At 59.6% G+C, this 57433-nt stretch carries 48 protein-coding genes, 1 tRNA gene and 1 pseudogene (1 of these 50 cut by a window edge); 28 read left to right on the top strand and 22 right to left on the bottom strand.

Features of this window, described 5'->3' with window-relative positions:
• The 3 genes in view from ACR0KL_RS20515 to comE are tightly spaced (at most 51 nt apart) and all read left to right on the top strand, a layout consistent with a single transcriptional unit that may run on beyond the window.
• Positions 1-311, top strand: the 3' portion of a protein-coding gene (locus ACR0KL_RS20515) for a universal stress protein (RefSeq protein ID WP_170768626.1). The gene continues 97 nt to the left of window position 1, outside the view; 311 of the gene's 408 nt are visible here — the last part of the coding sequence; the start codon falls outside the window, past its left edge; the stop codon is at positions 309-311.
• A gap of 51 nt (positions 312-362) precedes the next feature.
• Positions 363-869, top strand: coding sequence for a sulfopyruvate decarboxylase subunit alpha (locus ACR0KL_RS20510; protein WP_170468582.1), 507 nt, complete (start codon positions 363-365; stop codon positions 867-869).
• The gene (comE, locus tag ACR0KL_RS20505; protein ID WP_170768627.1) at positions 866-1420 is read left to right on the top strand and encodes a sulfopyruvate decarboxylase subunit beta; all 555 of its coding nucleotides are present in this window, start codon (positions 866-868) and stop codon (positions 1418-1420) included. Before ACR0KL_RS20510 ends, comE begins: the two co-directional genes overlap by 4 nt.
• A gap of 68 nt (positions 1421-1488) precedes the next feature.
• Here the strand turns inward: comE and ACR0KL_RS20500 are convergent, their stop codons facing one another.
• Positions 1489-2262 (bottom strand): FadR/GntR family transcriptional regulator, encoded by a 774-nt coding sequence (locus ACR0KL_RS20500; protein ID WP_170468578.1) that lies wholly within the window; start codon positions 2260-2262, stop codon positions 1489-1491.
• Between the two features lie 313 nt (positions 2263-2575).
• Here ACR0KL_RS20500 and ACR0KL_RS20495 point away from each other — a divergent pair, with 313 nt between their 5' ends.
• From ACR0KL_RS20495 to dld, 4 genes are all read left to right on the top strand, one after another.
• Positions 2576-3625 carry a TRAP transporter substrate-binding protein gene (locus ACR0KL_RS20495; protein ID WP_170681393.1) on the top strand — a complete coding sequence of 350 codons (1050 nt, stop codon included), beginning with the start codon at positions 2576-2578 and terminating at the stop codon, positions 3623-3625.
• 115 nt (positions 3626-3740) lie between these two features.
• Positions 3741-5804 carry a TRAP transporter large permease subunit gene (locus ACR0KL_RS20490; RefSeq protein WP_170681395.1) on the top strand — a complete coding sequence of 688 codons (2064 nt, stop codon included), beginning with the start codon at positions 3741-3743 and terminating at the stop codon, positions 5802-5804.
• A 12-nt stretch (positions 5805-5816) separates the two neighbouring features.
• On the top strand, positions 5817-6968 hold the full coding sequence (locus ACR0KL_RS20485) for an alpha-hydroxy acid oxidase (RefSeq protein WP_170681397.1): 1152 nt from the start codon (positions 5817-5819) through the stop codon (positions 6966-6968).
• A 16-nt stretch (positions 6969-6984) separates the two neighbouring features.
• Positions 6985-8673 (top strand): D-lactate dehydrogenase, encoded by a 1689-nt coding sequence (gene dld / locus ACR0KL_RS20480; protein ID WP_170681399.1) that lies wholly within the window; start codon positions 6985-6987, stop codon positions 8671-8673.
• Between the two features lie 251 nt (positions 8674-8924).
• Here dld and gph read toward each other — a convergent pair whose 3' ends face one another.
• Positions 8925-9608 carry a phosphoglycolate phosphatase gene (gene gph / locus ACR0KL_RS20475; protein ID WP_170681401.1) on the bottom strand — a complete coding sequence of 228 codons (684 nt, stop codon included), beginning with the start codon at positions 9606-9608 and terminating at the stop codon, positions 8925-8927.
• A gap of 219 nt (positions 9609-9827) precedes the next feature.
• Here gph and hemP point away from each other — a divergent pair, with 219 nt between their 5' ends.
• Both hemP and ACR0KL_RS20465 read left to right on the top strand, forming a co-directional pair.
• Complete coding sequence (gene hemP / locus ACR0KL_RS20470; RefSeq protein ID WP_170681403.1) at positions 9828-9995, top strand: hemin uptake protein HemP; 168 nt, start codon at positions 9828-9830, stop codon at positions 9993-9995.
• Positions 9992-10468: a hypothetical protein gene (locus ACR0KL_RS20465; RefSeq protein WP_170681405.1), complete on the top strand. Its 477-nt coding sequence runs from the start codon at positions 9992-9994 to the stop codon at positions 10466-10468. The genes hemP and ACR0KL_RS20465 overlap by 4 nt, the downstream gene beginning before the upstream one ends.
• A 40-nt stretch (positions 10469-10508) precedes the next feature.
• Here ACR0KL_RS20465 and ACR0KL_RS20460 read toward each other — a convergent pair whose 3' ends face one another.
• The 4 genes and pseudogenes from ACR0KL_RS20460 to ACR0KL_RS20445 all read right to left on the bottom strand — a co-directional run bounded on the left by ACR0KL_RS20460 (position 10509) and on the right by ACR0KL_RS20445 (position 17496).
• Entirely contained in the window at positions 10509-13574 is a 3066-nt protein-coding gene (locus ACR0KL_RS20460) for an aminotransferase class III-fold pyridoxal phosphate-dependent enzyme (RefSeq protein ID WP_480777447.1), read from the bottom strand.
• Between the two features lie 101 nt (positions 13575-13675).
• Positions 13676-14614, bottom strand: a pseudogene (locus ACR0KL_RS20455) (NAD(P)-dependent oxidoreductase); the annotation flags it as partial.
• Between the two features lie 24 nt (positions 14615-14638).
• Positions 14639-15028, bottom strand: coding sequence for a Cu(I)-responsive transcriptional regulator (cueR, locus tag ACR0KL_RS20450; RefSeq protein ID WP_170484511.1), 390 nt, complete (start codon positions 15026-15028; stop codon positions 14639-14641).
• On the bottom strand, positions 15025-17496 hold the full coding sequence (locus ACR0KL_RS20445) for a heavy metal translocating P-type ATPase (protein ID WP_480777446.1): 2472 nt from the start codon (positions 17494-17496) through the stop codon (positions 15025-15027). Before ACR0KL_RS20445 ends, cueR begins: the two co-directional genes overlap by 4 nt.
• A 208-nt stretch (positions 17497-17704) precedes the next feature.
• Between ACR0KL_RS20445 and ACR0KL_RS20440 the strand changes: the two genes are divergently transcribed.
• From ACR0KL_RS20440 to ACR0KL_RS20430, 3 genes are all read left to right on the top strand, one after another.
• The gene (locus tag ACR0KL_RS20440) at positions 17705-17971 is read left to right on the top strand and encodes a hypothetical protein (RefSeq protein ID WP_170693113.1); all 267 of its coding nucleotides are present in this window, start codon (positions 17705-17707) and stop codon (positions 17969-17971) included.
• Between the two features lie 64 nt (positions 17972-18035).
• On the top strand, positions 18036-18620 hold the full coding sequence (locus ACR0KL_RS20435; RefSeq protein ID WP_170693111.1) for a TetR family transcriptional regulator: 585 nt from the start codon (positions 18036-18038) through the stop codon (positions 18618-18620).
• Between the two features lie 80 nt (positions 18621-18700).
• Positions 18701-19858 carry an acyl-CoA dehydrogenase family protein gene (locus ACR0KL_RS20430; RefSeq protein WP_170693109.1) on the top strand — a complete coding sequence of 386 codons (1158 nt, stop codon included), beginning with the start codon at positions 18701-18703 and terminating at the stop codon, positions 19856-19858.
• A gap of 143 nt (positions 19859-20001) precedes the next feature.
• On the opposite strand, the gene ACR0KL_RS20425 is transcribed toward ACR0KL_RS20430, so the two are convergent.
• On the bottom strand, positions 20002-20898 hold the full coding sequence (locus ACR0KL_RS20425) for a LysR substrate-binding domain-containing protein (RefSeq protein WP_170681420.1): 897 nt from the start codon (positions 20896-20898) through the stop codon (positions 20002-20004).
• Between the two features lie 144 nt (positions 20899-21042).
• Between ACR0KL_RS20425 and ACR0KL_RS20420 the strand changes: the two genes are divergently transcribed.
• Both ACR0KL_RS20420 and ACR0KL_RS20415 read left to right on the top strand, forming a co-directional pair.
• The gene (locus ACR0KL_RS20420) at positions 21043-23235 is read left to right on the top strand and encodes a dehydrogenase E1 component subunit alpha/beta (protein WP_480777445.1); all 2193 of its coding nucleotides are present in this window, start codon (positions 21043-21045) and stop codon (positions 23233-23235) included.
• On the top strand, positions 23232-24266 hold the full coding sequence (locus ACR0KL_RS20415) for an ACP S-malonyltransferase (protein WP_170681424.1): 1035 nt from the start codon (positions 23232-23234) through the stop codon (positions 24264-24266). Before ACR0KL_RS20420 ends, ACR0KL_RS20415 begins: the two co-directional genes overlap by 4 nt.
• A gap of 8 nt (positions 24267-24274) precedes the next feature.
• Here the strand turns inward: ACR0KL_RS20415 and ACR0KL_RS20410 are convergent, their stop codons facing one another.
• Complete coding sequence (locus tag ACR0KL_RS20410; RefSeq protein WP_170681426.1) at positions 24275-25183, bottom strand: LysR family transcriptional regulator; 909 nt, start codon at positions 25181-25183, stop codon at positions 24275-24277.
• A gap of 74 nt (positions 25184-25257) precedes the next feature.
• Here ACR0KL_RS20410 and ACR0KL_RS20405 point away from each other — a divergent pair, with 74 nt between their 5' ends.
• The 5 genes from ACR0KL_RS20405 to ACR0KL_RS20385 all read left to right on the top strand — a co-directional run bounded on the left by ACR0KL_RS20405 (position 25258) and on the right by ACR0KL_RS20385 (position 32434).
• A complete protein-coding gene (locus tag ACR0KL_RS20405) occupies positions 25258-28470 on the top strand; it encodes a reductive dehalogenase (protein WP_480777444.1) in 3213 nt (1070 codons plus the stop codon).
• A gap of 128 nt (positions 28471-28598) precedes the next feature.
• Positions 28599-29465: an FAD binding domain-containing protein gene (locus ACR0KL_RS20400; RefSeq protein ID WP_170681430.1), complete on the top strand. Its 867-nt coding sequence runs from the start codon at positions 28599-28601 to the stop codon at positions 29463-29465.
• A complete protein-coding gene (locus ACR0KL_RS20395) occupies positions 29462-29941 on the top strand; it encodes a (2Fe-2S)-binding protein (protein WP_170380550.1) in 480 nt (159 codons plus the stop codon). The genes ACR0KL_RS20400 and ACR0KL_RS20395 overlap by 4 nt, the downstream gene beginning before the upstream one ends.
• On the top strand, positions 29941-32196 hold the full coding sequence (locus tag ACR0KL_RS20390; RefSeq protein ID WP_170681432.1) for a xanthine dehydrogenase family protein molybdopterin-binding subunit: 2256 nt from the start codon (positions 29941-29943) through the stop codon (positions 32194-32196). Before ACR0KL_RS20395 ends, ACR0KL_RS20390 begins: the two co-directional genes overlap by 1 nt.
• Positions 32189-32434 (top strand): MoaD/ThiS family protein, encoded by a 246-nt coding sequence (locus ACR0KL_RS20385; protein ID WP_170681434.1) that lies wholly within the window; start codon positions 32189-32191, stop codon positions 32432-32434. The genes ACR0KL_RS20390 and ACR0KL_RS20385 overlap by 8 nt, the downstream gene beginning before the upstream one ends.
• Before the next feature lie 96 nt (positions 32435-32530).
• On the opposite strand, the gene ACR0KL_RS20380 is transcribed toward ACR0KL_RS20385, so the two are convergent.
• Positions 32531-33238, bottom strand: a complete 708-nt coding sequence (locus tag ACR0KL_RS20380) for a DUF374 domain-containing protein (protein ID WP_170681436.1) — start codon at positions 33236-33238, stop codon at positions 32531-32533.
• A 142-nt stretch (positions 33239-33380) separates the two neighbouring features.
• Here ACR0KL_RS20380 and ACR0KL_RS20375 point away from each other — a divergent pair.
• From ACR0KL_RS20375 to lptF, 3 genes are all read left to right on the top strand, one after another.
• A tRNA-Trp gene (locus tag ACR0KL_RS20375) sits at positions 33381-33456 on the top strand.
• 744 nt (positions 33457-34200) lie between these two features.
• A complete protein-coding gene (locus ACR0KL_RS20370) occupies positions 34201-35046 on the top strand; it encodes an FkbM family methyltransferase (RefSeq protein ID WP_480777443.1) in 846 nt (281 codons plus the stop codon).
• 100 nt (positions 35047-35146) lie between these two features.
• Positions 35147-36271, top strand: coding sequence for an LPS export ABC transporter permease LptF (gene lptF / locus ACR0KL_RS20365; RefSeq protein ID WP_480777442.1), 1125 nt, complete (start codon positions 35147-35149; stop codon positions 36269-36271).
• On the opposite strand, the gene ACR0KL_RS20360 is transcribed toward lptF, so the two are convergent.
• Entirely contained in the window at positions 36268-37101 is an 834-nt protein-coding gene (locus tag ACR0KL_RS20360; RefSeq protein ID WP_170681442.1) for a LysR family transcriptional regulator, read from the bottom strand. The two genes, lptF and ACR0KL_RS20360, sit on opposite strands and share 4 nt — an antisense overlap.
• 97 nt (positions 37102-37198) lie before the next feature.
• Here ACR0KL_RS20360 and ACR0KL_RS20355 point away from each other — a divergent pair, with 97 nt between their 5' ends.
• Positions 37199-37789 (top strand): HD domain-containing protein, encoded by a 591-nt coding sequence (locus tag ACR0KL_RS20355; RefSeq protein ID WP_480777441.1) that lies wholly within the window; start codon positions 37199-37201, stop codon positions 37787-37789.
• On the opposite strand, the gene speB is transcribed toward ACR0KL_RS20355, so the two are convergent.
• The 10 genes from speB to ACR0KL_RS20305 all read right to left on the bottom strand — a co-directional run bounded on the left by speB (position 37786) and on the right by ACR0KL_RS20305 (position 48828).
• Positions 37786-38628 carry an agmatinase gene (gene speB / locus ACR0KL_RS20350; RefSeq protein WP_170681444.1) on the bottom strand — a complete coding sequence of 281 codons (843 nt, stop codon included), beginning with the start codon at positions 38626-38628 and terminating at the stop codon, positions 37786-37788. The two genes, ACR0KL_RS20355 and speB, sit on opposite strands and share 4 nt — an antisense overlap.
• Positions 38625-39794: a carboxynorspermidine decarboxylase gene (gene nspC, locus ACR0KL_RS20345; protein WP_170681446.1), complete on the bottom strand. Its 1170-nt coding sequence runs from the start codon at positions 39792-39794 to the stop codon at positions 38625-38627. Before nspC ends, speB begins: the two co-directional genes overlap by 4 nt.
• A gap of 83 nt (positions 39795-39877) precedes the next feature.
• Entirely contained in the window at positions 39878-41089 is a 1212-nt protein-coding gene (locus ACR0KL_RS20340; protein ID WP_480777440.1) for a saccharopine dehydrogenase family protein, read from the bottom strand.
• 14 nt (positions 41090-41103) lie between these two features.
• Positions 41104-42993, bottom strand: a complete 1890-nt coding sequence (gene speA / locus ACR0KL_RS20335) for a biosynthetic arginine decarboxylase (RefSeq protein ID WP_480777439.1) — start codon at positions 42991-42993, stop codon at positions 41104-41106.
• A 101-nt stretch (positions 42994-43094) separates the two neighbouring features.
• Positions 43095-44180, bottom strand: a complete 1086-nt coding sequence (locus ACR0KL_RS20330; RefSeq protein WP_480777438.1) for a DUF1513 domain-containing protein — start codon at positions 44178-44180, stop codon at positions 43095-43097.
• 3 nt (positions 44181-44183) lie between these two features.
• Positions 44184-45194 carry an imelysin family protein gene (locus ACR0KL_RS20325; protein WP_480777437.1) on the bottom strand — a complete coding sequence of 337 codons (1011 nt, stop codon included), beginning with the start codon at positions 45192-45194 and terminating at the stop codon, positions 44184-44186.
• A gap of 3 nt (positions 45195-45197) precedes the next feature.
• Positions 45198-46745 (bottom strand): di-heme oxidoreductase family protein, encoded by a 1548-nt coding sequence (locus tag ACR0KL_RS20320; RefSeq protein ID WP_480777436.1) that lies wholly within the window; start codon positions 46743-46745, stop codon positions 45198-45200.
• Positions 46705-47190 carry a bacterioferritin gene (bfr, locus tag ACR0KL_RS20315; protein ID WP_170556457.1) on the bottom strand — a complete coding sequence of 162 codons (486 nt, stop codon included), beginning with the start codon at positions 47188-47190 and terminating at the stop codon, positions 46705-46707. Before bfr ends, ACR0KL_RS20320 begins: the two co-directional genes overlap by 41 nt.
• Complete coding sequence (locus ACR0KL_RS20310) at positions 47138-47431, bottom strand: (2Fe-2S)-binding protein (protein WP_170681458.1); 294 nt, start codon at positions 47429-47431, stop codon at positions 47138-47140. Before ACR0KL_RS20310 ends, bfr begins: the two co-directional genes overlap by 53 nt.
• Positions 47432-47556: 125 nt before the next feature.
• Positions 47557-48828 (bottom strand): imelysin family protein, encoded by a 1272-nt coding sequence (locus ACR0KL_RS20305; protein WP_170681472.1) that lies wholly within the window; start codon positions 48826-48828, stop codon positions 47557-47559.
• 237 nt (positions 48829-49065) lie between these two features.
• On the opposite strand from ACR0KL_RS20305, the gene ACR0KL_RS20300 reads away from it, so the two are divergent.
• Positions 49066-49605 (top strand): ZrgA family zinc uptake protein, encoded by a 540-nt coding sequence (locus tag ACR0KL_RS20300; protein WP_170681459.1) that lies wholly within the window; start codon positions 49066-49068, stop codon positions 49603-49605.
• A 378-nt stretch (positions 49606-49983) separates the two neighbouring features.
• On the opposite strand, the gene ACR0KL_RS20295 is transcribed toward ACR0KL_RS20300, so the two are convergent.
• Positions 49984-50934 (bottom strand): GlxA family transcriptional regulator, encoded by a 951-nt coding sequence (locus ACR0KL_RS20295; protein WP_170681461.1) that lies wholly within the window; start codon positions 50932-50934, stop codon positions 49984-49986.
• A 163-nt stretch (positions 50935-51097) separates the two neighbouring features.
• On the opposite strand from ACR0KL_RS20295, the gene ACR0KL_RS20290 reads away from it, so the two are divergent.
• The 4 genes from ACR0KL_RS20290 to ACR0KL_RS20275 are packed head-to-tail and all read left to right on the top strand — an operon-like array spanning position 51098 to position 55582.
• Entirely contained in the window at positions 51098-51808 is a 711-nt protein-coding gene (locus ACR0KL_RS20290) for a GntR family transcriptional regulator (protein ID WP_170681463.1), read from the top strand.
• Positions 51809-51815: 7 nt separating this feature from the next.
• A complete protein-coding gene (locus ACR0KL_RS20285) occupies positions 51816-52745 on the top strand; it encodes a dihydrodipicolinate synthase family protein (protein ID WP_480777435.1) in 930 nt (309 codons plus the stop codon).
• A 3-nt stretch (positions 52746-52748) separates the two neighbouring features.
• On the top strand, positions 52749-54245 hold the full coding sequence (locus tag ACR0KL_RS20280) for an aldehyde dehydrogenase (protein WP_170681467.1): 1497 nt from the start codon (positions 52749-52751) through the stop codon (positions 54243-54245).
• On the top strand, positions 54242-55582 hold the full coding sequence (locus ACR0KL_RS20275; protein ID WP_170681470.1) for an NAD(P)/FAD-dependent oxidoreductase: 1341 nt from the start codon (positions 54242-54244) through the stop codon (positions 55580-55582). Before ACR0KL_RS20280 ends, ACR0KL_RS20275 begins: the two co-directional genes overlap by 4 nt.
• Positions 55583-55703: 121 nt before the next feature.
• Here ACR0KL_RS20275 and ACR0KL_RS20270 read toward each other — a convergent pair whose 3' ends face one another.
• Positions 55704-57251, bottom strand: a complete 1548-nt coding sequence (locus ACR0KL_RS20270; protein ID WP_425085706.1) for a trimethylamine methyltransferase family protein — start codon at positions 57249-57251, stop codon at positions 55704-55706.
• Positions 57252-57433: the final 182 nt, after the last annotated feature.

The raw sequence follows: 57433 nt of genomic DNA, 5'->3' as shown, positions 1-57433 counted from the left end.
TCATCGCTCTGCATGTTTATGAAATGCCTCAGGGCTCGGTCAGTGCGTTTCTGGACAAGGATCTGGTGGCCGAAGGGTTTCGCCGCGCCCGAGTGGAGCTGTCTCGCAAAGTCGAGGGGCTGGAAGGGGTGAGTTCCGAACTCGTAAAGGGCCACACGGCGCGCACGATCATAGATTATGCGGCAGAGAAAGGTGTCGATTGCATCGTCATCGGGTCCCACAAGCCCGATCTCAGCGACTATTTCCTGGGCTCCACCGCGTCGCGCGTGGTGCGTCATGCCCCATGCGCGGTGCATGTGTACCGCAGGTGATAACCGTCAATCACGCCCTTGGGCGACAACAACAGGACTGACAGCCGGAAGATGAACATAGACAAGAAGATCACTGACGATCTGGTGGCGAATGACATTTCGTTCGTGACCACCGTCCCCTGCAAGCAATTGGCCGGTGTCATTGATGAGATCGACCAGCGCGAAGGCATCTATCACATCCCGTCAAACAAAGAGGACGAGGGGATGGGCCTTTGTGCAGGCGCTTGGATGGGCGGTAAGCGTCCTGCCATCATCATGCAGAACACAGCGATCGGGGTGACGATCAACACATTGGCAACTTTGATCCAGTATTACCGGATGCCACTGCCGATGCTGATCTCGTATCGCGGTGAGCTGCGCGAGCCGATTGCCTGCCAGGTCGAGATGGCTGTTCACACCAAAGCGTTGCTGGCGCAGCTCAATATCCCGACTTACCACTTTCACCATCAGGCGGATGTGGCCGAGCTGGATGCGATCCTGAAATACACGTTCATGTGCAACAAGCCGGTTGCCATTCTGACCGATGCCAACTTCTGGGGAGGCTATGGCGACCAATGATCCGTTCTGAAATCCTGAAAGAAATCGCTCCGATCCTGCTTGATCAACTGGTGGTTTGCAACATCGGCATTCCCAGCCAAGAGCTGCACGCGATTGATGACCAGCCAACGAATTTCTACATGCTGGGCACGATGGGGTTGGCTTCATCCATAGGTCTGGGGTTGGCCCTGTCCCAGCCCAAGCCGGTGATCGTGATCGATGGGGACGGCTCCGTTCTGACCAATCTGGGAACGCTACCAACCATCGCGAACAACGTGGCTGACAATTATATCCTGCTGATCGTCGACAATGGCTCATACGGGTCCACCGGGGATCAGCCTACCTATGCCGGGTTGAAGACGTCATTGGCGAAAATGGCGGCTGCGGCAGGATGTGAGCGCGTGATTGAATGCGCCGCCGAAGATACAGGTCGCGTGTTGCAGGAGGCGCTGGACGCCCGGCAGATGACCATCATCGTCAGCAAATGCGAAAGCGGCAACGCCAAGATGCCGCCGATCACGATGGACCCTGTAGTGATCCGAGATCGGTTTATGAAGGCCGTACAGGCCTGAACACCTCTTCGTTTTGCGGAACGCACTGCTCAAAGCCGTCCGTTGCGGGCGGCTTTGGTACTAAATGTCTAGCGCGACAGAAGACGCCGTTTCTCGGCCATGACCTCGCGGCGCTGCTGTTCGATCCCCGTCCGGAAGGAGCGCTCGACAAAGTCGATATGGTCCAGTGCGGCCTGTTCGGCGCGTTTTTCGTCTCCGTCAATCACGGCTTGGCCCAGGGCAAGGTGCTGATCCAGCAGCTGTTTGCCCGAACCGTCAATCGATTTCAGAAAACTGCGGTTGTAGAAAACACCTCGCTTGGTCAGTTCGTAGATCGAAGCCATCATATGGATCAAAGTGGCGTTCTGGCTGGCGTCGACGATTGCAGCATGCAGGGCGAAATCTGCTTCGCGTGAAGCTTGCGCATCGTTCGCCTCCCACGCCCGAACATTCTCGTCGAGGATTTCGGCGATCCTCTCCTTGTCGGCCTTGGTGGACCTGCGGGCGGCAAGGCGGGCGGCGAAGCCTTCTTGTTCTCGGCGGTACTCCAGGTGGTCGAAAAAGGCAGGCTCGTGCCGTTCGTAGAGCGCCAGAAGGGCCGGCAACATTGCTTGCCCGGTCAGGGCGGCGACAAAAGTCCCCTCACCATGCTGAGTGGTGACCAGCCCGCGTTCCTCCAACACGGCCAGTGCTTCGCGCAGCTTTGGCCGTGAGACCCGAAGCATTTCCGCCAGATCCCGCTCGGACGGTAGCTTGCGCCCCTGTTTCAGAATGCCCGACGCGATGAGGTCTTCGATCTGCGCCACCACGGCATCGGCCAGCGATTCGTGTCCGACCGGTTCAAAAATCGCCTTGGTGTTCATGGGATATACCTAAGTAAGATGCCGAGGTGAGATATATTGGTAAATAAATGTAACCATATTGGTGCGTTTTTCAAGCATTCAGTTCCAGCATGAAATTGCAACTTAACGCGTTCAATCAAATAAGAATTCCAGAAAATGTTTAGCAATCTATCGAAACTGAGTGTGCCCAGTCAGGGACATTCCTGCAGATCCAATGGTAAACAAAATTGTTGACTGAATAACATTGGTAAAGTTAATGAACCACTAATGCAAACCCGCAAGGGTCTGCGTTTGTGTTTGAGGCAGATGCCCGACCCACCCAGGAGGAGACATTATGAAAAAGACCCTGACGAGCCTTGCCGTAGCCGCCAGCCTGATGGCCGCACCTGCGGTTGCTAAAGATAAGCTGCTGTTGAAAACCCCGATTGCATTCTCGACCGAACTGCCTGGTCTTGGTTCGCCAATCCCGCGCGTTGCAGAGCAATTGGACCTGATGTCGGGCGGCACGCTGAAGATGAAGGTGTATGAGCCGGGCAAACTTGTTCCGCCGTTCGAAATTCTGGACGCGGTTTCGACTGGCAAGATCAACTCGGGCTACACCACCGCCGGTTACTGGGCGGGCAAAATCCCGGCTGCTCCGCTTTTCTCGGCCGTTCCTTTCGGCCCGGAGGCGGGCGAATACATGGCGTGGCTCTACTACGGCAACGGCATGACGCTGTACCAAGAGATGTATGATCAGGCGGGCTACAACGTCCACGTGATCCCTTGCGCTGTCATTGCCCCCGAGACCTCGGGCTGGTTCGCGACTGAAATCAACTCACCCGAAGACCTGAGCGGCCTGAAGATGCGTTTCTTTGGTCTGGGCGGCAAGGTGATGCAGAAGCTGGGTGTTGCAACTTCGCTGCTGCCCGGTGGTGAGATCTTCCCGGCGCTGGAAAAAGGTGCGATCGACGCGACCGAATTCTCGATGCCTGCGATCGATGCGCGCTTGGGCTTCCACAAGCTGGTCAAGTTCAACTACTTCCCCGGCTGGCACCAGCAAGCGACCGTTTTCGAGCTAATGATCAACAAGGACGTTTGGGCAGAGACCAGTGAGCAGCACAAAGCGATCATCGAAAACGCCTGTAAGGCTTCGATGGCCGACAGCTTTGCCGAAGGTGAAGCGATCCAGCACGCGGCTCTGATCGACAACGTTGAAAACAACGGCGTCACCCTCAAGCAGTGGTCGCCCGAGATGCTGGAGACCTTCCGCAGCACTTGGGAAGAGGTCGCCGCCGAAGAGGCCGCAAATGACGCCTTCTTTGCCAAGGTTCTGGCCGACATGACCGAGTTCCGCGACGGCTACAACCTCTGGAAGACCAACGCCTTCCTCCCACGTCAGTAACTTCCTCACTGACGTCTCTGGGGCAGCGGGCACTGCTGCCCCAGTCGATTTCTGATCTTCGGATTTTTCCAAACTTTCACCGCCCTTGCACAGGGCTGCCGGGCGAGGAATGACCATGAGCAATCCAAATACCACCAAAGATCCGGTTGAGGCCTATGAAGGCATCCTGGAGCATCCCGATACCGACCGCCAAAAGATCGCCGTAGCCATTGATACCAGCGTCAAGGCTGTTGGCCATGTCGTCATGTGGGCGAATGTTCTGCTGATGGCGGCAATCTTCTCGCAGGTCGCGTTGCGCTATCTGCTCAGCCAGAACTACCCCAAGCTGGATGAGATCCAGTGGCACTTCTATGGCATCGTTACGATGATCGGCACCTCATATGCCTTGATCACGGACAGCCACGTACGCGTTGATGTGCTGCACATGCAATTGTCCCGCCGGGCGCAGCGGATCATTGAGGTGATCGGCATTCTAACCCTGCTGACCCCGTTCATCTATCTGATGATCGATCAGGGCTATGACTATTTCTACGAAAGCTTCCGCGTCAACGAACGCTCGGACAGCCCCACTGGTCTGCCTGCGCGTTGGGCTTTCAAGGCGGTCATTCCGATCAGCTTTGTTTTGTTGGCGCTGGCTGCTCTGGCGCGGCTGATCCACGACGGGCACGCACTGATGTACGGGCCGGCTTCGGAACGAGAGGGCGCTCCGCTGCGTCGTATCCTGCTGGTGCTGGCTGTGTTCGCCGCCGTCTGTGTGGGCCTGACCTTCCTGGTTGAAACGACCGAGGAAAAGCTGGTCATCGCGATGTTCCTGACCTTCATCGCGTTGCTCTTTACCGGCTATCCGGTGGCTTGGGTGCTGGCAGGTGTGGGCGTCGCCTACTGTGGTCTCGCATATCTGTTCGACAATGACCTGATGCTGTGGACCGGTTTGGAGAGCACATTTACCGGACTCGACTACCTGACCCTCGGCGCAGTTGTGAACCGGGTCTACGCGACCATGTCCAACGCGGTTCTGGTCGCGCTGCCGATGTTCATCTTCATGGGCCTGATGCTGGACGAATCCGGTGTGGCCGAGCGTCTGATGACCTCGATGCAGCGCCTGTTCGGCACCGTGCGGGGTGGTCTTGCCATCACCGTGACCCTGATCGGGATCATACTGGCGGCCTCGACCGGTATTATTGGGGCCTCCGTAGTGCTGCTGGGCGTGCTGTCTTTGCCGTCGATGATGCAGCAGAAATACCAGCCGACACTGGCGGCAGGTGTGGTCTCTGCTTCGGGAACGCTGGGTATCCTGATCCCACCCTCGATCATGCTGGTGATCATGGCCGACCAGATGGCTCTGTCCGTCGGCGACCTGTTCATGGCCGCTGTTTTTCCCGGTGTGATCATCGGGGGGCTATACCTGACCTATATCTTCATCCTCGCACAGGTGAAGCGCGACGCGGCCCCCGTGCCCGAAGGGGCAAAAGCGCCCGACTGGGACGCAGTCAAAGACGTTCTGATCGCGGTCATTCCAACGCTGCTGTTGATCCTCGCGGTTCTGGGCTCGATCTTCGGAGGTCTGACCACCCCGACCGAGGCCTCTGGCATCGGCGCCTTGGGCGCGACGATGCTGGCGCTGGGATATCGCAAGCTGACCTTCGCGAAAATGTGGAACGTGCTGGTTTCGACCTTCAACACCACCGCCTATATCTTCGCGATCTTCCTTGGCGCGACGGTATTCTCCTATGTTCTGCGGGAACTTGGCGGCGATGAACTGATCGAGCACGTGGTCCAATCCACCGGCTTCGGTGCCAATGGCACGGTCCTGTTCATCCTGTTCATCGTATTCCTGCTGGGCTTTGTTCTGGACTGGATCGAGATCACCCTGATCGTATTGCCCCTGATGCGACCGATCGTGAACGGCCTGGGCATCGACATTCCGGGCTTCGGAGTGCTGGATGAACCCGCACTGGTCTGGTTTGTGATCTTGGTGGCGGTGACGCTTCAAACCAGCTTCCTGACTCCGCCGGTTGGCTTCGCGCTTTTCTACCTGAAAGGTGTCTGCCCGCCCGAGATCAAGCTGATGCATATCTACAAAGGCATCATCCCTTTTGTGCTGCTACAACTGACCGGATTGGCGCTTGTCTTCCTATGGCCGACACTCGCCACCTGGCTGCCCTCTGTGGCGTACTAAGGAGATCACGTTATGCGTCTCAAGCATTGCCATAACTTTCATGACTTCCGGCAGCTGGCCAAGCGCCGCCTGCCGGGGCCGATCTTCAACTATATCGATGGCGGTGCGGATGATGAGGTGACCTATCGCCAGAACACCGCCGCTTTCGACCGCTGCGATCTGTTGCCGTCTGTACTGCGCGGGGTGAAGGACGTGGACATGTCAGTCACCGTGATGGGGCAAAAGCTGGACATGCCGTTCTACTGCTCGCCCACCGCTCTGCAGCGGCTGTTTCACCATCAGGGCGAACGGGCCGTGGCGGCAGCGGCCGAGAAATATGGCACCATGTTCGGGGTGTCTTCATTGGGCACTGTCTCGCTTGAAGAGCTACGCAAGAAGCACAAGAACCCGCAGGTCTATCAGTTCTATTTCCACAAGGATCGCGGCCTGAACGCAGCGATGATGCAGCGCGCGAAAGAGGCTGGGGTCGAGGTCATGATGCTGACTGTCGACAGCATCACCGGCGGCAATCGCGAGCGTGACCTGCGCACCGGTTTCTCGATCCCGTTCCGCCTGACACTGGGCGGTATGATCCAGTTTGCGATCAAGCCGATGTGGGGGATCAACTATGTCACCCACGAAAAATTCCGCCTGCCGCAATTGGAAGAGCATGTGGATATGGGTGGCGGTGCCAGCTCGATCGGCGGCTATTTCACCGAAATGCTGGACCCGTCGATGAATTGGGATGACGTCGCGCAGATGGTGCGCGATTGGGATGGTCAGTTCTGCCTCAAGGGGATCATGACCGTCGAAGATGCCAAACGCGCGGCCGAGATTGGCTGTACCGGGATCATTCTATCGAACCATGGCGGGCGGCAGCTGGATGGCTCACGCACGCCGTTTGATCAACTGGCCGAGATCGTAGATGCGGTTGGCGACAAGCTGGACGTGATCATGGACAGCGGCATTCAGCGCGGCACCCATGTGCTGAAGGCGCTTTCGATCGGCGCGAAAGCGGTCGGTGTTGGACGTCAGTACCTGTATCCTCTGGCCGCCGCTGGCCAGCCGGGTGTCGAACGCGCGCTCGGCCTCATGCGGGCCGAGATCGAACGCGACATGAAGCTGATGGGTGTGACCAGAATAGACCAACTGAGCCGCGAGAATATCCGTTTCCGCGCCGCATAAAGACACGAGGGATGCCATGACCAATGACGCGTTGATTGAACATTTCCGCTCTGTTGTTGGTGCGCGGCATGTCCTGACTGGTGAACGCGCGACGGAACGGTTCCGGCGTGGTTTCCGCTCGGGCGAGGGCGAGGCGTTGTGCGTCATCCAGCCCGGCAGCCTTCTTGAGCAGTGGAAGGTCCTGGAGGCCTGCGTTGCAGCCGACAAGATAGTCATCATGCAGGCGGCCAACACCGGCCTGACCGAAGGGTCGACCCCCTCGGGCCGCTATGACCGGGACGTGGTACTGATCAACACGCGCCGCATGGACACTCTGGTACCGCTGAACGATGGCAAGCAGATCGTCAGCTTTCCCGGCGCTACCCTGTTTGCGCTGGAAAAACTGTTGGCCCCACTGGGGCGAGAGCCGCATTCGGTGATCGGCTCCTCATGTATCGGCGCGTCGATTGTGGGTGGGGTTTGCAACAACTCGGGCGGGTCACTGGTGGAACGCGGCCCTGTTTACACGGAACTCTCCGTCCACGCGCGGATATCCGAGAAGGGCGAGCTGGAGCTGGTCAACCATCTGGGAATTGATCTGGGCGACACGCCGGAAGAGATTCTGGCAAATCTCGACGCAGGTACGTTCGACCGGAACCCGGGGGCCACGAACAAACGCGCCTCGGCCAGTGACTACGCGCAGATCGTGCGTGATGTCTACGCCGAAACGCCTGCGCGGTTCAACGCGGACAAGGCCAAGCTGTTCGAATCCGCTGGCTCGGCTGGCAAGCTGGCCGTCTTTGCCGTCCGGCTTGATACGTTCCCCAAGAACGAGGCCGAGCAAGTCTTTTACATCGGAACAAACAGCCCCGATGATCTGGCCGCGCTGCGCCGTCATATCCTGTCGGAATTCAAGTCGCTGCCGGTGTCCGCCGAATACATGCAGCGCGAGGTCTTCGATATTACGGCGCGATACGGCAAGGATACGGTCGTGATGATCGACAAACTAGGCACCGACCGGCTGCCGATGTTCTTTGCGCTCAAAGGCGCGGTGGATGCCCGCCTGCGCCGAATTCCCTTCCTGCGGAACTTTACCGACCGCTTCATGCAGATGGCGGTCTTACTCTGGCCGCGTATCTTGCCGAAACGGATGGTCGCGTTTCGCGACCGCTACGAGCACCATCTGATCCTGAAGATGAAGAACGAAGGGATTGCGGAGGCTGCCGAATGGCTACCCATATTCCTGAAAGATCGCGACGGCGATGCTTTTGAGTGCAACCCGCGCGAGGCCAAGATCGCGGGCTTGCACCGCTTTGCCGCAGCTGGGGCTGCCGTCAGGTACATGGCGCTGCACGGCAATGAGGTGGAAGACATCATTGCGCTCGACGTAGCTTTACGGCGAAACGATCAGGACTGGCTTGAGACGCTTCCGCCCGAGATTGAGGGCCAATTGGTCCACAAGCTCTACTACGGTCATTTCATGTGCCACGTGATGCATCAGGATTACGTGGTCAAAAAAGGCGCGGACCCAATGGCCTTGAAAGCCGCAATGTTGGAGTTGTTCGACACGCGCGGCGCGGAATACCCGGCTGAACATAATGTGGGGCATTTGTACAAGGCCAAGCCTGATCTGGCCGCCCATTACAAATGCTGTGATCCGACCAATTCCTTCAATCCGGGGATTGGCAAAATGTCTAAAGCTCGGAACTACGCGGAGCCCGAATAACTCGGACGCATGTTACGTTTGGTCAGGGCACTGATCGCCCCTCAAACCTGAGGTCAAGCGCAGGTTTCTCTGCTGCGTTGAGGCAAAAAAATCCAGCCCTACGGGAATCCCCCAATTTCGCCATCTGTCGCGTCTCGCTAAACAAGGGACAACAACTGGCCCCAAAAGGCCACACAGAGTTTCCCCGATGAGGGGCTGGTCCATACCCCCTCGGCCGGCCCCTCAATAACTTTCAGGGTATGCTCTGGCGCCTATTTCAGCTGAGCAGACATCTGCACCATCTGCACCATCTGCGCGACCAGGGGCGGAATCTCGTCCGCCTTGTCATAGGCGATGTCGTGCGGAATATCTGTCACGGGCGACTTTCGATAGCCTTGCGTGAACAGGAGAAAGGGGATCTCGGCGCGCTCGGCCGTTTCTGCGTCCACCTCGCTGTCGCCCACGAAAACACGCGACCCATGAGCTGGCAATGCGTCAAAGCTTGCAAATAGATGCTGAGGGTCGGGTTTCCTGGTGGTCAGGCTATCGCCACCCAGAACCGCATCGAAGTATTGCGACAGGTCCAGTACGTCGAGAATATGCCGGGCGGGTGCCTCGGGCTTGTTGGTGCAGACGCCCAGTATGTGCCCTTGCGATTGCAAGATGGCCAAAGCCTGAGGAATGCCGGGATAGGGCACCGTCGTCTTGCTGGCACCTGCCGTGTAGTGCGCGAGCGTCACTTTCGTCAGCTCTTCGTGACGGTCCAAGGGCAATTCGCAGTGCCGGATCATACGCTCGACCAGCTTGGGCAGGCCATTGCCGACGAATCGCCCGATCACCTCGCGCGGCAGAGGGGGCAAGTCGAGATCGCTCAGCGTCTGGTTCGCGGCTGCAACGATGTCGCCCAGGCTGTCGACCAGAGTTCCGTCCAGATCAAATACAATTGCCGCGCCCATTGTGACCTCAGTGTTTTGCCTATGCGTTCAGGCCTAACCCGCCTGCCAGGAAGGCGCAACACGGCATCTTTCTGCATGCGCAAATGCGTGACTTGACAATTCTTACTAAAATAATCAGAATAAGCATAGAAGCCGACAGCCACCCCGGACTCGGGTCAGCTAGGTCATTGAGAAAGCGAACAGATCAGGCCCATGCCTGAGATACTCCGGAGTTGTCAAATGAACGCGCAGACCCCTATTGCCACCCAGTCCTTTGCCGTATCCGCGCTGCCTTCGCACAAGGCCGAAGAGCTGACCAAAGGCGGCAATCTCGCCCATATCGAACTGGGTGATCAGCTTTATACGCTGCGCATCACCCGTGCCGGCAAACTGATCCTGACAAAATGAGCAGCCCGTCGTCCCGGGGTGGCGCAGCGGTTGGCCGTCTGACAGACCTTGCCCCAATCGAAGCAGGCGCGGTGATGTATCTGCGCCTCTGGAGCGAAGGTGCCAGAGGCCGCGCAGATGCTGCCAGTGATTTCGACATCGCCTTGGGCGCAGATCAGGGGCGCGCCGCGATGCTGACCTTGGATCGTCTATGCTCGCTTTGCGCCAGCCACGGCCGCCGTCCATTGATCCGGCATGGATTAGGATGTGCCTGTCTGGGCGCGGATGAGAACTGTTTTGCCCAGATGATTGCGGCTGCATCGGAAGGCGCGCGAGAAGACGCAATGATGATGGCCTCACTAATAGTGCGTCCGGATTTTGCGCCGGCGCTTGCCTCTTTGTCAGAGGAGCTGGGGATGGCCTTGCGCCGCATGACAGCCGCCATTCCAATGCCGACAACCGGTCATCAGACCCCCTCGGCCGTGTTGCATTGATCGGCAAATGAAACCCCGGCGGTTGCGCCGGGGTTTCTACTTAGCAGCAGCCACATCCTGCGTGATGGTGGTCGTGGTCGCAAACCGGGGCAGGGGTATAGTCGCCGACACCTTTCAGGACATCGCGCAACGCCCATAGGATCATATTTACATCCTCGGCCTCAATGGTCAGAGGCGGGCGGATTTTCAGGATGTTGTCTTTCGGGCCTTCGCTTCCGATCAGGATGCGATGATCGCGCATCCGGTTCTTCACAAAACTGCAGATCTCGGTCCCTTCCGAGCCATCCGGATTGATCAGTTCGACCCCTAGAAACAGACCCATCCCGCGCACGTCACCGACGCAGCCGAACTCGGATTCGATTTGACGCAGGCCCTCCATCAGACGGTCGCCCATGACGCGGGCATTCTCCTGCAGGCCTTCGTCATCGACGATGTCCAGAACCTCTTTTCCGATGCGGCAGGACAAGGTCGAGCCGCCGAAGGTCGAGAAGAACTCGATCCCGTTGTCAAAGCTCTGGGCGATTTCCTTGGAAGTGACCAGCACGCCCAGCGGATGACCGTTGCCGATCGGTTTGCCCATGACAACGATATCGGGCAACGCGCCTTGGTGTTCGAAACCGAAATAGTACTCGCCCAGCCGTCCAAGCCCGGTCTGGACCTCATCCGCGATACAGACACCGCCAGCCGCGCGGATTTTCTCATACACTGCAGGTAGATAGCCTTTCGGCGGAATGATCTGCCCACCGACCGAGGGGAAGGTCTCGGCGATGAAACCGGCCACGCCCTGACCCTTTGCCTGCAGAGCAGCTATCGCCGGGTCCACGAGATCTGCGTATTTTTGCGCGCGGTCGGCGTCGTCACGTTTGAACGAGCCTCGGTAGTCATCCGCGACCTCAACCAACTCGACCCAATCAGCCTGACCGATTCCGCCGGGTTTGTTGAACTTGTAGGCCGAGATCGCCACAGCCGCGTTCGTGTTGCCGTGATAGCCGTGATCGGGGGTCACGATCCCCTTGGCGCCGGTATGGGCGCGGGCCAGACGCAGGGCCAATTCGTTGGCTTCGGTGCCTGAATTGACGAAAAAGCAGAACTCGAAATGATCCGGCAGTTTCGATAGAACCTTGTCTGCAAACGCGGTCTGCGCCGGGTGCAGGTATCGGGTGTTCGAGTTCATCCGCTTCAGCTGATCCGCCGCGACGGCTTGAATACGCGGGTGGGCATGGCCCACATGCGGGACGTTGTTATAGGCGTCCAGATAGGGGCGGCCCCACTCGTCGAACAGGTGGTGTTTCCAACCGCGCACCAACATGACCGGGTCATTGTAGGTCAGGCTCAGGTTGCCGCCAAAATGATCGTGACGCCCCTGCAGAACCGCCTGTTTGTCAGTCGGCTGATAGCAAACCTTGTCATCGGCCAGATTCAGCAAGGCCGCCGGGTTCGGACAGACCGCGTTCCACAGCTCCAGTTCATCGGGATCGGCGACGCCGGGCCAGTCAGCCTCCATGCCGTCGGTTGTCAGGGCGAGTTGGAAGTGCACATGCGGGGCCCAACCACCGTTTTGCGATGCATCCCCAAGCCGCACGAACGCAGCGCCCTGCGCCACCGGATCGCCCGGTTTCAGACGATCGCAAACCTCTGGGTCCAGATGACCGTAGAGCGTATAGAACGGATCCCCCTCGGGCGTTTCATGATGCAGGATCACCACCCCGCCATAGTCCAGATGGCTGTCGCGATTCTCGACCACTTCGACCCGACCGCTCATCGGGGCGTGCAAAACGGTGCCGGCGGGCGCAAAGACATCCACGGCCAGATGCACCGTGCGCCTGTCCGAGGCTTTCCACGGCCCCTTGCGGAACCCGGGCTCGGCGTAGATCAGGCGGGGTTCGTTGTAATAGCCCAGCCACAGGCCCTCACCAAATTCCTCACCCACCCGCGCGGCTTCTTCGAGCGGCATGTGAAACGGGTTCTGCGGCCAGGTGGAGTTCTCAACGGAGAGAGAGCCCATTGGCACATCGCTCAGGTCCTGGCCAAACATCTCGGCAAAGTGGCCGCGATGGTCGGAGAGGTAGGCGTGAATGCGCTCGGCCCCATCGACCACCGGCAAGCCGCAGGCGCTGCGCAAGCGTGCGGACATCAAGCCGCCATTGACGCTTTCGTTCTCAAGGAACCGCCAGGCCGGGGCCTGACTGATGGTCACATAAGGGTCGTCAGGGTTTTCCGCCGCCATCAGGGTCGAGTTCACCACGGACACCGCCAGCCGCATCCGCAAGAGGGGCCAAATCAGATCGACCTCCGCTGCGCTCAGCCGATTGGCGGCGTGATAGCCTCGGACCAGAGCGGCCAGCGCGCGTTCGGGTTTCGGATGATCCAGAACGATATAGGCCCCGGCAATGGCCAACTCGCATACGCGCGGCGCGGCGCACATGTCGCCCAGGTCGATCAGGCCGGATACGGTACGACGTTCGCTCAGCTCTCCTTCGACGAGAATGTTGTAGTCATTGGCGTCGTTGTGAATGGCTTGCGTGGGCAGGCTGTTCAGCGCATCTGAGATCGCAGTGAAACCCTGCACAATTTCGCCCAACAGCGCGCGGCGGGACGGGTCGCTGACCGCGCCCAGTTGATCCGCGATCCAATCGCCTTGCATCAGGTCCCATTTGAAACCGTCCCGCTGCAGGCTGTCATGCGCAAACCCGGCCAGAGCGCGATCAGTCGCGCCAAGAACGCGTCCGAGTTTCAGGATCAAGTCTTCGGATTTCGGCTCGACCTTGGCGTAGCACTGGCCCGGAAGGCGCTCCAACAACCAAGCCAGGCGCGGTTGGCCGTCCTGATCTTCGATCTCGGGCAGGACAGCACCATCCAGCGAGGGGAATACCTTGGGGAAGGGCAGCCCCGGCGCCCCAGCCGCGATATGTTCGAGCGCTTTGACTTGAAGGTCGACAAACTCTGGCTCGCACCCCGCGCGCATGACTTTCAGAACATAATCCTGACCGTTCTTTGCTTCGACCAGAAAGTTCAGGTCATACTCTCCGTCCAGCCGTGTCAGACGGGCATCCAGCCCCCAATACTTGCGCAGGGCATCTGCCCAGAAATCACTCATGTCTTTCATTCCCATCCCTATCCGCCGCGCAACGCGGATCTCTTCATCTGGCTAAAAATATCCTCGGGGGTGAATTGGCCCACAGGGCCAAGAGGGGGCAGACAGCCCCCTTAATCCAACGCCCGCAACCGCTTGATCAGCGACGAGGTATCCCACCGCCCACCACCAAGTTTTTGCACATCCTTGTAAAATTGATCCACCAGTGCCGTGACAGGCAAGGACGCGCCCGTCTCATTGGCTGTGTCGAGACAGATGCCCAGATCCTTGCGCATCCAGTCTACCGCAAAACCGTGGTCGAAATGGTCGTCAAGCATAGTCTCGTACCGGTTTGCCATCTGCCAGCTACCTGCCGCGCCTTGGCTGATCACCTCAACCACCGCGCGCCCGTCCAGACCGGCCTTTTCGGCGAAATGCAGCGCTTCGCTGAGGCCCTGAACCAGACCGGCAATCGCGATCTGGTTGCACATCTTGGTCATCTGACCGGCACCGCTGTCGCCAATCCGGCGGCAGATTTTCGAATAGACCTGCATGATCGGCTCTGCCGCATCAAACACCGCCTGATCGCCGCCGCACATGATCGACAGCACGCCATTCTCGGCCCCGGCTTGACCGCCGGAGATCGGCGCATCAACAAAAGAGATCCCTTGCCCTTTAGCCGCTTCGTAAAGCTCGCGCGTCACTTTGGCCGAGACGGTCGTGTGATCCACAAAGATCGCGCCATCCGACATCCCGGCGAAAGCACCATCCGCACCGGTGCAGACCATCCGCAGGTCGTCATCATTGCCAACGCAGGACATGACGAATTCGGCTCCCTCCGCAGCACCTTTGGGGGTCGTCGCCATTGCTCCGCCGTGCTCAGCCACCCAGGCCTCGGCCTTGGAAGCGGTCCGATTGTAAACGGTAACCTGATGACCTGCAGCCTGAAGGTGCCCAGCCATGGGATAACCCATGACACCCAAACCAAGAAAAGCGACTTTTGCCATGGGATGATCCTCTCCGCTGACCGGCATTGCTTGATTGCCGGAGTGTTTGGCACTGACAAAGCAAAGCCTGCGCGAAAGGGCAACCCCGTGTTAGCTGTTCCCGCCTAGATCCTTCAGGATCGGGCAGTCCGGTCGGTCGTCTCCGGCGCAGGCCTCGATCAAATGACTCAGCGTGTCGCGCATCGCCTTGAGGTCGGCGATTTTTGCGTCGATCTGCGCCAGATGATCCCGCGCAACTTGCTTAACATCTGCGCTCGCCCGGCTTTCATCTTCATAGAGCGCCAGCAGTGTGCGGCAGTCTTCGATGGTAAACCCCAAGGCGCGGGCGCGGCCTAGAAAAGTCAGCTTGTGGATGTCCTGTTCGCGAAACCGACGATAGCCGTTGTCATCGCGCAGAGGTTTGATCAGCGCGATATCCTCATAGTAGCGGATCGTTTTCGCAGGCAGTCCGGTGCGGGTTGAGACATCGCCAATATTCATGCGTGGGCCTCCTTCGCGGTTTTTTGCGCGCCTTCCGCGACGTTGGGGCGGACCCACCGCAGACGCAGCGCATTGGTTACGACAAAGACGCTGGACAGGGCCATCGCGCCCGCCGCAAGCACCGGGGACAGCAATGGCCCGCCAAAGGGGTACAACACTCCGGCGGCCACCGGGATCAGCAAGGTGTTATAGCCAAATGCCCATCCGAGGTTCTGGCGGATGTTGCGCATGGTCCGGTGGCTGATGTCGATTGCGTTCACGACGCCGCGCAGATCGCCGGACATCAGAACCACATCGGCGGCCTCGATCGCGACATCCGTTCCGGTACCAATCGCGACGCCGACATCTGCTGCCGCAAGTGCCGGTGCGTCGTTTATCCCATCGCCCACAAAGGCGAGCGCGCCGAATTCGCGGCCCAAGCCCTCTAGCGTTTTCTGTTTGTCACCGGGCAGCAGGTCGGCGGCCACGTGATCAAGGCCCAACCTGTCTGCCATCGCTTGCGCCGTTTGCGCGTTATCTCCGGTTACCATGGCAAGCGTCAGGCCCATATTGTGCAGTTTTGCCAGCGCCTCGGCCGTGCCCGGTTTCATAGGGTCCGATACAGCCAGACTCGCTGCCGCCACCCCATCAATGGCCAAGAATAGTGGGGTCGCGCCCTGCGCGGCCCTTGCATCGGCGTCTGGTTTCAGGTCCGAGATATCCACACCCTTCTGATGCATCAATTTGTATGAGCCAATCAGCAGGTCGTGCCCCTCTGCGCGGCCCTGAAGGCCAAGACCGGTGAGGGACTGAACCTGAGAAACCTCGGGCAGATCAGAAGGCCCGGCGCGGGTGATCGCAGTAGCAATAGGGTGTTCCGAGCGCGCCTCGATCGCGGCGGCCAGTCGTAGGACTTGATCCCGCTCAAAGCCGTTGGTGGTTGTCACGTGATCTAGTTCGGGGCGCCCGAGGGTCAGCGTACCGGTTTTGTCGAAGGCGATGACCTTGGTCTGCTGTAAGTGTTGCAGCGCATCTCCCTTGCGGAACAAAACACCCAACTCCGCCGCGCGGCCTGTTCCCACCATGATCGAGGTCGGCGTGGCTAGACCCATGGCGCAGGGGCAGGCGATGATCAGGACCGATACCCCGGCCACCAGTGCCAGCGGCAATGAGGGAGAAGGCCCGAAGATCAGCCAAGCAGTGATGGTCAAAGCCGCCACCAACATCACTGCAGGAACAAAGCGATAGGTCAGCCGGTCGACAAGGCTTTGGATGGGCAGTTTGGCCCCCTGCGCCTGTTCCACCATCGAGATGACTTGGGCCAGAACCGTGTCCGCCCCAACGCGAGTCGCCTGCACACGCAGCGCGCCGGTTCCGTTCACGGTGCCGCCCACCACCGGGTCGCCAGCGGATTTGCCAGCCGGCACCGGCTCTCCCGTAATCATGCTTTCATCGACGTAAGAGGTTCCGTCGAGGATATCTCCATCCACCGGAACGCGTTCTCCGGGACGGATTTGCAGCAGGTCACCCACCGCTATTTCGGCAATAGGGCGATCTTCTGCTGCTCCGTTTCGTTCGACGCGCGCGGTTTTGGGCTGAAGCCCGATCAGCGCTCGGATTGCCGCGCCGGTTTTGCCTTTGGCGCGCGCCTCCATCATGCGGCCCAGAAGGATCAGAACAATGATCACGGCTGCGGCCTCAAAATACACATTCGCTGTACCCTGCGGCAGCAGGCCGGGCGCGAAAGTCGAGATGATGGAGAACAGATAGGCCGCCCCCGTCCCCAAAGCGACCAGAGCATTCATGTCCGGCATCCCGCGCAACAGCGACGGAATGCCCTTGGCGTAGAACACACGTCCCGGGCCAATCAACAGTGCGGTGGTCAGGGCAAACTGGATCAGATAACTGTTCTGCTGTCCCAGGGTTGCGTGAACCCAATGGTGGAAGGCTGGAACCATGTGCCCGCCCATCTCGAGAACAAATACGGGCAGGGCCAAAATAGCGGCCAGCACTGTCGCACGCTTCAAGTTGCGCGCCTCATCCGGCGTATCATCGGATCGGGTTTCCGACCCCGGAGATGTCTTAAGCTGCGCGGGAAACCCAAGCTGAGTTGTGATCTGTGCCAGCGCCTGCGGCGTGGTCGCGCCCTCGATGTAGGTGACCGATGCGCTTTGGTTGGCAAGGTTCACACTCGCCTCAAGAACGCCGGGGCTGTCTTTCAGAGTGCGCTCGATCTTGGCCACGCAAGAGGCGCAATTCATCCCGGTGATCTGTAAAGCGGTCTGATGCATTGCCGCAGGATAGCCGGCGGCCTGCAATGCATCACTGAGGGCCGAAACCGGTCCGTCAAACGTAACCTGAGCCGTCTGGGTCGCAAAATTGACCGAGGCGTCCTGTACGCCGGGGACAGACTGCAAGGCAGCCTCGGCGCGCCCAACGCAAGAGGCACAGTTCATGCCCGTGATTTTCAATTGAGTGCTCTGGGTCATGCGACTCATCCCGACAGATATCTTACCGACCACATGGGGGTTCCAGTGACGGGAAGGTCAAGAGGTGTTGCGTGGTTTTTAGCGGCCCTCGCGCCGAAATAGGCTTTCAAGCAAGGTTTGGGCATTGGGGCTCTCGGGGGCCGACCGCACCGCATTGGGTGAGGCAAAGAAGCCAAACAGCACAACAAGGAACAAAAAGGCAGATCCGATGATCAACGCCGAGGCGATCTGCAAAGCTGAGCGTATCATACTACTGCCCTTTCATGTTGTCACCGCCGCAGTCAGCAAAGCGAGCACCAAAATGATCGGCACATATCGCGGGGCTACAAAGCTGGAGCGGCGTTTCATCGTCAGATCCTTGGGTGTACAGATCGGTTACTCTTTAAAAAGTGTTCTCACTGGCTATGATTTGCAAGAGCTCACGTTGCAAAAAAGTGAAGTCGTTGTGATGCTTTGGGTTCACGACATTCAGTGACGTGAAGAAACCGCAATGGAAGTGGGATAGAAATGTACAGCCCGGTACACTCAGGTGCTTTCTGATGCGTCCTAACAAACGCGATGAACTGGTGCGCAAAGCGATGGAGGTCTTCTACCGAGACGGGTTTCACGCGACCGGCATGGATAAACTGGTGGTGGAAACCGGAGTGTCCAAGACCTCGATGTACAAACACTTCCGCACCAAGGAAGATCTGATCCTGGCCGTTCTACGCCTAAGGGATGAGAGTTTCCGCAATCGGATCCTGCGACGGGTTGAGCAGCTGGCGGACACGCCAGCCGGGCAATTGATTGCCACTTTTGATGCTTTTAAAGAATGGTTCGAAGAGGACGATTTCCGCGGATGCATGTTTCTGAAAGCCGCGGCCGAGTATCAGGATGCCAGCCATCCGATCCACGTGCAGGCAGCAGAACATAAACGGGTTATTTTGGAACACTTGACCTCATTGGCGCGCCGATCCGGCGCACATGCGCCAGAGCTTCTGGCCCGTCAGATCGTCTTGCTGCAAGAGGGCGCGATCGTCTCGGCCGTTTTGTTGAAAAACGGCAATCCGGCTGAAGACGCAAAGGCCGCAGCGCAAATGCTGCTGGATGCTGCGCTGAGCCGAAAGAACGCTGCGTTGCATTGACGGAACGCGGCGTTACGTGGATTGGCCTATCTACGGTGCCGCGATAGCCTTTCAGGTAACACCTGATCGGAGAATACCACATGTCGCTTTTTACCTCGACCGCAGCCTGGGTCACTGACGAACACCGGATGTTTGCCGAAATGGCAGGGCGGTTTCTGGATGATGAACTGGTCCCCAACGCGGAAACCTGGGCCGCGAATGGCATCGTAGACCGTGCATTCTGGCACAAAGCCGGGGAAACCGGTCTGATGGCGGGTGCGATCCCGGAAGAATATGGCGGCGTCGGCGGGGACATGGGTTTTGACTCGGTCACTCTGTACGAACAGACGGCGCGTGGGGACGCCGGATGGGGATATGGGATCCAGTCAATCGTGACGCACTACATCACGGCCTATGGCAGCGAAGACCAAAAACAGCGTTGGTTGCCCAAGCTGGCCTCGGGCGAGATGGTAGGGGCTTTGGCCATGACCGAGCCGGGCACAGGCTCGGATGTGCAGGCGGTGCGGACCTCGGCTGAAAAGGACGGCAATTCCTACCGCCTGAACGGGTCTAAGATCTTCATTACCAACGGTCAGAGCGCGGATCTGATCATCGTTGCCGCCAAGACGGACAAGACCTTGGGTGCCAAGGGGGTATCTCTGATTGTGGTTGAGACGGACGGGGCCGAGGGTTTCCGGCGCGGGCGCAACCTCAAGAAGCTGGGTATGAAGGGCAATGACACCGCCGAGTTGTTTTTTGAAGATGTCAAAGTGCCGATGACCAATCTGCTCGGCCCGGATGAGGGGCAGGGGTTCTACCAGTTGATGAAACAGCTTCCGTGGGAGCGTTTGACCATCGGCATCATGGCACTGGGCGCGATTGATTTCGCCATCTCTGAGACAGTGAAATACGTGCAGGAGCGCAAGGCCTTTGGTCAGCGCGTCATGGATTTCCAAAACACGCGGTTCAAACTGGCCGAGTGCAAAACCAAGGCGGAAGTGCTGCGTAGTTTCGTGAATGATTGCATTGGCAAGTTGGATGCGGGCGAGTTGGATGCCGCCACCGCGTCCATGGTCAAATACTGGGGGTCTGAGGTCCAGAACGAGATCATGCACGAGTGTCTGCAACTTTTTGGCGGCTATGGCTTCATGATGGAATACCCGATCGCCCGCCTTTATGCCGATGCCCGTGTGCAGATGATCTATGGCGGCACTAATGAAGTCATGAAGGAACTCATCGCGCGCTCGATCGACGTCTGAGGTTCTCCCGCCCGTCGTTGAAGTTCATGTCGGAACATCTCCTCCCTTTGGGCCGGGCAGCCACGCCTGCCCGGTCCCCTGCCGTCCGCAAGACGCAAGGCCTTTGGCCGCGCAGTTTTTCGGTTGGCGGCTTGTTCGGATATCTATATGATTTCCGGGTCCAGTTGCCGTTCGAGCCATGCTCGAAATGACTTCAGCGGTTCGGACTCAATCCTGTTCTTGGGCCATACCAGATAGTACGCGCCCAAGCTGACCTCTGGCCCATCCCACGCCAAGGCAAGGCGGCCGGTTTTGAGGTGCTCTTCGACGAGATAGCTTGGGAACAAGCCAACGCCCAACCCATGGATCGTGGCCTGTATCATCGTTGAAAACTGATCGAACAGCATCCCACGCGACCCGCTTGCAGGATGGTCCTGAGCGGTAAACCAGCGCTCCCAGCCGTCGGGGCGGGTTTCCATGTGCAATAGGGGCGCCTTTTCCAGCCAGTCGATTTGATCACTCTGGTCGGGCAGAAGGTCAGGGGCGCAGACGGGTACGACATACTCTGTCATGATCTTTAGGTAGTTCACACCGCTCCAGTTCTGGCGACCAAAGTGAAAACCTGCGTCAAAGGCTTCGGTCTCGAAGTCGAAGGGTCGCAGCCTTGTGTTCAGGTTGACCGTCACCTCGGGATGATTGCGGGCGAAGTCCTGAAGGCGCGGGGCCAACCAATGCATCCCGAATGCCGGCAGGATGGACAGGTTGAGAGACCCTCCGGTTGGGTTGGCCTTCAGTTTCAGCGACGCCTGCGCCAATTGGTGCAGGGCCGTGCGGGCCGTCTGGACATATTCTTGCGCGGCCGGGGTCAGGTGCAACCGCATCTGGGCGCGTTGGATCAGTTCGATGCCCAACTGCTCCTCCATCGTTTTCAGCTGGCGACTGATGGCGCTTTGGGTCAGCGATAGCTCCTCGGCCGCAGCGGATGCGCTGCCCAGCCTGTCCACAGCCTCAAGCGCGAGCAGGGATGAAATCGACGGAAGAAAGCGTCGGGGCGCGATCATATTACATTTCCTCATACCTTTGGGTTTGATTATCACTGGCTTTTTGCGGACACCAGCCGGATATACTGGCCTGTGACGCGCGCGCCCGCGCCGTTCGAAAACAAGACCCGCGGACAGCCCCGCACTATTTGAAAAGGCCGAGCTATGGATCGCGCGCAGATCGTCCATGAGAATTTCTTGTCCCGCGTGGCAAACCGGGATTTTCCCGAAGGTGCGCCTCCGGTCGGCGGGCTGAGCCATGCAGATGCGGTGTCACTTTACCGCTCGCAGGTCCTCAGCCGGGCGCTGGATCGCACCAGCCGGGCGATGCAGAAGGCGGGGCAGGGGTTCTATACCATTGGCTCATCGGGTCATGAGGGCATGGCTGCCGTGGCCCACGCTTTGCGCCCGACGGATATCGCCTTTTTGCACTACCGCGATGCGGCGTTCCAGATTGCTCGTTCTGAGCAGGTTCCGGGCCAACAGATCGCCTGGGATATGCTGCTGAGCTTTGCCTGTTCGAAAGAGGATCCGACCTCGGGCGGGCGTCATAAGGTGCTTGGCTCCAAGGCTCTGATGATCCCGCCTCAGACCTCGACTATTGCCAGCCACCTGCCCAAAGCGGTTGGGGCGGCCTATGCGTTGGGGGCCGCGCGGCGGCATGACCCCGAGCATCGGGTGTTGCCCGAGGATGGCATCGCCATGTGTTCCTTCGGGGACGCCTCGGCCAACCACTCGACCGCGCAAGGGGCGATCAATACGGCGGGTTGGACCAGCGTGCAATCCACACCGCTGCCCTTGCTGTTCGTTTGCGAGGACAACGGCATCGGGATCTCGGTGAAAACGCCCAAGGGCTGGATCGAGGCGTCGATGGCGCATCGTCCGGGGATCAAGTATTTTCAGGCCAACGGGCTGGACATTTACGAGACCTACGCCGTGGCTCAAGAAGCCGCGCATTATGTCCGTTCGCGACGTAAGCCCGCCTTCCTGCACCTGCGGACCGTGCGCCTCTATGGCCATGCCGGGGCGGATGTGCCGACAACATATCTCAGCAAGTCCGAGGTTGAGGCGGATGAGGCAAATGATCCGCTTCTCCATTCCGTTCGCCTGTTGGATCAGGCGGGGGCGTTGGCTCCAGGTGAGGCGCTGAAAATCTACCAGAACAGCTGCGCCCGAACGGATCGTGTTGCCGCCGAGGCTGCCACGCGCCCGCATTTGTCGACCGCGCAGGAAGTCATGGCCAGCCTGATCCCGCCCAAACGCACCTGCAAGCCGACGAACGGCCCCAGTGCGGATGCGCGGGCAAAGGCGTTCGGGGGCGACATGCGCGCGATGTCCGACCCGCAGCCCATGAGCCGCCTGATCAACTGGGCGCTGGCCGATCTGATGCTGGAACATGGCGAGATCGTCTGTATGGGCGAGGATGTGGGCCGCAAAGGCGGTGTCTACGGCGTGACGCAGAAGCTGCAGCAGCGGTTCGGACAGGACCGTGTGATCGACACTTTGCTAGACGAGCAGTCGATCCTCGGCCTCGCCATTGGCATGGGCCATAACGGGTTTGTGCCGATCCCCGAAATCCAGTTCCTCGCCTATCTGCACAATGCCGAGGATCAGATCCGCGGCGAGGCTGCCACCTTGCCCTTCTTCTCGAACGGGCAATTCACCAACCCGATGGTGCTGCGAATTGCTGGGCTTGGGTATCAGAAAGGCTTTGGAGGGCATTTCCACAACGACAACTCTCTGGCCGTTTTGCGCGACATTCCGGGTGTGATCATTGCCTGCCCCTCGACCGGGGAAGACGCGGCACAGATGCTGCGCGAATGCGTGCGGCTGGCGCGGGAAGAGCAGCGGGTCGTTGTGTTCCTTGAACCGATAGCGCTCTATCCCATGCGGGATTTGAATACGGCGCAGGACGGGGGCTGGATGACGACCTACCCCTCGCCCGACCGGCGGATTGCGCTGGGCGAGGTCGGTATCCATGGTGACGGCACTGATCTGGCCATCGTAACCTATGGCAATGGCCATTACCTGTCGCGTCAGGCGCTGCCTGAGCTGGCGGCGGCCGGGGTGAACGCTCGCATCGTCGATCTGCGCTGGTTGGCCCCACTACCGGCCGAGGCGCTGCTAGAGGCGACCAGGGACTGCAAGCATGTTCTGATCGTGGACGAATGCCGCCGCACAGGTAGCCAGTCCGAGGGGCTGATGACTCTCTTCCGCGAAGAAAGCGCCCAGACGCGGGTCGCCCGCGTTGTGGCTGAGGATTGTTTTATCGCGACCGGCCCGGCCTATGCCGCGCCCCTGCCGTCCAGGGACGGTATCGTCGCTGCGGCCCTGAATCTTACCGGAGTGCGGAAATGACCCGAACAGCTGTCGTGATCTGCCCCGGTCGGGGCACCTATAACAAGCCCGAGCTGGGCTATCTGCACCGCCACCATGCGGACAAGATGCCGATGTTCCAGCGCTTTGATGCCCTGCGCGCCGATGCCGGGCAAGAGGGGGTAACCGCGCTGGACGGGGCCGCGCGCTTTGCGGTCAGTACCTATTCGCGCGGCGATGTGGCCTCGCCCCTGATCTATGCCGCGGCATTGGCGGATGCGCAGTCGCTGGCGGATGATATTGAGGTGGTGGCCGTGACGGGCAACTCGATGGGTTGGTATATCGCGCTGGCCGCCGCTGGCGCGCTGAGCGCTGAAAACGGGTTCCGTGTGGTGAACACCATGGGCACTCTGATGCAGGAACATCTGATCGGCGGGCAGTTGGTCTATCCCTTCACCGATGACAGCTGGGTCGACAGCGCGCACCAGAAACAGGCGTTGTTGCAGGACGTCTCTGACATCAACGCGGTCGAGGGACAGGATCTGGCGCTGTCGATTGATCTGGGCGGTATGCTGGTGCTGGCCGGGAATGAGGCTGGTCTGGCCGCATTTGAGGCATCTCATCCCACCGTTCACGACCGCTTTCCCATGCGGCTGCCAAACCATGCGGCGTTCCATACCTCTCCGCAGGCTCCGATTGCCGCCGAAGGTCGGGCGCGGCTGAAACCCGATATGTTCGGCCAGCCTCGCCACCCGATGATCGACGGGCGTGGCAAGATCTGGTGGCCGGGCGCCACCGATACCGAGGCGCTGTGGGACTATACGTTGGGCCATCAGGTGACTGAGCCCTACGATTTCACCCACGCCATTCAAACCGCCGCGCGAGAGTTCGCACCGGACCTGTTCATCGTGACGGGGCCGGGGGCGACACTGGGCGGCGCGGTGGCGCAGGCTCTGACCATGGCGGGGTGGAGCGGCATGACTGACAAGACCTCATTCACCGCGCGGCAAGAGGACACGCCGATTCTAGTGGCCATGGGACGCGAGGATCAAAGGGCGTTGGCGACAGGCTAGGCTCTGCTTCAGGTCTTGACCTGAATAGTACCGGCGAGGGTTTCGATCCGGTCGCGCAGCCAGCGATGGGCCGGGTCATTGGCCGAGCGCTGGTGCCAGACCATGTAGATCGAGACAGGTTCGCAGTCGAACGGCAAGGGCGCGCAATCCAGGGCGGCCAGTGGTCCGTTTCTCATCAACGCCGTGTCGGTGGAAATCAGCGGGCTGCCCGCGATGAAAGACGGGATGGCGTTGAAATGCGGCAGTACGACGGTTGGCGGACGGATCTGGCTTTGATCCACACCGCGCATCACCGCGCGCGCATTCCGGCCGTCGGGAAAGCGAACCTCGACATGCTCACTCTGACAGTAGGCCTCCCACGTCTCGGGCGCGGAGCGTTGGCATCGGTCAAAAAACACCATCAACGGGCTTGTGATCAGCCGCTTTTGAAAGATGTCCGGCCCGTCCGGAGGCAGCGGCGTCAGCATCAGCTGGCACCGGTCGCTGCGCAGCAGGTCCGGCCCCGGTACGCCGGATGAGATGAATTCCAACTGCAGCTTAATACCCTCGGCACGGGTCGCGCTTAGAAGGTCGGGAAAGATCAGCTCTCGCGGCATGTCGTTGGTGGCGATGCGGATTTCCATCTGCTCTGACAGGGGATCAAAGGGGCGTTCATCCGTCAGCGCGCGCATACCATCCAGCACGTTGCGGACCGGCTCTTGCAAGGCCAGCGCGCGTTCGGTCGGTGTCAGGCCCTGGCCAGATCGTACGAATAGCGGATCGCCGAGCACCTGCCGTAGCTTGGCCAATGTGTGGCTGATTGCCGACTGTGTGACCCCCAGCCGATCCGCCGCTTTCGAGACCGAGCTTTCCTCGAGTATCGTCAGAAAGATGCGCAGGACCTTGCCGTCCAGATCAGTGAAATCGATTTTGCTCATACAATCTATGATTAAGTATGAATGGTTTTGCTGTCGAGAGGGCGCTAGGTCAGGCGCAAACAAGGGGCACGCATATGGGACTTCGCTTTTTCTCGGACAAGAACCGACCGGTTCACATGGGGTCGTACCCGTTGGAGCGTCTGGCGCGTCAGCAGGCGATGCCCGACCTGTCCCAACTGCCCCCGATGCCCGAGCTTAGCTTTCACCGGCCTGACCGGCCCGAGAGCATCGTGAATGCGATGGGCGAGTTTCAGGCCATGCTGGACACGATCCGGGATGGGCTGGTGAACCCTGTCGCCTCGGACATCCCGCAGGACCCGCAGGCGCGGGCAGATCACCTCAAGGCGTTTGGATATTTCAACGATGCCTCGATGATGGGTTGCGGGCCTCTGCCGCCCGAGGCGCTGTTGGACCAGCCGCGCCGCAACCCTGATATTGACCGTCTGGCCCATGCGTTGAAAACCCGCCAGACCAAAACGCTGGCCTCGGGGATCGATGTCATCATGGCCGATCTCAAGGAAAGTATGGAGGCCGCACCGCGTCCGATGGCCTCGCACCGCCATGTTCTGGTGTTTCTCTATGAACATAACCGCGACCCTAACCCGGACGAGCCGGGGTCCGGGTGGATCATGGATGCGCAGGACCACCGGGCCTGCCTGCTGGCGACTGAGAATGCTGCTGTGATCGCCAACTACATCCGGTTGCTGGGATTCGATGCGCGGGCGCATACGGCAATGTCGACCGAAGTGGATCTGGGCAAGCTTGCGGTCGCGGCGGGTTTGGCCTCTGTCGAAGACGGCACGCTTGTTGCTCCATGGCTGGGGCGTCGCTTTGGACTGGCCGCCGTTACGACCGAAATGGAGATTGCCCACGATCGGCCCCTGCAACCGATGGCGCAACAACCGTGGTTCCGGACTCAAGGTCCTGCGTGGTGGCTGGGTACCGGGTTCGCCAAGAACGCTCTGAACCGAGACGCCTATGCCAAACGTCGCTATATGGATGGGGCGCATCCCTTTGAGCGGCTCAAGCGGGTCGAGACGCCCACCACTTATATTGATGAGGCCAACGTCGCGCGCGTTCCCAAGCGCGCCGACATGTTCGCGCGGGCGCAGTTTGGCGATATGGGCAAATACCTGCAGGACGCGGCCAAGGGCGGATATTACGTGCGCAAATCAGCCCCCAGTTTCGCGCAACGCCGGGCGCTGGGCGCGTTTGTTCTGTTGCAGGATGGCGAAAGTGCTGAGGTTTCGCCCCCGACCGATGCCGAGCGCAATGCCGCCAATATCAAGGCCGCCAGTTACTTCCTTGGGGTCGATGCGGTCGGCCTCAGCCGTTGTCCGGACTGGGCGTGGTATTCCCACGATGCGACGGGGGAAGAAATCTCGCCGCCGCATGATCAGGCCATCAGCATGATCATCGACCAGGGCTACGAGACCATGGAGGGCGCAAGTGGTGATGATTGGATCAGCGTCGCGCAATCCATGCGCGCCTATCTGCGGTTTTCACTGTTGGGTGGCGTGATCGCGCAGCAGATCCGCAACCTCGGCTACAAGGCCAAGGCCCATACGGTGATGGATGGCGAGGTGCTGCAACCTCCGCTGTTGCTATTGTCGGGGTTGGGCGAGGTCAGCCGCATCGGCGAAGTCATCCTGAACCCCTATCTCGGCCCGCGTCTGAAATCCGGGGCGGTGACGACTGATATGCCGATGTCGCATGACAAGCCGATTGATTTCGGCCTGCAGAGCTTCTGCGAAAGCTGCAACAAATGTGCCCGCGAATGCCCCTCGGGGGCGATCACCGCCGGGCCAAAGCTGATGTTCAACGGCTATGAAATCTGGAAATCCGACAGCCAGAAGTGCGCGACCTATCGCGTAACAACGCCCGGTGGGTCGATGTGCGGGCGGTGCATGAAGACCTGCCCGTGGAACCTTGAAGGGATTTTCAAAGAACGTCCTTTCCGATGGGCGGCGATGAATATCCCTCAGGCCGCCCCGGCATTAGCGAAATTGGACGATGCGGTTGGCAATGGTGGCCTGAACGACGTTAAAAAATGGTGGTGGGATATCGAGCTGCAGTCGGATGGCGCCTATCGCCCCTCGGTGCATCCGCTGAACCGGCGCGACCTGCAGCCTGATCTGGATCTGGAATACAAAGATCAGACGCTGGCCGTTTACCCCGCCTATCTGGCCCCGCACCCGTGGCCCTATCCCTTTGCCATGGACCGTGAGGCCGGGATTGCCGCCTATGAGGCAATGGTGAGCGCCGAGGAATACAAGGCACGCAAAGCGGCTGGCGATATGTCGGTTGTCCATCGCTACGAGATCGCAGGTGATGCGCCGGTCATGCGGGTCGAATTGACCAAGGTCGACAAGATGACGGCTGATGTGACCAAGTATGAGTTCTCGACACTGGACGGCTCTCCTTTACCCGAATGGACAGCGGGCGCGCATCTGGACGTTTTGGTCGCGCCCGAGTTCCTGCGCCAGTATTCGATGTCCGGTGACCCTTCGGATCGAGCAACCTATCAGATCGGTGTTTTGCGTGAGGACGAGGGACGCGGTGGTTCGGCTCTGCTGCATCGCATCTTCAACGAAGGCCGCAAGGTTTTCATCTCGAAGCCGATCAATCATTTCGAGCTGGATGAGACCGCGACAAAAACCTTCCTGATGGGTGGCGGGATCGGCATCACTCCGATGATTGCATTTGCACACCGTCTGCATGCGCTGGGCAAACCGTTCGAGCTGCACTACTCGGCCAGTACCCGCGCCGGGGCAGGGTATCTGGAAGATCTGGCCGCGACGCCGTGGGCAGAAAAAGTGCATTACCATTTCTCGGATGAAGGCACGCGGGCCGATCTGGATGCGGTCCTGTCAGGCTATCAGGACGGCTGGCACGTCTATACCTGCGGGCCAGATCGCTTCATGGAGGGCGTCATGCAAGCGGCCGAGCGGCAGGGCTTCCCTGACGAAGCGCGGCATTTGGAGTATTTCTCGGTCCCCGAGCAACCGGAGTACGAAAACTACCCATTCACCTTGAAGCTGGCGAAATCAGGCTTCGAACTGACTGTGCCAGAAGACAAGGACGCCGCGCAGGTGCTGAACGAGGCGGGTATTCACGTGGATGTGAAATGCGCAGATGGCATCTGCGGCGTCTGCAAATGCGGTGTTGTTTCAGGCGAAATCGAGCATCGCGATTTTGTCCTGTCCAACAAACAACGCGAGAGCGCTATCATTTTGTGCCAAAGCCGCGCCGCGCAACCCGATGGCGTGATCGAGATCGACCTCTGACCCGAGGTCGAAAAACGACATGAAGTTGTAGAAAAATTGGTCGCTCCGGCCATGGACGCCGGGGGACTGCTGCACTAACGTCCCCTCTGAACCCAGTGAATCCTGATTGACAGGTGCGAGGTATTTTCATGGATTATCACAGCCCCGCCAGCTTTGCCGAGGCGTCGGCTCTGGCTGCAAACGCGACGGGCACCACACGATTTCTGGCAGGCGGCACCGATGTGTTGGTGCAACTGCGCTCGGAATTGGTGACGCCCGATACGTTGATCGACATCAAGAAAATCAACGGTGTGGATCAGATCACGCAAAACACCGATGGCAGCTGGACACTTGGCGTCGCTGTCACCGGCGCCGAAATGAGCGAGCACCCCCAGCTGGGCCGCGACTGGCCCGGTGTGGTCGAGGCGATGGATCTGATCGGATCGACTCAGGTGCAGGGCCGCGCGACGTTGACGGGCAACCTGTGCAACGGCTCGCCGGCGGCGGATTCGGTGCCCGCGATGGTTGCTGCGGGCGTGACGGTTACTGTGACCGGCCTTGATGGCGCGCGCGAGGTTGCTGTTGAGGACATCCCCACCGGACCGGGCAAGACCGCGCTGGCGAAGGGTGAAGTGGTTTCAGCCGTCAACCTCCCCGCGCGGGGCGAGAATGGCGGTGACGCCTATCTGCGCTTTATCCCGCGCACCGAAATGGACATCGCCGTGGTCGGCGTGGGCGTCAGCCTGCGTCTGGACGGCGACATGATCACCGAGGCGCGCGTGTCATTGGGCGCGGTCGCCCCGACCGTTTTGCTGGTTGAAGACTGCGCCAAAGCCATCATCGGCAGCACGCTGGATGACGCCGCGCTGGACGCGTTGGCGGCTGCGGCCTCGGCGGCCTGCAACCCGATTGACGACAAACGCGGCACGATCGAGTTCCGCACCGAGGTCGCTGGTGTTCTGGCCAAGCGCGCCGCGAAAATCGCCTATGCACGCGCGAAGGGAGAAGACGCATGAGCAAGCTCCACGTATCCACCACCGTGAACGGGGACACGGTCGAATACCTGTGTGACCCGCGCGAAACGCTGCTGGACTGTCTGCGCGACAAGCTGAACCTGACCGGTGCGAAAGAGGGCTGCGGCACCGGCGATTGCGGCGCGTGTTCCGTCACCGTCGATGGCCGTCTGGTCTGTTCCTGCCTGATGCTGGGTGTTGAGGCCGAGGGTAAGACCATCGAAACCGTCGAAGGCATCGCGGATGGCGACGTTCTTCACCCGCTGCAGAAGAAGTTCATCGAACATGCGGCGCTTCAGTGCGGGATTTGCACCCCGGGCATTCTGGTGGCGGCCAAGTCGCTGCTTGAGAAGAACCCAAACCCGACCGAAGAGGAAACCCGGTATTGGCTGGCAGGCAATCTCTGCCGCTGCACCGGCTATGACAAGATCATTCGCGCCGTGATGGAAACGGCGGAAGAGCTGCGGGAGGCTTCGTAATGGCACTCGACGATCGCAAATCTGTATTCACTTTCGTTGGCACGCGCCCGGATCGCCCTGACGGGTTAGACAAGGTCACGGGCCGCGCCAAATTCGGGGCTGATGCCTATGCGCCCGGCATGTTGCACGGAGCGGTTCTGCGCTCGCCCCACGCACACGCGCGGATCGTGAAGATCGACACCTCGAAGGCCGAGGCGCATAAGGACGTCAAAGCCGTCGTCACCCGTGCGGATTTCGCCGATGTTCCGTTCAAACCCGGTCTCGAGGGCGAGTTCTGGAACGTGCTGGAAAACGTCATGGCGGGCGAAAAGGCGCTCTATGATGGCCACGCCGTTGCTGCGGTTGCAGCCACGTCGGCCCTGGCAGCGCGGGATGCACTCAAACTGATCGAGGTCGAATACGAAGTTCTTCCGCATGTGACCGACGTGGACAAAGCGATGGCCTCGGATGCGCCTGTTATTCGGGAAGGCGCGGCGGACTATTCGGTGCCCGAAGGGCTGCACCCGAACGTCGTACGTTACCACGAAAGCGGTCACGGAGATGTCGAGGCCGGCTTTGCCGAAGCGGATCTGGTCATCGAAGACAGCTTTGTTACCGAAGCGACCCATCAGGGCTATATCGAACCGCACGCCTGTCTGGGCATGCTGGGCAATGACGGCAAGGGTGAGCTGTGGTGCACTACGCAAGGCCACTGGATCGCGCAGAAGACCTGCGCCGCGCTGCTGGGGATCGAGACCTCGCAACTTCGCGTCACCGCGTCCGAGATTGGTGGTGGTTTCGGCGGCAAAACCACTGTCTTCATCGAACCCGTTGCGCTTGCACTGAGCCGCAAAGCCAACCGTCCGGTCAAGATCGTTATGACCCGGTCCGAGGTTTTCCGGGCGACTGGCCCGACGGCGTCGGCGTCGATGGACGTCAAGATCGGTATGAAGAAGGACGGGACCATCTCGGCAGCACAAGGCGTATTCCGCTTGCAGGGCGGGGCCTTCCCCGGTGCGCCGGGCGATATGACTGCCATGTGCGCCTTCGCGCCGTACAACCTGACCAACGTCAAGCAGATCGGCTATGACGTGATGTCGAACCGTCCGAAACAGGCCGCTTACCGCGCGCCGGGCGCTCCTATGGGCGCCTTCGCAGTCGAGTCGGTGATTGATGAGCTGTGCAATAAGCTGGGCCTCGACCCCGTTGATGTCCGCCTGAAAAACGCCGCTCATGAAGGGACCAAGGCCAGCTATGGCCCGACCTACGAACGTATTGGTCTGGTCGAAACGCTGGAGGCTGCCAAGGCGCACCCGCACTATTCGGCCCCGCTGAAGCCGGGGCAGGGGCGCGGGATTTCCTGTGGCTTCTGGTTCAACCACGGCGGTGAGACCTCGGTTTCGCTGGCCCTGTCCGAGGACGGCTCGGCTCAGCTGATGGTGGGAACGCCGGATATCGGCGGCTCACGCGCGTCGATGGCGCTGATGGCGGCCGAGGTTCTGGGCATTCCTTACGAGAATATCCGCGTCACCATCGCTGACACCGCGACGCTGGGCTATAACGACGTCTCACACGGCTCGCGCGTGACCTACGCGTCGGGTCTGGCGACCATCAAGGCGGCCAAACATGCAGTCGAAAAACTGTGCGAACGAGCGGCTGCCAAGTGGGGTATCCCGGTCGAGGCTGTGAAATGGGAGGACGGCTGCGCCGTGCCCTCAGGCCCCAACGCAGGCGATTTCGATCCGCTGGCGCTTTCCGACATCACGGCGGATATGGGGCGCACCGGCGGCCCGATCTCGGGCCATTTCGAGGCAACTCCGGAAGGTGCGGGCGTGTCCTTTGGCACTCACATCGTTGATGCCGAGGTTGACCCGGAAACCGGCAAGACCAGCGTGACACGCTACACGGTCATTCAGGACGCCGGAAAGGCGATCCACCCAACTTATGTGGAAGGCCAGTTCCAGGGCGGTGCCGCGCAAGGCATCGGCTGGGCGCTGAACGAGGAATATATCTACGGCGAGGACGGGCGGTTGCAGAACTCGATCTTCCTCGACTACCGGATCCCCGTTGCCAGTGACCTGCCGATGATCGACACGGTGATTGTCGAAGTGCCCAACCCCGGCCACCCGTTTGGGGTGCGCGGTGTGGGCGAGACTGGCATCGTGCCGCCGCTTGCCGCCATCGCCAACGCGGTTTCCAACGCGGCGGGTGTGCGGATGAAGCAACTGCCGATGTCGCCTCCGCGCATTCTGGCCGCGCTCAAGGGCAATGGTTGAGGTTCACCTCTGGTCCGGCCTCCGGTCTCTGACCGGGGGCTTGGCCGTCGTCGAGGTCGAGGCCAAAACAACCGGAGAGTTGCTGCGCGCCCTGGTGCGCGCGCATCCGCAATTGCAGGCCCCTATTGATGCGGGCGTCTCAATCGCGATCGACGGGCGCGTGATTGCAACGGGCCTGACGGAACCCATCCCGGCAGGCAGCGAAGTCTATCTGATGCAGAGGCTGCGCGGTGGTTAGATCGTTTTGCGTTTGATTTGAATCGAAATACGCTGCCTCTGCCTGTGGTCGAACGCGCATTTCGACGGTCTTGCTGCGCGCAAAGCGCAGAAAGCTTTAAGGTTTAGGCGACCACGGTTCGCGCCCGACCATCCGGTCGGCCTCGGCCGTAATGTCGTTCATGTGCTGCTCTAGGCTTTGGCGCAGGGTTTCGATTTCTTCTTCGCTGGCTTTGCGCGGGACTGTTTCGGTCCATTCGCGGCACAGAAACACACCTTCGTTGCGCCAGGGCCGGGGCATCAACAAGCGGTCCCATGTACCGGCCTCGCTGCCGTGACGGGCCGAGAAGGTGATTCCGAACACCCGTTTGCCGGATGTGCGCGCCCAGACCAAAGGCACGGTCGACAGAACCCGCTCCGGCCCGCGGGGTCCGTCGGCGGCAATGCCAATAGAAATCCCCTGTTTCATCTTGCCCAGAACCTCGCGCGACACCGCGACGTTGCTTTTGTGTTTGCTGGCCATGGCGATCGTGTCCATGCCGAACAGCTTTTGCACACGGCCCACCATGCTGCCCGCCCGCGCCGAGGACGTGATCGAGCAGATCTGCGCCTTGTCCAGCGGGAAGAAATAGGGTGACTGCGCCAGCCGCTGATGCCACAGAACAACGATGACCGGTTCGCCCTGTTCGGCAAGCTGGTCCAGTTCTTCATAGCCGATGCGCTGCCATTTGGTGTTGCGGTTGACCATCCGAATATAGCTCGCAATACGGCGCGCCGCCCAGTTTAACACGGCTTCGCTGTCGGCGATCTTTTTGCGGATACTCACGGATGGGTCCCTCATACTGGCCAAACCGTGTCTTATAGAACTCAACGCCGCGTGCAACTTGTTTGTCTTGTCGAGAAGTGGTCGAGAAACTGAAAAAGCCTCTTGAGTCCGCCGCGCGGCTGGCATATCTGAGGCTCAGCCTAGGGGTATAGCTCAGTTGGTAGAGCGACGGTCTCCAAAACCGTAGGTCGCGGGTTCGAACCCTGCTGCCCCTGCCATTCAAAACTTCCCAAAACTTGAATATTCGCTTTCGCGGCGGTGTCGAACCCCAGACTTGCCGAACGAAATTCCATTCGATGTTCCTTTGGGGCCTTTAAAGCGACGGCCATATTGTGCAGTGGGTCAGGATTTGACGTAGCGTCCCGAAATTTCTTCTGCCTCGTCGTAGTTGACGTAAACGTAAGCTTCGGCTCGCTTTTTTGTTTTGCATGCACAAAAGTGACGAAAACCGGCGTTTTCTTCCCCCTTACGTCTCAAAATGAAATCCCTAAATGCACCTCGTCGCTGCGGGGTGCCACTCACGAACTGTGATCCTTGAGCCTCGGCCAACCACTGAGGTTCGGATCGGCCCCGCAGTGACAAGGTTTGCACAGCTCATTGGGAGGGAAGGAATTTGATACAGAGTTTTTGGTCGATCTTTCGCGACCCTCGCGCGCAGGCGGCACGACTGACGCGGCCTCGGCCAGAAGAGACTTGTGCTGTGGATGAAGAAGCAAGTGAACCCACGGCGAAAGAGGCCGAATTCCGGAGCCTGTTTCAAACGACGTTGCTGGAAATGAATAAGCCGCAAACATGCGATGAAGGCATTGACACTTGCCGAATGTAAGCTTGCGGCGAACATGCCTACCCCGGTAGGGCGCAAATGCACCATGTTTCGTATCAATTCGATCCCAGTGTTGCGGCGCGGCCAACGCGGCGATATGCACCGTGAACAATATTTGTTTTGTATTCAAAGGTGTTGAATGGGATTGCGAAGCCTGATTGCCGAAAAGATTGCCTCACGTGTTCTGGGCAACGGTAAAACCCGGCGCGCCATCATGAATGAGCTGCTTGATCAGGATACTTTGTTGTTTCGGGACTTGGGCGATCATGCCTTTGCCTTCTTTCCAACGGATGCAATCGGACGTTCACTTTTCCAGAACGGTGAATTTGCCCGCGGCTCAGTCACGGATTTGCGGACGTTTCTTGAACAGAACAATGCCTATAAGCCCGGCATGTCCGTTCTAGAGGTTGGGGCCAATATCGGCACCCAAACCGTCTATTTCTTCCTCGATCTCCAGTGTGACGCCGTCGTGGCGATCGAGCCAGACCCGGACAACATGAACCTGCTGCGTCACAATCTTGCGTTGAATGGGCTGACAGACAAAGTGGAGATTTTGGGCGTCGCGGCTTCGGACACGAGTGGAACGGCGGAATTTACCCGAGATCTGTTCAACCGAGGTGGCTCACGTCTGGGGGCCAAACGCACAAGCGGCAAAACCCGAGAGAGTTTTTCAGTCGAGATCATCCGGATTGACGATCTGGTGCAGTCGGGCGCCCTTCAGGCTGATCAAATTGGGCTGGTTTGGATGGATGTTGAGGGCCATGAGCTATCCGCCCTGAAGGGGATGAAGCAACTCATCACAGACCATAGGCCACCCATATTTCTGGAATACACCCCAGACGGACAGCACAGCACCCAGCAAGAGTTGTGCGCCATGCTATTTGACAACTATCGGGGCGTATATCGTCACGCTGGGGGCTTTCACTCTGTATCGCGGGACGAGTTTGCGGAGATCGAACATCAGGTCGATCTGTTGGTTATCTGAAAACGCCAACCGATCTCAAAGCCGGGCGGCGACTGTCTTTCCTCTGCCTGCGGGATAGCCTAAAGTCCCCGCAAATCGCAGACACCGGGAATGAGGGTACATGTCGCGTTTCGATGGATATTTCCTGCGGCAGTTGCTGGTGCTGTTTGGCTTTTTCACTCTGGTTCTGGTCGGCGTTTTCTGGATCACGCGGTCAGTTAGCCTGTTTGACCGGGTGATCAGTGGTGGCCAGTCGGCGATTGTTTTCCTCGAATTCACCGCTCTAACGCTGCCGACCCTGATCCGGACGGTGATGCCGATGGCTGTGTTTGCTGCTGCCGTTTACGCCACGAACCGCCTCAGCCGGGAAAGTGAGATGACGGTCATGCTGGCGACCGGCTCTAGCCCGTGGCGCCTCGCGCGGGCTGTGGTCTTGTTCGGTCTCGTCACAGGGATGATGATGGCGGCGATCAGCGTTTTCCTGCGCCCCGCCTCGGTCGAACAGCTCGAGATCCGGCAGGCCGAGGTTGCGGGTGATGTCACCGCCCAATTGCTGAACGAAGGTGAGTTTTTGCATCCCGCCGACGGTGTCACGGTCTATATCGGTCGGATTGATCTGGACGGGACTTTGCACGAGGTCTTTGTCTCAGACCGGCGAGACCCAGCGAATTCTGTCAGCTATTCAAGTTCAACGGCGTATCTGGTGAACAATGCGGCCGGCATCAACCTTGTCATGCTGGATGGGGTGGCGCTGCGTCTGGACAAGGACGGGCGCACCCTGTCATCGACCCTGTTTCAGGACGCCTCTTACGATATCTCGGCGCTGACCAGTACCGGCGGCGTGAATACCCGCAGCCTTGAAGCGATCCCCACGATGGAATTGATCCGGGACCGCGAGGCTATCGCCAGCGCCGAAGGGTTCAGCCCGGGCGAACTGACGGATGAGTTGCACCAGCGATTTTCGTGGATCGCGATTTGCGTCGCCGTCGGGCTGGTCGGATATGCCACCCTGATGCTGGGCAGTTTCTCGAGGTTCGGGTTGTGGCCGCAGATTCTGGGGGCGTTTACCATTCTGGTTCTGCTGGAAGGAGTTCGGGGGTTTGTTTCTCCGATCGTGATAGATGAGCCGGGTCTTTGGATCGTTCTCTATGCACCGGCGGTCATTGGTATCCTGATCTCGTGCCTGTTCTTGGCGGTTGCCGGACGCCCAATTTGGCGCCGTTCCAGGGCCGAGGTCGCTGTCTAGGCAGGGTCTCGCAGAACCTGCAGGCAGTCTAGAATATCCTCGAACGCAGCGCTGTCTGGGCGGGTTACGAGATAGAGCGGCAACATCAGGTCCGGGCTTTGGTCAACCCGCACAAGCGCGCCAGAGCGAAGATGCTCGGCAGTCAAATAGGCTGGAAAAAAACCACGCCCCCCTCGTTTGAGGACATAGCGCAGGGCCATCATACAATTGCCCAGAAAGACCGTCTGCCCCTCTGCCTGGCGGGCCGTGGTCCGTACATGGTCCTGGTAGGCGGTTCCAAGTTCGAGATTGACGAAGACCGGGTTGTCGACCAATGCCTCAGCGGTTTCGACCAGGACCAATCGCTCTGGTGAAAGGGTTTCAAACATCACCCTCCGGTCTGAGGGTTTTTCGTGGGTCAGCGCGGCGTCCAACACATGTGTTGCGACTGCGTCCACCATATCCAGATCATGATCGTAGTTCAGCGTCAGCAGTAATTGGCCGAGATGCTGTTCGAAACGTATGGCTAGATCGACCAGCAAGGGATCCCAAACGCTGAGCTGCGCCCCCAGCCTGAGTGCCGGGCGATTCTGGTTTTGCGTGGGCAAATCAGTCGAAGCATAGGACCAGAGTGAGAGCATTTGCTCGGCGTAAGGGCGAAATTGGCGGCCGAAGTCCGTTAGTGACGTGCCTCCGGCCCCGCGGGTGAAAAGGGGCTTTCCGGTGGCGTCCTCGATCTGCCGTATGCGCGCGCTGACAGCCGTTTGGGTCACATTCAGCTTGCGCGCTGCTGCGTGAAACCCTCCGGTCTCGGCCACGCATAGAAACGTTTCAAAAGCTTTGATCTGCATAGCGGCAGTATTTTTTGATCGTTTTGATAAAATCAATTCATTTTTTTCAGCACGCAAGTTGAGATATCCTGTTCCCGATCAGGACAGAGGACATGCCATGCTGGACAAAAGCCACAAGCCGACCTGGACCAGTTTTGAAGAAACCACAAAAGCCGACTGGGACGCCGTTATGGACTATGAAGAGGCCTATAATGCCGCCCTGCCAGACCGAATTCTGGACGCGATTCGTTCGTTGGATGAGGAATGGACGCCGTATCCGGTGAACCGCTATCAACACTCTCTGCAGGCTGCGACGCGGGCCTATGAGGATGGCGCGGATGAGGAACTTGTGGTCGCCGCGCTGATCCACGATACGGGCGATATCCTGTCCCCCTACAACCATGGTGAGCTGTCAGCGGCGATGATGAAGCCCTATGTCAGTGAGAAAACCCATTGGATTCTCAAGCATCACTGTGTGTTTCAGGGCTATTACTACAACCATCATCTTGGCGGAGACCGCAACGCGCGCGACAAGTATCGCGACAGCCCCTATTGGGAGGACTGCCGCTATTTCTGCCATGAATACGATCAGAAGGCGTTTGACCCGGACTATCCGACCAAACCGCTGGAGTTTTTCGAGCCCATGCTACGCCGCGTGTTGAACAAGGGCGAAGGGCACATGGAGCTGAACGAAACCTCAGAGAGTTAACAGGCCGCCATCAGGCGATAGACGATCTGAGCTGCAGTGAAATCCCAGGCGGCATTGCCGTCGGGGGCCAGTTCGACAACGTCGAAGCCCACGCATTTGCGGCCTTTGAGGGCGTGCTCGACCAGCCGCAGCGCCTGATAGTATCCCAAACCGCCCGGTACGGGTGTTCCTGTGGCGGGCATTTGGGACGGGTCCAGACCGTCCACGTCAAAGCTGACATAAACCAACTCAGGGAAGTCCTCGGGTAGGTCGACGGCGTGGATATTGCCGGTGACCAGTTCCTCGGCGTCGACGTGGAAGACTTGGTTTTTCAGACGGCTTTTGGCCTCTTCGGTTGAAAACGCGCGCACACCGAACTGGGTCAGTCGCACGCCTTCTTCGGCCAGTAGATGCATGACCGAGGCGTGGGAGTGTTTCTCGCCCTGATACGCGTTGCGCAGGTCGGCATGAGCGTCGATCTGAACGATGCCGATGGGTTGGTTCAGCGTCCGCGCCACACCCATCACCGCGCCGTAGCTGAGGGAATGTTCTCCGCCCAGTGTCACCGGTACTTTGCCCGCGCGAATGGCGGCCTCGGTGCGTTGGGCGAGGCGCTCCATCACCTCGGGCAAGGGACCGCCGCAATCCAGCGGTGCTTCGGTGAAGATACCTTCGACGCAAGGCTCGGTGTGGCCGGTGATGCGTTCGAGTTCGTTGCTGGCCTCGATGATGGCCTCGGGACCTTTGGCGGTGCCGGACCCATACGAAACCGTGCGTTCCAGCGGCACCGGGATCACGCGAAAGCGCGCTTCTTCCGAACGCTCAGCGGCGGTCAGTTCACTGTCGAGGAAAATGCTCATGAGAGGCGGTCCTTAAAGTCGTCATAGCCGAATTGTTTGATGATCTTCAGCTCGTCCGTTTCGCTGTTCCATAAGGCGATCGTCGGCAGGGGAACACCGTTGAAGGTATTTGTCTTGACCATTGAGTAATGCGCCTGATCGAGGAAGGCAAAGCGTTGCCCGATCTCCAGCGGCTTGTCCCACGTGTAATCGCCGATCACATCGCCTGCCAGGCATGACGGCCCGCCCAGACGGTAGGTATGGCCCGCTTCGGCCTCGTCCAACAGGGCGGGGCGATAGGGGGCCTCGATGACGTCGGGCATGTGGCAGGTGGCCGAGATATCGGTGATCGCAAGGGTCATGCCATTGGTGGGCAGGTCGAGGATTTCTCCGACCAGAATGCCCGCGTCCAACGCGACGGCCTCGCCGGGTTCGAGGTAGACGTCGACATCGTATTTCGCGCGGATGGATTTGATGAATTCGACCAGCCCGTCGCGGTCGTAATCGTCGCGGGTGATATGGTGACCGCCGCCGAAGTTCAGCCATTTGAGTTGGCCGAGGAAAGGTTTGAGTTTCGGCTCGACGGCAGCCCATGTGCGTTGCAGGGGTTCGAATCCCTGTTCGCAGAGCGTGTGCATGTGCAGGCCGTCTACTCCGATCAGAGTGTCTTCGGACAGTTGGCTTACGGGTGTCCCGAGGCGTGAACAGGGGGCGCAGGGATCGTATTTGGGAATCTCTCCTTCGGAATGTTCCGGATTGATGCGCAGGCCGATCTGCACATTGGCCGCTTGGGCTTTGGCGAGGAAACGGTCTTTTTGAGCGGGCGAGTTAAAGATGATGTGGTCGGACAGCGACAGGATCTCATCGATATCCGCATCCTTGTACCCGGCGCAGAAGGTTGCGACCTCGCCGCCATATTCCTCGCGGCCCAGACGTGCCTCATAAATGCCAGAGGCGCAGGTGCCGCCAAGGTGTTGGCGTACCAGCGGGGCGAGTGAGAACATGGAAAACGCCTTGAGCGCGCTGAGGATATGCGCGCCGGAGCGGGTGCCGATATCGGAGAGGAGGTTCAGGTTGCGTTCGACAGCTTTTTCGTCAACCACGAAGCAGGGTGTTGGGACGCGGCTGAGGTCGAAGTTGCGGAAGGCACCGGCGTCACCGGCTTGGGTTGTCATCATGTCGGACATGTCAGGCGTCTCCGATTGTGGAGAGGCCGGGGGCCAGCCCCCCGGACCCCCCGGGATATTTTTGGCCAGATGAAGTTCGAGAACTAAAACTCGACTGGGCCGTCGAGTTCGTGGACTTGCCAGGGCAGGCCGTGATTGTTCAGCATGTCCATGAAGTCATCTGGGTCGAGTTGTTCCATGTTCCAGACGCCCGGCTCGGTCCAGTTGCCTTTCAGCACCTGTGCCGCGCCGATCATGGCGGGGACGCCGGTGGTATAGCTGACGGCCTGGGAGCCGACCTCGGCGTAGCATTCTTCGTGGTCGCAGATGTTGTAGATGTAGAAGGTCTTCTCACCCGAGCCGTCCTTGGCCTGACCTGTGGCGATGTCGCCGATGCAGGCTTTGCCCTTGGTTTCCGCGCCCAGATCGCCGGGATCAGGCAGCAGGGTTTTCAGGAACTGGATCGGGATGATCTCATTGCCGTCATGCATCACCGGGTCGATGCGGGTCATGCCGACGTTTTCCAGCACTTTGGCATGGGTGATGTAGGCATCGCCGAAGGTCATCCAGAAGCGGGCGCGCTCGATCTCGGGGAAGTGGGTGCTGAGTGACTCCAGTTCCTCGTGATACATTAGGTACATGTTCTTGGGGCCAATGGCGGGGAAGTCGAACTCGACCTTGTGGGTCATGGCGGGGCTGTGCTGCCACGCACCATTTTCCCAGTGGCGGACCTCGGCTAGCACTTCGCGCAGGTTGATTTCCGGGTTGAAATTCGTCGCGAATTCCTGATCGTTGCTGCCGCCATTGGCGTCCAACACGTCGATCTGTCGGATCGTGTCCAGCTTGTGCTTCTTCAGCCATTTCGCGAAGACGCTGGTCACGCCCGGATCGAAGCCCGAGCCAAGGATGGCGGTCAGACCGGCCTCTTTGAAGCGCTCCTGATAGGCCCATTGCCAATGGTATTCGAACTTGGCCTCATCCTCAGGCTCATAATTCGCGGTGTCGAGGTAATGGATGCCGGCCTCAAGGCATGCGTCCATCAGCACCAGGTCCTGATAGGGCAGGGCGAGGTTCACCAGAATCTCGGCCCTGGTTTCCTTGATCAGCTTGACCGTGTCTTCGACCTTGTAGGCGTCCAGTTCGGCGGTCTTGATGTCTACACCGACGCGGTCTTTAACGGCTGCTGCGATGGCATCGCATTTCGATTTCGTGCGGCTGGCCAGAGTGATCTCAGTGAAGATATCCGAGTTCATCGCCATCTTATGCACGGCTGCGTGGGATACGCCGCCCGCGCCGACAACCAGTGTTTTGCCCATGGTCTGTCTCCTTCTTATTCGTAATAGGTGTAGCCGTTGATGGAGTCGCGATAAGCGCTCATCAGGGTTTTGCGGTCCTTGGCTTGCAGAGTACCGGTCGAGATCGCCTCGTCCACCATTTTGCGGAAGCCGGCGACGCAGTCTTGCGGGTCGAACTCGACATAGGACAGGACCTGACTAATCGTGTCGCCCTCTTGTTCATGGAGCAGGTCGAAACCGCCATCGGCGCGTAGGTCGATGGTGACAACGTTGGTATCGCCAAACAGGTTGTGCAGGTCGCCCAGCGTTTCCTGATAAGCGCCGACGAAGAAGACGCCCATGAAGTATTCGCCCTCATCCGGCAGCGAGTGCACCGGCAGGCTGGGTGAAACCCCGTCGGCCAGAATGAACTGGTCGATCTTGCCGTCGCTATCACAGGTGATGTCAGACAGAACGGCTCGTCGGTCAGGCGTTGTGTTCAGACCTTGCAGCGGCACAATCGGGTGTAGCTGGTCGATGGCCCAGACATCGGGCAGGGATTGAAAAAGCGAGAAGTTGCAGTGGTAGATATCGGCCACTTTCTCAAGCTGGTCATCGACATCCGTTTCCAGATCGTCGCTGGCCGCCAACGCCTTGAGGCGGGCCATCAGCGACAGATAGATACGCTCAGCCCGGGCCATCTGGCGCAGGTCTACGTAACCACGGCGGAACAGGGCGCGCAGCTCATTGCGGTAGAAAGTCGCGTCGTTCCAGCATTCCTGCAGACGGTCGCTGGAAAGGTATCCTTGCACGGCGGCCAGATCAGAAACAAGGTGGTGGTCGTCCGGTTCGACATCCGGGCGGGTCGGCGCATCATACAGCGTGCTTTCCAACACGTTGAACACCAGCATCGAAGAGGTCGCCACAACTGCGCGACCGCTTTCGGTGACCAGAGTAGGGTGGGCGATCTCGGCCTCATCCATCGCATAGGCGACGGTTTCCACGACATTGGCGCAGTATTCTTCGACCGTGTAGTTGATCGAATTTTCGGCCGCCTTCTTTTCGCCGGTATAATCCACGCCCATACCGCCGCCGAGGTCCAGATGGGTCAGCGGGACGCCTTCGCGCGTGAGTTCGGTGTAATAGCGGCACGCCTCGCCGACAGCGCGGCGCACGTCGTTGACGTCCTGTACCTGAGACCCCAGATGCGAGTGCTGCAGTTTCAGGCAATGCAGCAGACCCGCGTCGCGCAGCTTGTCCACCGTGGCGACCAACTGGTCGGTGTTCATGCCAAAGGCCGAGCGATCGCCCGAGCTTTCCTCCCACTTGCCGCTGATCTGGTTGGTCAGTTTGACGCGCACGCCGATCAGAGGTTCGATACCGAGTTCCCTGTAGACCTCAATCACCGTATCCGCCTCTTTCGGGCTTTCCAGCACGATGACCGTATTGAACCCGATCTTGCGGGAGAGGATCGCCAGCTGGATGAACTCCGCATCCTTGACGCCGTTGCAGACGATCAGTGCCTCGGGGGCCAGCCGATGCGCAAGAGCCACGACCAGTTCGGGCTTTGATCCGGCCTCGAGGCCATAGTTGTATTTCTTACCGAACTCGACGATGCGGTCCACCACCTGCGCCTGCTGGTTCACCTTGATCGGAAACACGCCGCGATAGGGGCCTTTGTAGCCCACCCGCGCGATGGCGTCGGCGAAGCTTTCATTCAGATGCTCGATCTCATGTTCCAGATACGAACTGACGCGCAGCAACATCGGTGCCTTGATCCCCCGGTCGTCCAGATCGCTGAGGATACCGGGCAGGCTGATCGCCGCTGTGTCCGGAGACATCGGGTTGCGCAGACCGATCTCGCCCTGCTCCGTCACCTCGATGAGGCCTTTGCCCCATTTCTCAACCCCGTAGATGGTATGCGGTGCGTCGGGCGTGTGTTTCAATCAAGTCAGTCCTTAACTCAGAGGTGCCGGTTTCGCGCCCGCCAATACGGCAGCATCTTGATTCGTCCAAGTGTAAACTATGTGACAGGGATTGCCGAATGTTACACGTTTGCGCGGATCGGGATCAGGTGGTTGTCCCATTGACAATCGGGGCGGGCCAGAACCCGCGCGCGCTGCCCGTCTACAGCGCCAAACGTGCCCGTGCCGGTGGTGAAGACCAGCCCGTCCGGACCTGCGCCCAGACCGCAGACATCCTCCAGTTCGAAAGCTCTTGTGAAGCTGCCACCTGCTACATCGAACAGATGCAGCGCATTTCCGCGTGGGCAGGTTATGGCGACCTCGGTTCCGCTGGCCGAGAAGGCGATGCTGCCAGCATAGCCTTGCAAGGTGTTTTGCAGGTCTTCCGGTGCGGACAGAAGCTGCGGAGCCGCGCCCCGACGGTGCAGGCCCAACAATGGCGGGTGCTTGGTCTGGCTGCCCTGCCACTGCATCGCGAACCCGACCAGCCCGTCGTTGCGCACGCTGAGATGGCGGATGGAGTTCTTGTGCAAGTCGCCCGGCAACTCGACCCTTTCAAGCAGGTTCCCGGACAGGTCCAGATAGGTCAAGTTCGGCTGCATGACGGGTAGGTTCAGCTTGGTCCGCCCGGTCTCGGGGTGGGTTTCGATCCCGCCATTGGCGATCACAAGGCTCTTGCCATCCGGCATCAGGCGCATGTCATGCGGACCAACACCGCCCGACGAAAACTCTCCCTGACGTTCAAAGCTGGTGGCATCCCATAGGCTGATACGGCCTTCGCCAGCCTCATAGTCGTTTTCGGTGGCAAAGAACCGGGTGCCGTCTGCTGTGAACGTGCCGTGACCGAAGAAATGCCGCCTCTCGGGGGCCTGTAGCCGTGCAAGCTCCCGCCCGTTTGCGCAGTCTATAACCAGCGCAAACGTGCCGGGACGACGGGCAAAGGCCACGGCCTGCGCTTTGCGGGGGTGTGCGGCGGCGGCGTGACCTCTTGCGGGCAGGGGCAGCGAGAACAGGATGTCTCCGCCGTCATCCAGACCGGCCAGACGGAACGCGCCATCCGGAAACAGCCCGGCGGCCAGAAAGGCGGGTGCCCCGACAGAGGCCCACCCTGTTGCGGGCGCAAGGCTTGCAGCCGCAAGACCGGCCAGGAAATGGCGGCGGTTGGTCATGGTTCAATCCCCGTCGAGAGAGTTGAACCCGGCGCTGATGCCGAGGGTTGGGCCGAGCTCGGTCGTGGCGATGGTGCGGATGTCATTCACCGCCTGTTGCAGCGCTTCGACCCGGAAACGGCCTGCGGGATCGGCCACGCCAGCGAAGGCGGGGTCGTCGATGGACCGGGCGCTTTTGATTGCGCGGTTGAACGATATTTTTAAATCCTGCGCGATCTCGGGATGGTCGGCGGACAGCCGCGCTGCAAGGTCCTGCAGGGCAATCAAGGACAGCTCGACATGACGCAAGGCGCGTTCGGAGCGGCGGGCTTCGGCTCTGTTGGGGCGGGGGCGGTCGAACGTGCCAAGGGGTCGGCCCAATCGGGTTTCGGCAGTGAATTGCAAACCGGTTGAGAGCGCTTTGAACAGCTCCTGCATCGCCTCATCCTGCGTGCGGTACGGGCTGTCGCCCCCCGGCTGTTCGAGGGTTTTCGCATATTCTTGCCACTCTTCAGTCATCGCATCGGCATTTGCGTCGATATCGGACGTGATGGCCCGGATCAGAGCGCATCGATATTCGGTACTGCCCTGATCAGCGAATTTGGGATCGTAGAGCATCTGCTCAAGCGCAAAGAATCCGCGCCCCGCGACCGAGGTTTCGGCATAGGCGACCGTGTCGTTCACCGCAGGGTCTTCGTTCGCGATATGCTGTGACAGGGCCTTGGGCGTGAACCCTTTCGTGTCTGGCCAAAAGGCCATGGCAAAGGCGCGGTCGTCGGCCTCGGTGGGGCCAAAGCGCAGATGGCTGGCCGATATCCACGCGTCAAAGGCGGTGCCATAGGCCGCGCGCAGAACCTCAGACTGCGGCGCGCAATCGGATTGGGACGCGGCGGACAAAGCCTCGGTCGCATCGGCCAATTCGGCAAAGCGCGGCAAAATATGCGCTGCAGGCACATCCGCTAGGATCGCTGCGCGGTCTTGGGCTGACACCGCCAGAGGGGCTGTGAGGGCAATGGCAAAAGCAAATAGGCGCATGGGTCAAAGACTTTCGAGAAAACGGATAAGGGCGTCGCGGTCGGCTTTGGGCATGGTCACGACAGTGTCACGGGCGGTTTGCGCCTCGCCTCCGTGCCAAAGGACAGCCTCGAGCAAGTTGCGGGCGCGTCCGTCATGCAGGAACTCGGTATGGCCGGATACACGCTGGGTCAGACCGATCCCCCAGAGGGGCGGCGTGCGCCATTCGCGGCCTGTGGCGCAGGCCTCAGGGCGATTGTCGGCCAAGCCTTCGCCCATGTCATGCAGCAGCAGGTCGGTATAGGGCCAGATCAGCTGAAAACTATGCTCCGGTCGGTCTTCCAGGCGATGGGTGACATGGGCCGGGGTATGGCAGGCGGCGCAGCCCGTTGTGTGGAACACCTCTTTCCCGCGCAGCACTTGCGGGTCATCCACATCCCGGCGACCCGGGACGCCCAGATTGCGGCTGTAAAAGGCCACGAGGTCCATACCGACCTGATCAACCTCGAAGACGCGCACATCGCCGTCGCCGTGGGGGGCCTTCACGCAATTGCGCTGCGCATCGGTGCAATCTCCGTAAGGGGCCGGAAACAACGGGGTCGAGATACCGATATCCCCTGCAAACGCCGCAGCCGATTGCTCCATGACCGTGGGCATACCGGCTTTGTGGCCAAAGCGGCCCATCATCGGGGCGTCAAACTCGGTCGACCAGACAATGTTCGCCCTGCCCGAGATGCCATCGCCATCCGCATCTCCGGGGTCGGCTTTGGCCAGCAGGTCCTCGACCGGGATCGCTTCAAGCAGACCGAGGCCGATCATCTGCGGCGCAATGCGCGGGCTGAGCATGGCGTCGGGGTGCAACGGGCCGTATCCCAGATCGGCAGCCGTGTAGGTGGGACGGCGGAGCGAGGCGGTTTCGCCCTCGGACAGTGCAACCTGGATCTCTTCGTAGACTATATTCAACCGGTATTCCGCTGGATGCCCGGCCAGAGCGAAATCTTGCATCTGGCCGCCGTAGTTGGGCTCGGGTAGGGTGGCGAGGTAGTCCTCGATCCCCTCCGGCGCGTCCTGAGGGCCTCCGGGAATGGATACGCGCAGGAACATCGAGATGGCGTTGTCATCCGGCCCGTTCGGTGTATGCCCGCGCCCATCCTTGATGTGACAGCGCTGGCACGAGCGCGCGTTGTAAAGCGGCCCAAGACCATCAGATGCGAGGGTCGAGGACGGCGAAGAGACCCAGATCTTTTTGAACAACCCGTTGCCGACCTTGAAATCCAGCTCTTGTTCAAAGCTCAGGTTCTTGGACGGTTGCGAGAACGCATCCGCGTTGTTACGCACACGCACGGTTGCGGCCCCGGCAGGCAACTCTTCGAACCTTTGCGGCGCGCTGAAATCCTGCGGCGGTGCAGTGACACCGGCAATGCGGGCGCGTTCGTCTTCGGTGCGTGGGGTGATGTTGAGGTGAAGGTCCCGCAGCTCGGCTGACAGGGAAGGGGTGGCCGCAATTGCGACCACCAAGAGGGCGAGAATACTATTCTTCGGCGTCCATTTTCGCGGCGTTGAGTTGCGCATAATTGGCGTCGCCAATCCTTTCGTAAAGATCGAGCTGCGTCTCGAGGAAGTCGATATGACCTTCTTCATCGCTGATCAATTCCTCGAAGAGCGACATAGAGACATAGTCGCCCGCCTCGCGGCAATATTCCCGCGCTTCGACATACAATGTGCGGGCATCGTGTTCGGCGGCCAGATCGCATTCCAGCGTTTCCTTGGGGTTCTGCCCGATCCGCAGAGGGTCGAGCTTTTGCAGGTTCGGGTGGCCTTCCAGAAAGATGATCCGTTCGATCAGCTTGTCCGCATGGCCCATCTCTTCGATGCTTTCTTCGCGGCTTTTCTTGGCCATATGGGCCAGGCCCCAGTCTTCCTGAAGCCGGTAGTGCAGCCAATACTGGCTGACGGCCGTCAGCTCATGCCGCAGGGATTTGTTGAGATACTCTATGACCTTGGGATCGCCCTTCATCTGCCTTCTCCTGTGATAGGCCGCTGCGTAACGCACGCAGCTGCATGGGGACTTCCAGATTATCGTCGGTTCGCATCGTGTCTAGGAAAAGCGGCATGCACCCGCCACAGTCGGCAGATTTTCCAAGGGCGTGGTAGATTTTTCCAGGGGTAATGATCGCTTGCGCGTCAGCGGTTCGCATCCAGTCGATAGCGGCCCGGATGTCGTGGTCGGAGATGTTTGTGCAGTGGCAGACGATCATGGCGAATCGAGGCTCGTTGATTTTCTTACTTATTTAGTAAGGTAATGCCTTCAAGTCTAGTCACCTTGTGGTGGCCGGGTTGCCGGAGGCGTCGTCTTACCGACGCCCCCGGCCCTTTAAGGAGTTTAGTGGAAAACCGCGTCAGGGTTGTCCAAGCTGTCCGATCCTTCGAACGCGATGCCGTCGAGGTCGAGGGTCGATACGATACGCTCGATGGTCTTGGTCTGGTCGACCAGACCGTTGACGCCGCCCATGATCAAGGCCTCGCCACCGGCATTGCCGCGTTCCAGCATCTGGTCATAGGCGAAACCGGCCTCAGCGGTCGATTTGATACGGCCCAGAGCTTGCATGGTGGTCGACAGTTTTGCCTTCATCTCGGTGTCCAGCGTCGGGTCAACAGCGATAACCAGATCCGAAAGAGACGCGCCCGAGATCGGGGTGCCGTCGATGCGGGTATAGCTGCCCAGATAGACGTTCTGGATGCCAAGGCCATCATAGTAGTGGCTGTTGTGCGTGTTGTCGGCAAAGCAATCATGCTCTTCTTCCGGGTCGTTCAGCATCAGGCCCAGGCGCATACGCTCACCAGCCTGTTCGCCGTAAGACAGCGAACCCATGCCAGTCAGAATGGCGCTGATGCCCGCGGATTCATTCTCAGTCAGGGCGGCGCGTGCATCACCACCTTCGGCCCATTGTGCGGTCATCCATTCCAGATCGCTGACCAGCAGGTCGGTTGCGGCGCTTAGGTATTGCGCGCGGCGGTCGCAGTTGCCGTTGGTGCAGTCGTCGCCTTTGGCATAGTCGGTTGCCGGGCGGTTGCCCGCGCCTGCGCCGTGGCCGTTCAGGTCCTGACCCCACAGCAGGAATTCAATGGCGTGGTAGCCGGTGGCGACGTTGGCCTCGATCCCGTCGGCTTCGTGCAGGGTGTCTGCCAGCAGTTCGGGGGTGATCTCGGTCGCGTCAATCGCGGTTCCCGAAAGCTCGAAACTCGGGTTTGCGATGACGTTGAGAACGGCGAATTCGTTCTCATCCGTGGCGCCGCCGTAGGAGGCGTCGACATAGTCGATCAGGCCTTCGTCCAGCGGCCACGCGTTCACTTTGCCTTCCCAATCATCGACGATGGCGTTGCCAAAGCGGTAGACCTCGGTCTGCTGATAAGGGACGCGGGCGGCAATCCAGGCCGCACGCGCGGCGTTCAACGTAGCGTCCGACGGGTCGGCGATCAGCGCGTTGACGGCGTTTTGCAGCGCTTTGGCGGCGATCAGACTGTCATCATATTTGGCTTCTGCAATATCGGCGTAAGTGTCCAGCACGTCCGCTTTTGCAGGGGCGTCACCGGCCGATGCGGCGGTGGCCACGCATAGGGTCAGAGGGCTGGCGGCAGCAAAGAATTTCGTCATTGGGTTCAGGTCTTTCATGTCAGAAATCTCGTACAGGTGCGTCCAAAAGGGGCTGCACTTGCACGCACATAGCTGAGTGAAATAGTCGACAATGTCAACCTGAGTTTTATTGTCGGATTTACTGCAGGGGCGCTACATCCCCATATCTGGTGGGTCTGATACACGCCGTCGCGATTGCGCCATGTTCGTATAAAGTTAAACTAATCCATGTGATTCTATTGCGAGTGGTGTGAGTTCATGAAGTGGTTGAGTGCTTCGATCGGTTTGTGTGCAGTAACCGTCCAGGCATGGGCAGGGGATCAGGTTCCCGCGCAGAGTGCTGTTGCGGGGTCATTGGATATTTCCTTTGAGGAAACTCAGTTCAGCGTGTCGTTAGCGGTTCCGAGCGAGGATATTTTGGGGTTCGACCATCGCGCAGCAGATGACGCGGATCGGTCCGCGATCGCGGATGCCATTTCGTCCTTGTCAAAGCCGTTAACCCTTTTTCTTGTCCCTGAACAGGCTGGGTGCGCCACGGCATCGGCCAATGTGTCTTTGACGGGCGAAGGGCTGGGGTCGGATGCAGACGCGGTGGGCGCGCCCGAGTTTCTGGCCGAGTATGTTATTCAGTGTTCGGACATGGCCGCTCTGGATATGATCGAATTCGCGTATTTTGAGCGTTTTGATCAAGTTTCGATGCTCGATATCACCGCATCGTCGCAGGGTGTTACGCGGCGCGTCCATGTTACCTCGCAGTCTCCGGTCCTTGATGTCTCGGCTTTGCAAGGCTCGGACTAATACTGCCTCCATGCTTAGTGAAAAGGGTTTCGGCAGGGTGGATCGACGAGCAAAGTAGACAAGCTCGAAAGTCGGACCGGAATCACCTGGGGTCTGAGCGGGTGCGTGGGTGCTTATGCGTGCACAAAACACTCAGCTCTGACCTGAATTCTGATCAAATTCCGCAAAATTAATGTTTGTGTCGGAAAGAAACCAAGATCTGACACGAATTGGCAATAGTTGTGCCAATATTCGTCGGTACCACCACACTATCCTACCGAGGTGTTGACTAGTCCGATTTTAATGAGGGGGTTCTCGAAGGGATCGGGGGATGAGCGTGGATGTGCCCAGTTTCGGGCAGATCAGGACGCTCTCCCCCAGTAGTGGGTTTGCTTGATTTCAGTCAATCTTGTTGCGCTGTGCGTGAGGCGTGACGCCAAAACTCAGACGAAACACGCGTGAGAAATGGCCGGGGTTCTCAAATCCGCATGCCATGGCGACCTCGGTCACAGAGGCCTCGGTTTGCAACAGTAGCTTTTGCGCGCGTTCCAGACGCATCTCCATAAAGTACTTTTTGGGCGAGGTATTCAGGTATTTGCCGAAAAGCCGTTCGAGCTGCCGTGTCGAAATACCGAGCTCATCTGCAATCGCAGAGGGCGAGACTGGCGTTTCGATGTTGTTTCGCATGACCTCAATCGCTTTGGCCAGATGGATGTTGCGCATGCCGTTGCGCGATTGCAGGGAAACGCGCTGTTTGGCCGTTGCGTTGCGCACGGCGTTGTAAACCATCTGATCGGCCACATCCATGGCCAGCTCGACCCCGTGGTCTCGTTCGATCAAGTGCAACATAAGGTCGGCTGTCGCCGTGCCGCCCGAGGCGGTGATGTGCTTCTCGTCGACCACAAACACGCTGCGCACCAGGTTCACATCGGGAAATGCCTCGGTGAAGGCGTCATGGTATTCCCAGTGAATGGCGGCCTGCATTTCGTTCAGAAAACCGGCCTCTGCCAAAAGCCAAGCGCCCGAACATAGTGCGCCGATCGCTGTCCCTCGTGCCCGTTCACGGCGCAGCAAAGCTAGCAGAGGTTTGGAGGCGTGGTTCCGCATGTGGATACCAGACAGCACGAAAATCTGATCAGATTTGGGCAGGCAATCGAATCCCCCATGGACCAGAGTCACCGAGCCGTTGGAGCAGACAGCGTGTTCGCCATGCTCAGACACAAAAGACCAGCTGTAGAGATCCTGCCCGCTGACGAGGTTGGCAATCCGTAAAGGCTCGACCGCGCAGGAAAACGCGAGGTGCGAGAACTCCTCGATCAGAATGAAGGTGATGTGGCTGGGATCGGGCATGGCGGTCTTTGCGCTTCCGGGCTGCTGGGTGGTTTCGACATTATTCGCAGGTTGCCTATGCTGCACGAAAGTTAATTGTATACAAGTTGTATTTTAATCGCATACAACACCCTTGGCTGGGCGATCTAGATTCGCCAAGCGGCTGCGACAAAGGGATAGGCGGATGAAGGACGAAGCGCGTTCGCGCAAATCTGATCTTGCAGAACACCTCAAGGTCTCGATTCTGACCTTGCGGCTACAACCCGGTGCGGATCTGGATGAGGCGCATCTGTCCGAAGCTTTCGGCCTGTCGCGAACCCCGCTGCGCGAAGTGTTCCGGCAACTGGCCGGTGAGGGGTATCTGGATCAACGCGCCAATCGCAGCACGCGCGTATCTGAGATGTCGCATACCACGCTGCGGGATTTCTTTCTGGCGGCTCCGATGGTGTATGGCGCCATCCTTAGGCTGGCCGCGCGCAACGCTCTGCCAGATCAGATTGAGGACTTGAAGGATGCCCAGCGGTCCTTTTGTTCAGCTTTGCAGTCAGGCTCGGCCGAGGATCGCGCGCTGGCCAATAACCGGTTTCACGATGTCACGGGGCAGATGTCCGGCAATGTATATCTGTTGCCGTCGTTCAATCGCCTTTTGATCGACCATGCGCGGATCGGCATGACCTTTTACAGACCACGCAACGCGGGTCTGACCGAAAATCTGACTGAAGCCAGCCGTCAGCACGACGCCATCATCGCCGCCATCGAGGCGGGCGATGAGGCGGCTGCTGCGCAGCTGGCCGAGGACCACTGGAACCTGTCTCGCGATCAGATTGAGCTGTTCGTGATGCCTGATGCGCTGGATGTCCCGATGGGCATCCCGCCTCTTTCGAAACCTGCATGAGGACGGAATGAACCCGATTTTCAAGTTTGAGGGGATTTATACCCCTGTGGTCACGCCCTATCACGAGGATGGCAGCGTGAATTGGGACGCTTTGTCCGACGTGATCGAATACCTGATCGCCAGCGGCGTTCACGGGCTGATCTCGGGCGGCTCGACCGGCGAAAACTATGCCCAGACCGTGGAAGAGCGGCTGGAGCTGGCAAAGTTCACACATGCGCAGTTGAAAGGCCGCCTGCCTCTAGTCGTCGGTACCGGTGCGATGCTGACGCCGGATTCGATTGCGCTGGCCGCTGGCGCGCGTGAGATCGGAGCAGATTCGATCCTGCTAGCAAGCCCGCCTTATTCGGTGCCCACCGATCGTGAGAATGCGCTGAACGCGCTGGCCATCGACAAGGCCGCTGACCTGCCGGTGATGCTGTACAACTACCCACACCGGACCGGGACGATGATGGGAGAAGAGTTCCTCGACCGTGTGGGCCGCAGCCATAATTTCTGCGGCATTAAGGAAAGCTCGGGCGATATCAACCGGGTCCATCTGCTGGCGCGCGACTACCCGCATATCCAGCTGGGATGCGGCATGGACGATCAGGCGCTGGAGTTCTTTGCCTGGGGCGCGCCGTTCTGGGTGTGCGGCGGGTCGAACTTCCTGCCGGAAGAGCATGTGGCGCTCTACAACGCCTGTGTGATCGAAGGAGACTTCGCCAAAGGCCGCCGGATCATGAGCGCGATGATGCCTTTGATGCGGGTGCTGGAGCAGGGCGGCAAGTTCATTCAGACCATTAAACATGGCGTCACCATGAACGGCATTGAGGCGGGGGCAATGCGGGCTCCGCTGAAGGGGCTGAACAAGGATGACAAGCGGGCGCTGGAACAGGTGACGCGCGTGTTGAAGAAAACAATCGCTGATATCGTAGCTGAAAAGAAGATTGGGGGCTAAGGCATGGAATTGCTGACACAGGACGAATACAAATCCATCGCCGCAGACCTGACTCTGCCGACCGGAGCATTCATTGATGGCGCGTACCGCCCGGCGATCTCGGGCGAGACGTTCGAGACGGTGAACCCCGCCACCGGTGAGAAGCTGGCCGATATTGCCTCTTGTGGTGCTGCGGACGTTGATTTCGCGGTCGAGAAAGCGCGCGAAGCCTTTGACGATGGGCGGTGGTCTAAACTGCACCCATCGGACCGCAAGGACGTGTTGATCCGGCTCTGCAAGCTGATGACCCGCAACGCCCGCGAACTGGCGGTGATGGAGAGCATCGACAGCGGCAAGACCATCTATGACTGTGAAACCGTAGACGTGCCTGAAACGATCCACTGTCTGAAATGGCACGCGGAAGCGATCGACAAGATCTACGATCAGGTCTCACCTGCCAGTGACGACCACATCGCCATGGTCGTACGTGAGCCGATTGGCGTTGTGGGTCTGGTACTGCCGTGGAACTTCCCGCTGCTCATGCTGGCCTGGAAAATCGGACCGGCTCTGGCGGCGGGTTGCTCGGTCGTTGTGAAGCCCGCAGCCGAGACCACGCTGACTGCGCTGCGTCTGGCCGAACTCGCAATGGAGGCGGGTCTGCCGCGTGGCGTTCTCAACATCGTGCCCGGCGGCGGTGCCGCTGTGGGTGAGCCGATCGGACGGCATATGGATGTCGACATGGTCTCGTTCACCGGTTCGACCGTGACCGGCAAGCGGTTCCTGACCTACTCGGCTGAAAGCAACGCCAAAGAGGTCGTGCTTGAGATGGGCGGCAAAAACCCTGCCATCGTTATGGATGATGCCGAAAACCTGGATCGCGTGGCCGCGCATATCGTGAATGGTGCGTTCTGGAACATGGGCGAAAACTGCTCGGCCTCGTCGCGGCTGATCGTGCACAAGGATGTAAAGGCCGAGTTGCTGGAGCGCATCGCCCATCACACCAAACAGTGGAACATTGGCGACCCGCTGGACCCGGAAACCCGCATGGGCGCGCTGGTCAGCGAAGGGCACTTTAACAAAGTGTGTGGCTATCTGGATCAGGCCGAGAACGTGGTGATCGGAGGCAAGGCCGAAAAAGGGTTTGTCGAAGCTACCGTCGTCGAAGTCTCGGGCAATGACGCCACTTTGGCGCGCGAGGAGATCTTTGGCCCCGTCCTGTCGGTGATTGAGGTCTCAGGCTTCGATGAGGCCATCAAAATCGCCAATGATACGGAGTATGGCCTCTGCGCCTCGATCTTCACGGCCAACGCGAAACGCGCGATCCGGGGCGCGCGGGCGATCCGGGCTGGCACTGTCACGGTGAACAGCTTTGGCGAAGGGGATATCACCACGCCCTTTGGCGGCTACAAGCAGTCCGGCTTCGGCGGGCGCGACAACTCCGTCCATGCGCATGATCAGTACACCCAGTTGAAGACCATCTGGATTGATCTGGCCGATGATGCGGATGAGGCTGTCGATTGAGCGCATACTCAGCACGCAAACTGCCAACCCATCGCGGCCCTGCGGCCTGGAGCGCCATCCTCGGCGCCCAGCCGCTCGCGGTGGATTTGTACAAGGACCTGACGGCTGATGTCGTGGTCGTCGGCGCCGGCTTTGCCGGTTTGTCGGCGGCGCGGCGTCTGACGCAATTGGACCCCAAGGCTCGTGTGATCGTGCTTGAAGCAGGTCGCGTGGCCGAAGGGGCCGCAGGGCGAAACTCGGGCTTCATGATCGATCTGCCGCACGACCTGGCATCGGACGACTATGCCGGTGCGGGGGATGACAAGATCATGATCGCGCTCAATCGGCAGGCCATCGCATTCGCTCGGTCCGCAGTTGAGCAATACCAGATCAACCGCAATTTTTTCGACGAAGTGGGCAAGGTCAACGGAGCGTTTGGCGACACGGGCCATGCGCACAATGTCAGCTATGCGCGGCATTTGGAAACTCTGGGCGAGACCAGCGAGATGCTGGACCCCGCGCAGATGCACGAGCTCACCGGATCACGGCACTATCAATCGGGCCTGTTCACGCCTGGAACCGTCATGCTGCAACCGGCGGGCTATGTTCGGGGGTTGGCAGCAGGGCTGGCCGGGGACGGGGTCGCCATTTTCGAAAACTCGCCCGTTCTTGGGTTTGAAAAACGCGGCAGCGATTGGATGGTGCGGACTGCGAAAGGCACCGTAAGCACCGGCAAGATCATCCTGACGGTTAACGGCCATCTGGAAAGCTTCGGGATCGAGCGTGACCGGTTGATGCAGCTGTTTCTCTTTGCCTCCATGACGCCCGAGTTGGACGCCGATGCGCTGGCGCGTCTGGGCGGGCAGCCGCGCTGGGGCGTGACACCCTCGGACCCGATGGGAACGACCATGCGTAGGATCGACACCGGCCAGGGCGGCAATCGCATTGTCACCCGGACCTGTGCGGCGTTGCGTCCGGGCATGAGTGCAACCTCCCGCGATCTGGCGCGTGCCGCCAAAGTGATGCAGCGCAAGTTCGATCAGCGATTCCCGCAACTGGCCGGGCTGAGGATGGAGCATCAATGGGCCGGTCACCTGTGCCTCAGCCTCAATAGCGTCTCGGTCGCCCGAGAGATCGAGCCGGGCGTTTATTCCGGTTGCGTTCAGAACGGGCTGGGCACTGCGCGCGGGACCCTGACCGGGATCGTCGCAGCCGAGAGGGCCTGCGGCCACACTTCTGACATCACGGGCTTTTTCGAGGCCGAAGAGGCCCCCAAACGCCTGCCGCCCCAGCCATTCCGGGAAATCGGGGCGAATGCCGTGTTGCGATGGAAAGAAAGGCGTGCGCGGGATGAATGAGTACGGCGGGCTCAACCGAGTCTGCCTACACCGAGCGGCCTGAGATACGCACATTCTTTCGCCTGTTTTGCAAAAAAAAGGCCCGCCCTGAATGGTGGGCGGGCCAGTAGGGGAGTTGGTATCAGTAGGTCTGGTTCAACTCATCCGCTGCCGGAATTTCCCGTTCCCGACGCGCGATATAGTCCAGAAGCTCTTCGTTCTTGGCCTCGTCCAGTTTTGGTTCCTGATACTCGGCCAGCAGTTTCTTAGCGTGTTTGAGGGCGCGTTCCGTGATCTCAACGCTGCCTTCGGCCTGCCACTGCTCGATCGAGTTGTTGTCGAACAACTCGGGCATAAAGAACGCCGTCTGGAAGTTGTCCTGCGTGTGCGGATGGCCCAGATAGTGGCCGCCCGGTCCGACATCCGGAACGGCGGCCAGTGCCTGATCGAAGTCGCCCCATTTGGGACCTTCAGCCATTCGATAGGCCATGGCGCATTGCTCCGAGTCGACAATGAACTTGGCGACCGAGCAATGCATACCGGCCTCATTCCAGCCCGCCGAATGCCAGATGTAGTTCGCCCCGGCATGCAAAACTGCACTGAGCGTCGTGGCAGATTCGTAGCCAGCCTGTGCATCAAACGTTTTAGCCCCACCCAACGTGTTCGAGGTGCGCCAGGGAACATCATAGAACCGCGCCATCTGACCGATCATGAAATTCATCAGGCTGATCTCGGGCGTACCCGCCATCGGCGCGCCGGATTTCATCGACACGGTCGACAGATAGTGACCCCAGATCGCGGGCGCCCCTTTGCGGACCACCTGGGTATAGGCCAGCGCAGAAAGTGCCTCGGCCGTCAATTGCGCCACGGTGGCAGGCACAGAGGCAGGCGTGTTTGCACCGCCCAGAACGAAGGGCGAGCAGAGGACCGGCTGATTGCGGCGGCAGAAAGCACGCATCGCGCCCAGCATCGTCTCATCCCAGACCAGAGGGCTGTTGCCGTTGCAGTTGCCGGTGGTCACGGGGTGAGTGTCGATGAACTCATCCCCGAACAGAATCGCGCACATATCCATCACGTCCTCGGCATTCTTGGGCGAGGTGGTCATACCCATGAACATCTTGTCCGAGTATTTCATCGACGAGTAGGTAATGCGCAGGTGGCGCTGGCTGATCGGGTGATCATAAGGCTCGACGATATGGTGGGCCGAACTGTGCAGCGCGGGCATCATATGGCTGAGCTTGTGGAACATCGCCAGATCTTCCAGCAGCGGGTTGCGGCGCACATCGTCCAGATCGCGCAGGAAAGGTGCGCCTGTCATCGGCACAAAGACTGAATGCTTGCCACCTAGTTTGACGTTATTGGCCGGGTTGCGCGCGTGATAGGTGAACTGTGCCGGAATGGTCGAGATCAGCTCGCGCACCATGTTGCGGTCCAGATAGACCAATTCGCCGTCAACTTTGGCGCCAGCTTTCTTCCAGTCTTCCAGCGCGATCGGGTCGCGAAACTGAACGCCGACATTTTCCAGAATGTCCATGGCGGCATTGTCGATCATCTCGACCTGGCTGCCGTCCATCACCTCGCATTCGGGGATGGCGCGGGTCAGGCCGGGCAGCATCTCAAAGTTCGGGGCTGTGCGTTGTGCACGCCGCGCCGCGCGGCCTCCGGAACGTGATTGGGTTCGAATATTCAAAGGGCAATCCTCCATCTTGGAACCAAAATGACGGATTCGCGGCGCGCTGACCTCTCTGATAGCGATATGTGCTTGCAGGATGCGACACGCGAAAGCGCCGCCCTTTTGGGCGGCGCTTGGATTGTTTGTGTTTTGATTGGTTTATTCTGCGGCCTGTGGTGCCTCGGCGTGTTTGTCACGCT

The organism is Ruegeria sp. C8 (genome assembly GCF_056537565.1).
The sequence above is the reverse complement of the archived record's forward strand: the minus strand, read 5'-3'. Positions and strand labels throughout refer to the sequence as shown.

Bases quoted from the DNA above. Each gene is read 5' to 3' on its own strand.
- ACR0KL_RS20510 (WP_170468582.1), top strand. From the start codon at position 363: ATGAACATAGACAAGAAGATCACTGACGATCTGGTGGCGAATGACATT.
- comE (WP_170768627.1), top strand. From the start codon at position 866: ATGATCCGTTCTGAAATCCTGAAAGAAATCGCTCCGATCCTGCTTGAT.
- ACR0KL_RS20500 (WP_170468578.1), bottom strand. From the start codon at position 2,262: ATGAACACCAAGGCGATTTTTGAACCGGTCGGACACGAATCGCTGGCC.
- ACR0KL_RS20495 (WP_170681393.1), top strand. From the start codon at position 2,576: ATGAAAAAGACCCTGACGAGCCTTGCCGTAGCCGCCAGCCTGATGGCC.
- ACR0KL_RS20490 (WP_170681395.1), top strand. From the start codon at position 3,741: ATGAGCAATCCAAATACCACCAAAGATCCGGTTGAGGCCTATGAAGGC.
- ACR0KL_RS20485 (WP_170681397.1), top strand. From the start codon at position 5,817: ATGCGTCTCAAGCATTGCCATAACTTTCATGACTTCCGGCAGCTGGCC.
- dld (WP_170681399.1), top strand. From the start codon at position 6,985: ATGACCAATGACGCGTTGATTGAACATTTCCGCTCTGTTGTTGGTGCG.
- gph (WP_170681401.1), bottom strand. From the start codon at position 9,608: ATGGGCGCGGCAATTGTATTTGATCTGGACGGAACTCTGGTCGACAGC.
- hemP (WP_170681403.1), top strand. From the start codon at position 9,828: ATGAACGCGCAGACCCCTATTGCCACCCAGTCCTTTGCCGTATCCGCG.
- ACR0KL_RS20465 (WP_170681405.1), top strand. From the start codon at position 9,992: ATGAGCAGCCCGTCGTCCCGGGGTGGCGCAGCGGTTGGCCGTCTGACA.
- ACR0KL_RS20460 (WP_480777447.1), bottom strand. From the start codon at position 13,574: ATGAAAGACATGAGTGATTTCTGGGCAGATGCCCTGCGCAAGTATTGG.
- cueR (WP_170484511.1), bottom strand. From the start codon at position 15,028: ATGAATATTGGCGATGTCTCAACCCGCACCGGACTGCCTGCGAAAACG.
- ACR0KL_RS20445 (WP_480777446.1), bottom strand. From the start codon at position 17,496: ATGACCCAGAGCACTCAATTGAAAATCACGGGCATGAACTGTGCCTCT.
- ACR0KL_RS20440 (WP_170693113.1), top strand. From the start codon at position 17,705: ATGATCAACGCCGAGGCGATCTGCAAAGCTGAGCGTATCATACTACTG.
- ACR0KL_RS20435 (WP_170693111.1), top strand. From the start codon at position 18,036: ATGCGTCCTAACAAACGCGATGAACTGGTGCGCAAAGCGATGGAGGTC.
- ACR0KL_RS20430 (WP_170693109.1), top strand. From the start codon at position 18,701: ATGTCGCTTTTTACCTCGACCGCAGCCTGGGTCACTGACGAACACCGG.
- ACR0KL_RS20425 (WP_170681420.1), bottom strand. From the start codon at position 20,898: ATGATCGCGCCCCGACGCTTTCTTCCGTCGATTTCATCCCTGCTCGCG.
- ACR0KL_RS20420 (WP_480777445.1), top strand. From the start codon at position 21,043: ATGGATCGCGCGCAGATCGTCCATGAGAATTTCTTGTCCCGCGTGGCA.
- ACR0KL_RS20415 (WP_170681424.1), top strand. From the start codon at position 23,232: ATGACCCGAACAGCTGTCGTGATCTGCCCCGGTCGGGGCACCTATAAC.
- ACR0KL_RS20410 (WP_170681426.1), bottom strand. From the start codon at position 25,183: ATGAGCAAAATCGATTTCACTGATCTGGACGGCAAGGTCCTGCGCATC.
- ACR0KL_RS20405 (WP_480777444.1), top strand. From the start codon at position 25,258: ATGGGACTTCGCTTTTTCTCGGACAAGAACCGACCGGTTCACATGGGG.
- ACR0KL_RS20400 (WP_170681430.1), top strand. From the start codon at position 28,599: ATGGATTATCACAGCCCCGCCAGCTTTGCCGAGGCGTCGGCTCTGGCT.
- ACR0KL_RS20395 (WP_170380550.1), top strand. From the start codon at position 29,462: ATGAGCAAGCTCCACGTATCCACCACCGTGAACGGGGACACGGTCGAA.
- ACR0KL_RS20390 (WP_170681432.1), top strand. From the start codon at position 29,941: ATGGCACTCGACGATCGCAAATCTGTATTCACTTTCGTTGGCACGCGC.
- ACR0KL_RS20385 (WP_170681434.1), top strand. From the start codon at position 32,189: ATGGTTGAGGTTCACCTCTGGTCCGGCCTCCGGTCTCTGACCGGGGGC.
- ACR0KL_RS20370 (WP_480777443.1), top strand. From the start codon at position 34,201: ATGGGATTGCGAAGCCTGATTGCCGAAAAGATTGCCTCACGTGTTCTG.
- lptF (WP_480777442.1), top strand. From the start codon at position 35,147: ATGTCGCGTTTCGATGGATATTTCCTGCGGCAGTTGCTGGTGCTGTTT.
- ACR0KL_RS20360 (WP_170681442.1), bottom strand. From the start codon at position 37,101: ATGCAGATCAAAGCTTTTGAAACGTTTCTATGCGTGGCCGAGACCGGA.
- ACR0KL_RS20355 (WP_480777441.1), top strand. From the start codon at position 37,199: ATGCTGGACAAAAGCCACAAGCCGACCTGGACCAGTTTTGAAGAAACC.
- speB (WP_170681444.1), bottom strand. From the start codon at position 38,628: ATGAGCATTTTCCTCGACAGTGAACTGACCGCCGCTGAGCGTTCGGAA.
- nspC (WP_170681446.1), bottom strand. From the start codon at position 39,794: ATGTCCGACATGATGACAACCCAAGCCGGTGACGCCGGTGCCTTCCGC.
- ACR0KL_RS20340 (WP_480777440.1), bottom strand. From the start codon at position 41,089: ATGGGCAAAACACTGGTTGTCGGCGCGGGCGGCGTATCCCACGCAGCC.
- ACR0KL_RS20330 (WP_480777438.1), bottom strand. From the start codon at position 44,180: ATGACCAACCGCCGCCATTTCCTGGCCGGTCTTGCGGCTGCAAGCCTT.
- ACR0KL_RS20325 (WP_480777437.1), bottom strand. From the start codon at position 45,194: ATGCGCCTATTTGCTTTTGCCATTGCCCTCACAGCCCCTCTGGCGGTG.
- ACR0KL_RS20320 (WP_480777436.1), bottom strand. From the start codon at position 46,745: ATGCGCAACTCAACGCCGCGAAAATGGACGCCGAAGAATAGTATTCTC.
- bfr (WP_170556457.1), bottom strand. From the start codon at position 47,190: ATGAAGGGCGATCCCAAGGTCATAGAGTATCTCAACAAATCCCTGCGG.
- ACR0KL_RS20310 (WP_170681458.1), bottom strand. From the start codon at position 47,431: ATGATCGTCTGCCACTGCACAAACATCTCCGACCACGACATCCGGGCC.
- ACR0KL_RS20305 (WP_170681472.1), bottom strand. From the start codon at position 48,828: ATGACGAAATTCTTTGCTGCCGCCAGCCCTCTGACCCTATGCGTGGCC.
- ACR0KL_RS20300 (WP_170681459.1), top strand. From the start codon at position 49,066: ATGAAGTGGTTGAGTGCTTCGATCGGTTTGTGTGCAGTAACCGTCCAG.
- ACR0KL_RS20295 (WP_170681461.1), bottom strand. From the start codon at position 50,934: ATGCCCGATCCCAGCCACATCACCTTCATTCTGATCGAGGAGTTCTCG.
- ACR0KL_RS20290 (WP_170681463.1), top strand. From the start codon at position 51,098: ATGAAGGACGAAGCGCGTTCGCGCAAATCTGATCTTGCAGAACACCTC.
- ACR0KL_RS20285 (WP_480777435.1), top strand. From the start codon at position 51,816: ATGAACCCGATTTTCAAGTTTGAGGGGATTTATACCCCTGTGGTCACG.
- ACR0KL_RS20280 (WP_170681467.1), top strand. From the start codon at position 52,749: ATGGAATTGCTGACACAGGACGAATACAAATCCATCGCCGCAGACCTG.